The following is a 56,140-nucleotide window of genomic DNA, read 5'->3' as shown; positions in this document are numbered from 1 at the left end:
GCGCGCTCCGCCGCCTCGAGCAGCTCATCCAGGAAGCTGTCGTCACCGTTCCGCGCGCTCTGATCGCCGAGACGATCGATCTGGTTGCCGTGCTCTCCGGCCGCGGCGCCTCGCGCCGGCTCGCCGAACTCGCTCGCGTCGAAGGGCTCGGCCCCGACGGCGATTACCGCGTCACACCCGCTTGTCCGCACCCCACAGGAGATCCGTCATGATCCAGCATGCCATGCGTGTCCGCCGTCATATCGCAACGGCGGCCTCCGTCACCTTCCTCACCTTGGCGCTCGCGCCCGCCGCCCACGCGTCCGGTTCGTCGATGCCGTGGGAGGCGCCGCTGCAGTCCATCCTCGAATCCATCGAGGGGCCTGTCGCCAAGATCGTCGCGGTGATCATCATCATCGTGACTGGCCTCACGCTCGCCTTCGGCGACACCTCGGGCGGCTTCCGGCGCCTGATCCAGATCGTCTTCGGCCTGTCGATCGCGTTCGCCGCGTCCAGCTTCTTCCTCTCGTTCTTCTCGTTCGGCGGCGGAGCGCTGGTCTGATGGCGACGTCGGCGGAGACGGCAGGCGAAGTGCCGGGCTTTTCGGTCCCGGTCCATCGCGCGCTGACCGAGCACATTCTGCTCGGCGGCGCGCCGCGCTCGATCGCCATCCTGAACGGGACGCTGGCGGCCGCGCTTGGCCTCGGCCTGCGCCTCTGGCTGGTCGGCCTCGGTCTTTGGGCGATCGGCCACTTCGCCGCCGTCTGGGCCGCCAAGCGCGATCCGCAGTTCGTCGACGTCGTGCGCAGACATCTGCGCATCCCCGGTCATCTGTCGGTTTGAGGGGGCGCGGCCATGATGAACCTTGCCGAATATCGCAACCGCAACACCCGGCTTGCCGACTTCCTCCCCTGGGTCGCGCTGGTCGGCGAAGGCGTCGTGCTCAACAAGGACGGAAGTCTGCAGCGCACCGCGCGGTTTCGTGGCCCCGATCTCGACAGCGCCGTGCCGGCCGAGCTGATCGCGGTCGCCGGACGGCTCAACAACGCCTTCCGGCGCCTCGGCTCCGGCTGGGCGATCTTCGTCGAGGCACAGCGGCACGGCGCCGCTACCTATCCCGCCAGCATGTTCGCCGACAGCGCGTCCGCGCTCGTAGACGCCGAACGCAAAGCGGATTTTGAGGAAGCCGGAGCGCACTTCGAGTCCAGCTACTTCCTAACTTTCCTCTATCTGCCGCCGGCCGAGGATGCCGCACGCGCCGAAACCTGGCTCTACGAAGGGCGCGATCACGCCGGCGTCGATGCCCACGAAGTCTTGCGCGGCTTCACCGATCGCACCGATCGCATCCTACAACTCATCGACGCCTTCATGCCGGAATGCGACTGGCTCGATGACGCCGAGACGTTGACCTTCCTGCACTCGACGGTTTCCACGAAGCGCCACCGCGTCCGTGTGCCCGAGACGCCGATCTATCTCGACGCGCTACTTGCGGATCAGCCGCTCACCGGCGGGCTCGAGCCGCGCCTCGGCGACACGCATCTGCGCATCCTCACCATTGTCGGATTTCCGACCGCGACCACGCCCGGCATTCTCGACGAGCTGAACCGGCTGGCCTTTCCCTACCGTTGGTCGACACGGGCCGTTCTCCTCGACAAGACCGACGCCACCAAGCTCCTCACCAAGATCCGGCGGCAATGGTTCGCAAAGCGCAAGTCGATCGCGGCCATCCTCAAGGAGGTGATGACCAACGAGGCTTCGGCGCTGGTCGATACCGACGCCGCGAATAAGGCGGCCGATGCCGACATGGCGCTGCAGGAGCTCGGCGCGGACTATGCCGGCCAAGCCTATGTGACGGCGACGATCACGGTCTGGGACGACGATCCGCGCATCGCCGCCGAGAAGCTGCGCCTCGTCGAGAAGGTCATCCAGGGGCGCGACTTCACCGCCATGCCCGAGACGATCAACGCGGTGGACGCCTGGCTCGGCAGCCTGCCTGGGCACGCCTACGCCAATGTCCGGCAACCGCCCATCAACACGCTCAATCTCGCCCACATGATCCCGCTGTCAGCGGTATGGGCGGGACCGGAACGGGACGAGCACTTCGCAGCACCCCCACTGCTGTTCGGCAAGACCGAAGGCTCGACCCCGTTCCGGCTTTCCATCCACGTCGGCGACGTCGGTCACACGCTGATCGTCGGACCGACCGGCGCCGGCAAGTCGGTGCTGCTCGCGCTGATGGCGCTTCAGTTTCGCCGTTACGCACGATCTCAGGTGTTCGCCTTCGATTTCGGCGGCTCGATCCGGGCCGCGGCACTCGCCATGCGTGGCGATTGGCACGACCTCGGCGGCCGTCTCACCGAAGGCGCCGAGGACAGCGTGTCGCTCCAGCCGCTTGCCCAGATTGACGATGTCGCGGAACGGGCCTGGGCGGCGGACTGGCTCACTGCCATTCTGGGACGCGAGAGCGTTTCGATCACGCCCGAGGTCAAGGAGCATCTCTGGTCGGCGCTCTCGTCGCTCGCCTCCGCGCCGATCGGCGAGCGCACGCTGACGGGCCTCTCGGTCCTGCTCCAGTCAAACGACCTCAAGCAGGCGCTGCGGCCGTTCTGCGTCGGAGGCCCCTATGGACGCTTGCTCGATGCCGAAGCCGAACATCTTGGACAGGCCTCGGTCCAGGCGTTCGAGACTGAAGGACTAATCGGCACGGGCGCCGCCGCCGCCGTGCTCGCCTATCTCTTCCATCGCATCGAGGATCGTCTCGACGGCCGGCCGACGCTGCTGATCGTTGACGAAGGCTGGCTCGCCCTCGATGACGAGGGCTTCGCGGGTCAGCTTCGCGAATGGCTAAAGACGCTGCGCAAGAAGAACGCCAGCGTCATCTTCGCCACCCAGTCGCTCTCAGACATCGACGGCTCGGCGATCGCACCGGCCATCATCGAGAGCTGCCAGACCCGTATCCTGCTCCCGAACGAACGGGCCATCGAACCGCAAATCACCGCGATCTATCGCCGCTTTGGGTTGAACGATCGCCAAATCGAGATCCTCGCCCGGGCCATGCCCAAGCGCGACTACTACTGCCAGTCACGGCGCGGCAATCGCCTGTTCGAGCTCGGCCTGTCGGATGTGGCGCTGGCCCTCTGTGCAACATCCTCAAAGACCGATCAGGCCGCCATCGCGCAGACTATCGCAGCTCACGGCCGGGAGGATTTCCTAGCGGCCTGGTTGCGCCAGCGCGGCCTCGACTGGGCCGCCGATCTCATCCCCAACCTCAACAACATGGAGACGTCCTCATGAACCCGCGCCGTTCGCGCGGCGTGCGCCTTGCCGCAGCGCTGCTCACCGCTTCCACCGCGTTGTCACCGATCTTCTGGGCGCCGCCAGCGGCGGCACAGTTGATCGTGAAGGATCCCACGAACTACGTGCAGAACGTGCTTCAGGCGGCCAGGTCGCTGGAGCAGATCAACAACCAGATCAGCTCCCTTCAGAACGAGGCGACGATGCTGATCAATCAGGCCCGCAATCTTGCGAGCTTGCCGTACTCATCTATCCAACAACTCCAGCAGTCAGTCCAACGCACCCAGCAGCTGCTGCAACAGGCGCAGCGGATTGCCTATGATGTCCAAAACATCGATCAGGCATTCCAGACCACCTATGGCAACGCCTCGATGTCGGCTTCCGATCAGGCGCTCGTCGCGGGTGCCCGCGAGCGCTGGCAGAACACCGTCGGCGGACTGCAAGACGCCATGCGCGTGCAGGCCGGTGTCGTCGGCAACATCGACACCAACCGGTCCGAGATGTCGTCTCTGATCGGCCGCAGCCAAGGGGCGACCGGCGCGCTGCAGGCGACGCAAGCCGGTAATCAGCTCCTCGCGCTTCAGGCGCAGCAGCTCGCGGATCTCACGGCCGTCGTCGCTGCCAACGGTCGCGCACAGGCGCTCTCAGAGGCAGAGCGCGCAGCGGCCGTCGAGCAGGGCCGTGAGCAGCGCCGCCGCTTCCTCACGCCGGGTTCCGGCTACCAGGCGGGAAACGCCCGCATGTTCCCCAACAGCGGCAACTGAGGGCGCGGCCATGGACGGCAAGATGCTCGCCCGACTTGGCGCGGTGGTATTCGTCGCGGTGGCCGTCACCGCGACGGCGATCGAGTTAAGCCGGGATGAGGAGCCGGCGGAGAGCTGGGCTTCGTCGCGACCGAGCACGGCCCCGTCCGACCCACTGCGCGAGGAGCTGTTCCGGTGCCAGGCGCTCGGCGAAGCCGGGCCGCGTGATCCTGCCTGCCTGCGGGCCTGGGCGGAGAACCGCAACCGCTTCCTCGCGCCGGGTGCTCGACCGGCCGAGCGGCTGCCGGAAGCCGCGCCAGCTCCACACCCGCCAGCGGACGCGGATGTCTCGGCCCAGCCGGTGCCGGTGTCGCCACCGACCGAGACGCGGTAGCGTCATGGGCAACACCGGCGTCATAGACCACTTCCTCGAAGTCTTCACCCGCTACATCGATTCAGGCTTCGGCTTGTTAAGCGGTGAAGTGGCGTTCATCGCCACGACCCTGATCGTGATCGACGTGACGCTGGCAGCGTTGTTCTGGTCATGGGGCGGCGACGACGACATCTTCGCCCGGCTCGTGAAGAAGACGCTGTTCGTCGGCGTGTTCGCCTACATCATCGGCAACTGGAACAACCTCGCGCGCATCGTCTTCGAGAGCTTCGCGGGCTTGGGCCTGAAGGCCAGCGGCACAGGCTTCACGACCGCCGATCTGCTGCGGCCCGGCAAGGTGGCCCAGACTGGCCTCGATGCCGGGCGGCCGCTTCTGGAATCCATCTCCGGCCTGATGGGCTATTGGTCGTTCTTCGAGAACTTCATCCAGATCGCCTGCATGTTCCTTGCCTGGGCGCTGGTGTTGCTCGCCTTCTTCATCCTAGCCATCCAGCTTTTCGTCACGCTGATCGAATTCAAGCTGACGACGCTCGCCGGCTTCGTCCTCATTCCATTCGGCCTGTTCGGCAAGTCCGCCTTCATGGCCGAACGGGTGCTCGGGAATGTCATCTCCTCCGGCATCAAGGTGCTGGTGCTAGCCGTCATCATCGGCATCGGCTCGACGCTGTTCTCCGAGTTCACCGCAGGCTTTGGCGGCGCCACGCCCTCGATCGACGAGGCCATGGCCATCGTCTTGGCCGCGCTGTCGCTCCTCGGCCTCGGCATCTTCGGCCCCGGCATCGCCAGCGGCATCGTCTCTGGCGGCCCGCAGCTCAGCGCCGGCGCAGCGGTGGGTACGGGCCTCGCGGCCGGCGGCATGATCGCCGCCGGCGCCGGCGCGGTCGGTGCCGTCGCATCCGGCGGCGCGGCCCTTGCCGGAGGCGCAGCCGCCGCGGCACGGGGCGGCGCCGCGATCGCTGGCGGAGCATCCACGGCCTACAGTCTCGGCGCAGCCGGCCAGTCCGGTGTCAGCGGCGTCGCGTCGGGCCTTGGCGGTGTCGCCCGCGCTGGCGGCAGCGCGGCCGTCTCGCCGCTGCGCCGTGCCGCCTCACGCGCCGCCGAGAGCATGCGCTCCAGCTTCAATGCCGGCGGTAAAGCCGCGTTCGAAGCGACTGGCGGCTCCTCAACGATGGGATCGGTCGGCGGCGATGCAGCCGGCGACGGCGGCGGCTCGGCTGCTCCGGCAACCGCCGGCGGACCGCCCGCATGGGCACAGCGCATGCGACGATCGCAACGCATGACCCACGCCGTCCAGGCGACCGCCCATGCCGTGCGCTCGGGCGACGCCCATGGCGGCGGCTCTTCCGTCAATCTTTCCGAAGGCGACCGCTGATGTTCAAACGACCCTCTACCCACTACGGCAAAGCCCCCGAACCCGAGACACCCTACCAGCGCGCCGCACAGGTATGGGACGAGCGGATCGGCTCCTCGCGCGTCCAGGCGAGGAACTGGCGGCTGATGGCCTTCGGCTCGCTGATCCTCTCCGCCGGCCTCGCAACTGCGCTGGTCTGGCAATCGGCGCGCGGCACGATCGTCCCCTGGGTGGTGCAGGTCGACCGGCTCGGCCAGGCCCAGGCCGTAGCCCCCGCCGTAGCCGACTATCGTCCGACCGACCCCCAGATCGCCTTCCACCTGGCGCGATTCATCGAGCAGGTCCGCTCGATCCCGGCCGACGCCATCATCGTGCGGCAGAACTGGCTGCGCGCCTACGACTTCACGACCGACCGCGGGGCAGCGGCGCTCAACGACTACGCGCGGGCCAACGACCCGTTCACCAAGGTCGGCCGACAGCAAATCGCCGTCGAAGTCTCGAGCGTCATCCGCGCGTCTCCGGACAGCTTCCGTGTCGCGTGGGTCGAGCGCCGTTACGAGAACGGCCAGCTCGCCACGACCGAGCGCTGGACCGCCATCCTGACGATCGTCGTGCAGGTCCCTCGAAACGCCGATCGGCTCAGGGCGAACCCGCTCGGCATCCATGTCAACGCCATCAACTGGTCACGGGAGCTTGGGCAATGAAACCGTATTTCCGTAAAGCCGGAAACCCGGCTTCACACATTTCCGCAGTCCCGGCTTTGCGCCGAGGCGCATTGCCGATCCTGATGCTGGCGACGTCCGCGCTTGCCGGCTGCGCCACCAGCACTCCGCCGCCCGAAATCTCCTACGACGCTGCTGCGCCAGCGGTGCAAACCGTCGATCCGCCCGCGCCGGTCACCGTCGTCGAGATCCCACGGCCGCTTCCGCTGCCGGGGCAGATGCAGCGCGTCGAGCCGTCCCGATCGACGCCGGAGCCGACCGACCCCACGGCGCGCGTGAACCAGGCCAACGCCGCGGCGCGCATCCAGCCGGTGCGTAACGGCTTCATCAACTCGATGCAGGTCTACCCATTCACCCAAGGCGCGCTCTATCAGGTCTACACCGCCGTCGGGCAGATCACCGACATTGCGTTGCAGCCGGGTGAGCAGTTGGTCGGATCGGGCCCGGTCGCCGCCGGCGACACAGTCCGCTGGATCATCGGCGACACGCAGAGTGGCGCCGGAGCGACGCTGCAGGTCCATATCCTGGTGAAGCCGACCCGGCCGGACCTGATGACCAATCTCGTCATCAACACCAACCTGCGCACCTATCACATGGAGCTGCGCTCGACCGAGCGGACCTATATGGCCTCGGTCTCCTGGCAGTATCCGCAAGACCAACTCATCGCGCTGCGCCGCCAGAACCAACAGGCTGAGGCCGCGCAGCCGGTCGCATCCGGCGTCGACCTCGCCAACGTCAACTTCCGCTACGCGGTCGATGGCGACCGCGCGCCATGGCGGCCGCTACGCGCCTTCGACGACGGCCGCCAGGTCTTCATCGAATTCCCACGCGGCATTGGCCAGGGCGAGATGCCGCCGCTGTTCGTTGTCGGCCCGGAGGGCAACACCTCGGAACTGGTGAACTACCGGGTTCGCGGTCATCACATGATCGTCGATCGGCTCTTCGCCGCCGCCGAGTTGCGATACGGCTCCGGCGATCGCCAGAAGCGCGTTCGCATCGTGCGTACCGATGGGAGGCCGGCGTCATGAGCGAGGCCAATCCCCGGAAAGAGGAAGGGCCGGACGAGGAGGCTCGGTCGTTGACCGGCGAGCCCGTGGGTCTCGCGCAGATGCGGCTGCGCGCCGAACCGCCGCGCGTCACTCGACTGTCGCGAAAAGTGCTGGCCGGTCTCGGCCTGGTCGCGAGCGTTGGGATCGGCGGTGCGCTCATCTATGCGCTTCAAACCCGCGATGGCGGTCGGCCGAACGAGGAACTTTACTCGACCGAGAACCGCCCGGCCGCCGACGGCATCGGCGGCCTACCGCGCGATTATAGCGGTGTGCCTCAGCTTGGCCCGCCGCTTCCGGGCGACCTCGGCCGCCCCATCCTTGGCGCACAGAATCGCGGCCAAATCGTACCGACGCCCGGCGTCGCCCCGCCCAACCCTGGTCTCAGTCCGGAAGAGCAGCGCCGCATTCAGGAGCTTGAATCGGCACGCACGGCGCGCTTGTTCGCCTCCACCGACACCCGGACGGCGGCAGCAACCCCATCCCATACAACGCCCGGCGCACAACCGACGCCCGATCTCACCAATCTCGGGCTGGCCCCGCCGCCGGCGACGCCAACGGCGCAGGATCGGCAGAATGCCTTCTTGAATGCAGCCGCAGATCGACGAACGGTCGCGGCTGATCGCGTCGCCGCGCCAGCCTCACCAAACGTGCTGCAGGCGGGCGCCGTGATCTCTGCCGCACTGATCACCGGGATTCGATCGGATCTCCCGGGACAGATCACGGCTCAGGTGACCGAAAATATCTATGACAGCCCGACCGGCCGCATCCTGCTTGTGCCCCAGGGGACGCGCGTCATTGGCCAATACGACAACAACGTCCAGTTCGGACAAAGCCGCGTGCTGTTGGTATGGAACAGGCTGATCTTCCCGAACGGACGGTCGATCGTTCTCGAGCGCCAGCCGGGCGCAGACGCCGAGGGCTACGCCGGCCTACAGGATGGCGTCGACTACCACTGGTGGGACCTCGCCAAAGCCGCGGGCCTCTCAACCCTGCTCAGCGTCGGCGCCGAACTCGCCGTGGACAATGACGATCGACTAATCCAGGCGATCCGCAACGGCGGTCAGGACACGATTAATGATGCGGGCCAACAGATCGTCCGGCGCCAGCTCAATATCGCTCCGACGCTCACGATTCGGCCCGGCTTCCCGGTGCGCGTCATCGTCACGCGAGACCTGGTTCTAGAACCTTATGGAGGCTCGTGATGCCCAAGCTCAAACTCGGCCCTTTGATTGACGAAAAGCCAGTCAAGATCACGGTGGAACTACCCGCTTCGTTGCATCGAGATCTGGTTGCATACGGAGATGCCATGGGCCGCGAGCACGGACAAGGGGCGATCGAGCCTTACAAGCTCGTTGTTCCGATGTTGGAGCGCTTCATCGCGACGGATCGCGGCTTCACAAAGCTCCGCCGGGCTCAAACCGCCGGTTAATGCTCACCGCGAAGTCTTAGGCGCTCCGTCAAATGTCTCAGCGCCGGGTTCGCGCATTGAGCGGGCCAAACCGCGGTCCATTGCAGGTGATCTGCGGACTGAACAGGCAAGATGCGCAAGTCGGGGGCGTTCGGGCCGATCATGGACTTCACTGCGAGCGTCAGTCCGAACCCCTCTCGCACCAGGTATATGAGATTGTCTCTACCGACTTGCTGCAAAGATAGTTGCGGTCTGCTGCCGAGGCGTCGCAGATGCCGCCCCAGAATCTCCGTGACCTTGAGCCCAAAGGCGTCCGAACTGACAAGGATTGTCTCTTCGGTGAGGTCGCTCCATCCGACAGTCGCTAGCCGCGCAAGAGGATGTTCGGCCGACGTAACGACGACGAGCGGCTCTTTCCAAACAGGCAACGCGTCACACCCCTCGATCTGCGGCTCTCCGATGACAAAGGCGACATCGAGCCGCCCTCGCGATACGCCCGCGAGGGTGTCATCGAACGAAGCTTCCTCCACTCGGATCTTCACCTTCGGATATTTTCGTCGATAGGTTCTCAGGAGTTCCGGCAAGGGGCCTTGAGTAAGCGTTCCCATCAGGCCGATCCGCAAGTGCCCGTGTTGCCCGGTGTGGGACGACGCCAATTCCTTGACCGCCCTGTGGAGATGCTCCGCTCCAACACGCGCTTCCTGAAGGAAATGGCTACCAATGGGAGTCAGGACGACCCCAGTACGGCGGCGCTCGAACAGAGCGACGCCGAGCCGCCGCTCGAGAAGCTGTACTCGGCGTGTGAGCGTAGACTGGTTGACCCCGATGGATAGTGCCGCGCGACGGAACGATCCGTACTCCGCGGCAAGATGGGCATAACGAAGGTATCGCAGGTCAAGCGAGAGATCGGGCACTCTCGGCCCTCCGCTCCGACCTCCGCATGGACGGCGTGAGCTTGTAGTTCATCCGACGCGATCGCCAGCCTGGGCCGCAGGTAGCCATCCAAAACCAACCTGCCGACGAGATCCATCTATCCCCGAACCTCCTTCGGAAGCTCTCTTCCATTCCTCTAAACTCCGCATTATAACCCTTAAAAACCACTATATGCGATTGGTTCTCCTATACAGGGAATTTAGAGGAACTTAAAGCCTGCCAGGGGTAACAAAATGTCGGAAGAGTTCTATACGGTCGAGTTCGCCGCGGAGCAGTTGAAGCTGCATCCAAAGACCGTCCTCAAGTTCATTCGTCAGGGTCAATTGCGCGCCACCAAGGTTGGCCGCCAGTATCGCATCTTGCGCTCAGACCTTGCCGCCTTGGTTGGTGATCATCGTTCGGCTCGGGGCACGTCGCGCGAGGTTAGGTCGACCACGATCGTCGATATCTCCAACGCGGATGCCGAGTTCGCACGGAGGATGGCGGCACTTCTGACCGGCGCCCGCAAGGCAAACGGCCGGTCTGCCGAGCCCATGAGCGTGGACGTCACACACGATCCGGCGAACAAGCAGGTCAAGATCATCATCGTCGCCCGGCCATCGGATGCTGCCGAGCTCCTGCAACTCTCCGAAGTCCTGCTGGAGGGGCGTACATGAGTTCCGCCTTCCGAACGCCAGAAGGCGCGAAGGCGGTCCGCGAGAGCTATGAGCACCTTCTGGAGCATTGGCCCTCGCCAAGCCGTCGCCATCTTGTGCCGACCTCAGCGGGCGAAACGTTTGTGATTGAAAGCGGCCCGCTCGATGCATCGGCCGTCGTCCTGTTGCATGGCACTGCCGCGAATTCCGCTATGTGGCTGAGCGACGTCGTCGCGTGGACCCAGCGATTCCGCGTGTTTGCTGTCGACATCATCGGCGATGCTGGTCTCAGCGCCTTCAACCGCCCCGCGCTCGATACCGACGCGCATGCGCGATGGCTAGACGAGGTCCTCGCCGCTCTTTCGATCCAACCCGCGTCGCTGGTCGGCATCTCCATGGGCGGCTGGCTCTCGCTCGACTACGCGACGCGCCGTCCTGAGCGCGTGCAGAAACTCGTCGTCATCAACCCTGCCGGTGTCGGGCAGCCTCGGAACGTCCTCATCTGGGCGCTGCCGCTCTTGATGCTTGGCCGGTGGGGCCGCCGCAAGATGATTGAGCGGATCGCCGGAGGTCCGAGCGGTGCGCCGTCCCCGGATCAAGCGGCAGTGGCAACCTTCCTAGAACTGATCTTCAGTCACTTCCGGCCGCGCACAGCGGCGCTCCCCCGGTTCGAGGATGCTGCGTTAGATCGGCTATCGATGCCTGTCCTGGCGATCATCGGTGGTAAGGACGTCTTTATCGACGCGCCCGGCACCCGCGCGCGTCTCGAGGCGCACGTTCATGACCTGACGATGTCGTTCCTTCCAGACGCCCATCACTTCGTACCCGGTCAGACTTCGAAGATCGAAGCATTCCTGGCGGCCAAACCGACAGCGTCAGCATAGGAGCGTCGCTTTGAAGGAGAAGATCGATATCAACCTCGTCAAAGCCCTTCGGAAGCGCACCGCGGCCGGAGTGATGAGTTGCAGAGACGCACTGATCGACACAGGTGGCGACCTCGATTCGGCAGTGAAACTCCTGCATGAACGGCATCTATTACCCGCCGCGACCGAGCGACGACCTACTGCCGAGGGGCTGCTTGCTTTCCTCGTTGATGGTCGTTGCGGCGTCATCGTTGAGCTCGCTGCAGAGACAGACTTCACTGCCCGCAATCCGCTGTTTCAACAAGCAGCGCAAGCTATCGCGCGTGCCACGTTCACGGTTGGAGGCGAATTAGCCGATACGCTCGCAGCGCCGTCGCCCGATGGTCAGGGAGACATCGCAGGCTATGTGCGACGACTGGCTGCAACGTTCGGCGAGAACATTCATGTCCGGAGGGCAAGCATCCTCAGGACCGAGAATGGGTTGATCGGCGCATACGCGCACAATCCGCCGGTGCCGGGCCTTGCGAGAATGGTGGCGCTGGTGGCAATCAGCGGACATGCCCCCGGTTCGTCTCGCAATTTAGTTGCCAAGAAGCTGGCCATGCACGTCGTCGGCGCCGCGCCGCTGTGGTCGAGCGTCGATCATGTTCCGCCGTCGATTCGCGATCAGAAGCGGTTGAGAATCGACGACGACCGTGAGCATAGCCCAGACGAACGCGACGTCAGTTCCGCCATCGAAGCACGGCTGGAGCGGTTCTACGATCAGACCGTCCTTCCTCGACAACGCTACCTGCTCGACCCCTCGATGACCGTCGCCGAGTTTCTGGCTGCCGAGGCCGGGTCCGATGCTCACATCGAGGGTTTCGTCTGTTTCCGCATTGGAGAGGACGCCGCGCACGACGCGCGTGTTGCCGAAGCTGCGGAGTTCGAATGGACCTTCGGCAACGATTGGTCTGACGAGCGCCCTTCGAAACTGACCGCCATCGGCAATGAGCGGGTCTTTGAGATCTCGCCTCGTGGACCGAAGCTGCGGGACGATCGTGACGCCGTCGATCTTATCAATGCGGCATGGTCGGGCGGAGCGACCATCATCGCCCTGCCTGTGGAGCGTCTGTCGACGGACTTCTTCCCCCTCAGCACAAGGAAGGCCGGGACGATTCTGCAGAAGTTCTCGAACTTCGGCACACGCGTCGCCATTGTCGGCGACATTTCCTCCGAACTCAGCGCGAGTTCGGCGCTGCGCGACTTCGTCTACGAATCCAACCACCGCGGTCAGGTCGTGTTCGTTCCCGACCTGAAAGCACTGACACAAGGATTGCGGAGATCACAGCACGACAACGGGGATACCGCACGAAAAGTCTAAGCGTCGCGATCGTCTACCATAGTGGGTACGGTCACACCGAACGCCTTGCGAAGGCCGTCGCCACTGACGCTGCCTCGATCGACGGCGTCGAGGTGGTAAGCCTCGACGTCGAGGCGGCAGCCAAGGCATGGGATACGCTGGAGCAAGCCGACGCGATGATTTTCGGAGCTCCGACCTACGTTGCAGGCGCCTCGGCTGCCCTTAAGGCGTTCCAAGAAGCGAGTTCGACGGCGTTGGCCACTTCGTCGCGTGCAACGCGTCGAAGCGGTTCAACCCGGCTGTGATCGACTTTATCAACGACCAGGAACGGCTCCGAGCCGTCGCGTGATGAGGGAGCTTTGACTCCGGCGAACGCATCCGCACTACGAAAAAGGCCATGCGAACCGCCGCAAAGACGCTTCTGACTCTGTCCCGAGGAGGAGAAAACCCCGCCGATGTGCACGCTATTGCCCGATATCACCGCACACGTTCACGCGGGGGCTTCAATGCGGAACATCTATCGCCTTCTATCTCCACAAGAGCAAAGAAGTGGAGATACGGTATGAGCGCCGCGCAGCATGTCGCCCGCAGGACAATTCGCCGGCAGCAGCTACGAGAGATCGTGCCGCTTGCCGACAGCACGATCTACGACATGGAGCAGCGAGGAGAATTCCCGCAGCGCTTCTATCTCACCGCGCGCTGCGTCGTCTGGGACTTGGCGGAGGTCGAAGCCTGGCTCGAGGCTCGGCGTCACGCCTCTCGGGCTAATGCTGTTAAGCGCGCTCCAAGCCCCGACGTGAGATTGCGCCGTTCGCGGCCCGTCAAACACTAGGCTCCAGCTCAAGCAGTTCCATCGTGGCCGGCAGAAGCGTCGGAACATACTTTCGCCCCACGACCCACGCGTCCACCAGATTGGACCACTCTTGCATCATATGCCGGCGTTGATGCTCGTACTCCGCCTTGTTGTAGACACCACGCGAGGATCGGCCGTCCTCGTGCGCGAGGCACTTCTCGATCCAGTCACTGTTGAAGCCGAGCTCATTCAACAGGGTCGAGCCTGTGCGTCGAAGATCGTGAACAGTGAAGGGTTCGAGCGGAAGCCCCTCCTTTTTCGCCCTGACAACGACCGCGGTCGTGATTCGGTTGAACGTCGCCCGCGACATCGGCGCGTCAGCGTCATATCGCGACGGAAGGACATAGCGCGAATTGCCTGCGCAGGTTCTTAGCGCGATGAAAATGTCGACAGCCTGCTGTGACAGATAGACGTTGTGTGCCTTCGACCGCTTCATTCGCTCCTTGGGTATCGACCAGACGGCATTCTCGAAATCGACTTCATCCCACGTCGCGTCTTGCAGCTCGCTTTTCCTGACCATCGTTAGGAGGAAGAGCTTCATTCCCAGCCGTATAGTCGGCAACGTCGGCACATGCTCGAGCTGACCGAGCATGACGCGGATCTCCGCAGGAGACAGCGAACGGTCTTTAGGAACGAACGTCGCAATAGATGCGGGCCCAACTTCGTCCGCCGGATTCGCGACCTTCTCGCCATGCAAGATTCCGAACGCGAAGATCAGCTTCACGATATCCCGCACATGGACGGCCGTGGCTGGAGCCCCGCGCTCTTTCACTTTCCCGCACATCATGCGGAGATCGTCAGGCGTGATCTCTGTCAGAAGCCTGTTTCGGAACGTTGGCAAGATGTCGCGCTCGTAGATCGAGCGCCGCATGGCGCGCGTGCTGTCCGCCATACGCGACTCCTGGAACCACTTCTCGCCAAACTCGCCGAACCGCTTCGCCTCCTTCAGTCGCCGCTTGTCGTGCTGCTTCTCTTGAGCAGGCGACCGGCCCTCAGAAATGGCCCGCTTCGCATCGATCAGCTTCTCGCGAGCCCTGGCAAGTGAAAGGCCATCTGGGCCGTATCGGCCGAGCGTCAGCGTCTCGCGACGCCCGTTGAGGCGGTAGTCGTACCGGAACACGATGGCCCCCGACGGCTGCACCACGACGTACATACCGTCACGATCGCTAACCTTGTACAGTTTCTTCTGTGATCTCAGCGCCTTAATCGCAGTATCAGTAAGCATGGGAGCCTCCAAAACCGTCCTAAAAACAGCAGAGAGGCACCCATTATACCGTCAGGCCAAAACAGGGGGCGCTGGAAGCGGAATTCCCTTTTCTATTCAGCCTGTTATTTCCAAAAACGATACCGTCAGCAGCTCTCTTAGCCTTGACGGTATAGCGAAATCCTCGATTGAACAAGTTCCCCCATACCGTCTTCCATACCGTCAAATCGGAGCGCTGCCCCTCGATAGACGACGATAGATTCTGCGATAGTTATCTTTATATTTCAATCGGTTACGTCGTACTGGGGCGTACAAATGGATACTGCGGGAGGGGCCTAAATCATTCCCACTCGATCGTACCAGGCGGCTTCGAGGTGACGTCGTAGACCACCCGGTTGATGCCGCGCACTTCGTTGATGATGCGGGTCGCGGCGCGGCCGAGGAATTCCATGTCGTAGTGGTAGAAGTCCGCCGTCATGCCGTCGACCGAGGTGACGGCGCGCAGCGCGCAGACGAATTCGTAGGTGCGGCCATCACCCATGACGCCGACGGTCTGAACGGGCAGCAGCACGGCGAAGGCCTGCCAGATGGCGTCGTAAAGGCCGGCCTTGCGGATTTCGTCGAGATAGATCGCATCGGCCTCGCGCAGGATCTCCAGCTTTTCGCGGGTGATACCGCCGGGGCAGCGGATCGCCAGGCCGGGGCCTGGGAAGGGGTGGCGGCCGATAAAACTGTCGGGCAGGCCGAGTTCGCGGCCGAGCGCGCGCACCTCGTCCTTGAAGAGCTCGCGCAGCGGCTCGACGAGCTGCATCTTCATGCGCTCCGGCAGGCCGCCGACATTGTGATGCGATTTGATCGTCACCGACGGGCCGCCGGTGAAGGAAACGCTCTCGATCACGTCGGGATAGAGTGTGCCCTGGCCGAGGAAATCGGCACCGCCAAGCTTCTTTGCCTCTTCCTCGAAGGTCTCGATGAACAGCCGGCCGATGATCTTGCGCTTGGTTTCCGGGTCGCTGACGCCTTCGAGTTCGCCGATGAAGCGATCGGCGGCATCGACGTGCAGCAGATGCAAATTGTAGTGCTCGCGGAACATGGCGACGACGCCGGCCGCCTCGTCCTTACGCATCAGCCCGTGGTCGACGAGGATGCAGGTCAGCTGGTCGCCGACGGCCTCGTGGATCAGGAGGGCCGCGACGGAACTGTCGACGCCGCCCGAAAGCGCGCAGATGACGCGCTTGTCGCCCACCTGCGCGCGGATCTGCTCGACCGCCTTCTGGCGATAGGCCGACATCGACCAGTCGCCCTTGATGCCGGCAACGTTATGAATGAAATTGCCGATCAGCTTGGCGCCGTCAGGCGTATGCACGACTTCCGGGTGGAACTGCACGCCGTAATATTTACGCTTCTCGTCGGCGATGAAGGCGTAGGGCGCGTTGGAGGAGGTGGCGACCACTTCGAAACCATCCGGCAGCGCGGTGACGCGGTCGCCATGGCTCATCCAGACCTGGTGGCGCGAGCCGGAGGACCAGAGGCCCTCGAACAGCTGGCAGTCCCTGTCGACCTCGAGGAAGGCACGGCCGAATTCGCGGTGGTGGCCGCTCTCTACCTTGCCGCCGAGCTGCATGCACATCGTCTGCTGGCCATAGCAGATGCCGAAGACCGGCAGACCGCTGTCGAAGATCATCTGGGGCGCTCGCGGCGATCCCTCGTCCACCGTGGAAGCCGGGCTGCCGGACAGGATCACGGCCTTCGGCTGCAGGCGGTTGAAGCCTTCTTCGGCCGATTGGAAGGGAACGATCTCGCAATAGACGCCGGCCTCGCGCACGCGCCGTGCAATGAGCTGGGTCACCTGGCTGCCGAAATCGACGATGAGAACGGAGTCGGGATGTGCTGTCTGGGTCATGGCGAGGCTTTAATGAAAAGCGCTTCGCCTGGCAATCCGGGAAATCGGCGGGATCAGGTTTTTATTGTTCCGATTGTCCCCCGCGCGTCTGACAAGGCGCGCGGCGCTTCAAGGGCTCAGAACCAGAAAACCCCGTCCTCCAGCGCCGTGAACAGGCTGTCGACGCCATAGGAGAGCTTGCGGTCGACGATGTGCAGATATTCGGTCCAGCCGGAGATATGCTGTAGCTCGACGGCGCCGTCGGAAATGCCGCGAAGGCCGATCAGCGGCAGCTTGTAGCCCTGGCAGGCCCGCAGCACCGCATAGGTCTCCATGTCGACCATGTCGGCGTCGATGCCTGTATAGGCGGCGCCCGAGATGATGTTGCCGCCGGTGGAAAGGCTTGCTTCGGCAATGCCGGGAATGCGCAGCGGCAGCTCAAGCGTTGCGGGCAAGTCGAGAAAGGGTGTCTTGCCCTTTTCGAAGCCGAGCGGCGAGGCGTCCATGTCGCGGTAGGAAACCGAGGTCACCTGATAGATTTCGGTCTGCTCCAGTTTCGCGGAGCCGGCCGAGCCGAGGGAGACGACGAGATCGGGCAGGTCGTCGACGGCATCCAGCCGCGCCAATGTCTTGCTCAGCGCGATGGCTGCCTCGACCGGACCGACGCCGGTCATCAAAGGTTCGATGCGCGAACGCAGGAAGGGACCGTATTCGGCCTCCGCCGCCATGACGAAAAGGATGGATTTCCCGGCGACCGATTTCAGTTCAAACTTCATCCCGTAATGCCCTCTCTACCGCGGATCACCATCATCGTTCCGGTCATGGAGGCGATGAGTTTCGCCGGCCCGTCGCTGATCGCGTAGCCTCGTCCGTCGGCAACGATGATGGTGGAGCCGGGTTTGGTGATTTCCCCGCGAAACAGGAAACGATCGCCACGCCCCGGCGACATGAGATTGACCTTGAACTCGATCGTCAGGATCGAGGCTTCCGGGTCGATGACGCTGTAGGCCGCAAAGCCGCAAGCCGAATCGAGCGCCGCGGAAATGATGCCCGCATGCAGGATGCCGTGCTGCTGTGTCAGTTTGACGTCGAAAGGAAGCTCGATCTCGACGACGCCGTGCTCGACGCGCGTCAGCTCTGCGCCGATCGTTTCCATCGCCGCCTGACGCGCAAAATTGCGGCGGATTCGCGCGCGGAAATCGCCCCTGTCAGTCTCGCTCATGTCTGCCCCTCTTGCAGCCGCGAAAGTGGCATGGCGCGCCGCATTCGACAAGCTGGACATTGCTGAATTCGGTCCGGGCGGCGATGGAAACCCGGGACCGTGTCGCCGGGGCAACCCTTCACCTTTCCGCCGCCGTGCAAGCCGGTACAGCTGGCCGGTACCGCTGGCCAATACCGCTGGATCTTGGCGATCCGATGCGAAGACGATTGCAGCTTCGCGCGGTGCGCGTATTCTCCGCATCGGGTCGCGAAATGATGGAGCGCCAGCATGACGACGATATCGCAATCGGTGCGGAATTTCGAGACCTGGCTGGCCGGCGAACTCGGTGACGATCTCGTCAAGGACGATCTGCGGGAGAAGCACGAGAAGATGCGAGGCGACGATTTCGTCTTCCTGCGCGCCACCTATTGGCGCTGGTGCGAGATCGTCCTCGATATCTGCCCGGAACTCGGCCGCGCTCCCGAGGTATTGGCAATCGGCGATACGCATCTGGAGAATTTCGGCACCTGGCGCGATGTCGAGGGCCGGCTCGTCTGGGGCGTCAATGATTTCGACGACGCGGCGGTGATGCCCTATGCGCTGGATCTCGTTCGCCTTGCTGCAAGCGCCGTCCTGGCCCGCGGCGGCGACGGTCCCTCGGTTCGCATGATCGGCCAATTGATCTTGAGCGGCTATCGCCGCGGCCTCGAAAATCCGCTGCCCGTCATCCTCGAGCGCGACCACAAATGGCTGCGCAAGGCGCTGCTGCTGCCGAATTCCGAACGCCGGGAATTCTGGGAGAAATATGAAATGTTGCAGCCCGGCAAGAAGCCGGCACCATCAGCCTATGTCAAGGCGCTTGCAGACGCGCTGCCGTTGGGATCAGGACCTTTCGTGGCGAAGCCGCGCAGCGGCGGCACCGGCAGCCTCGGCCGGCCGCGTTTCGTCGCCTATGCCGAATGGCAAGGTGGACCGGTGCTGCGCGAGGCAAAGGCGCTGGTGCCGTCCGCCTGGTCGCTTCGCCACAGGCCGCAGGATGTGGCGATCCATGCAAGCGAGATCGCCAATGGGCGGGCGCGCTCAGCCGATCCTCACTACCGGGTCTCCGGCCGCATCCTCGTGCGCCGGCTCTCGCCGAACAGCTGCAAGATCGAAATCGACCGGCATCCGGAGATCCTGCTTTCGCCGACGATGCTCGAACTGATGGGCTTCGAGATCGCCAATTGCCATTCCGACGATGCGGCGGCGATTGCGTCGATCTCGAAGGATTTGGCAGCGCGGGGAAACGACTGGCTGCATGAGGCGGCAAGGGCCGCGGCATCGAGCGTCAGCGCCGAGCAGAAAGCCTATTCGCGTAGCGGCTAAAACTCTGCTTCCGTGATTAGATCCGCACGATGTGCTGATCCCAGGCGACGTCGCTACGGGTCGACAGGAAATCGCCGTCATAGGAAGAAACGGCAAAGCCGCTTCTTGCCGGCGCGATGCCCGCTGCATCCCGAACGGAAGTCTCGGCCAGCATCCTGCCCGTCCTAGCGTCGATGGTCACCGAGGCGCCGCCCTTCGGCGAGGTGATGCCGACGAGACCTTCGCTGCGATTGACGGCGATCGCCCCGACGTAATTGGCAAGCCTGCGCGTCGTCTCCTCCGGCAGGTCGATGAAGGTAAGATTCTCGCCCTTGGCGAAATGGCCGACAAGCGGCGGCAAATCCTTGCGGTGGCCTTCATACTGGCAGGCGAACCAGATGCGACCCTCGCCGTCGAGATCGACATGGCGGGTGGAGAGTTCTGCCCATTCTGCCGGCAGCACATGTTTTTCGACCAGCGCCCCGGTTGCCGCATCGATCAGCGCCAGCGACGGCTGCATCTCTCCGAGATTGAGCTTGGTGCGGCCGAAATCCGGATGCGTCTCGATGCCGCCATTGGCGACGATGAGCAGGCGTCCGTCGTCGGACACCGTCATGTCGTGCGGACCGATGCCGTAGGTCTCGAATTCGCCGATGCGGGCGAAGCGGTTGGTGGCGTCGTAGAGGCCGATCATGCCCCGATTGCCGTCGAAGTCGTTCTCGCTGGCGTAGAGCAAGCGGCCGTCAGGAGAGAAGGCGCCGTGGCCGTAGAAATGCCGGTCCTCCCTGGAGCTGATGACGATCGGCTCGCTTTTGTTCCAGGGATCGAAGATCATCGCATAGGTGCCGGGCCGGCGCGCGAAGGCGACCGTCTTGCCGGTACTGGCGCTGAAGGCCATGCCGTGGGCGCGGGCGGGAAGCGCCACCTGATCGACGATCTCGCCGCGCTCGGTCACGGTCGCAATGGCAAAGGAGCCGTCGGCTGCCCGAATGCCCGAGGCATAGACCGCATCGGTCCGCTCGAGTGCCATCAGCGACCTCGGCGCCAAAGAAGCAAGGAAGCCAAGGCCGGCCGCCTTGACGAAGTTGCGTCGGTCGATTGCGGCACTTTGCATCATCGTCTCAGTCTCCGTCCGAAAAGGAAAAGCCGGCCGAAAGGCCGATGGCTGCGCCATATTCGTCGCTGATCCGGGTGATCAGGTCGCGGCTTTCGGCAAGCAGCGTATCGAGCTTGGCCTTCTCCGCATCGCTTGTGGCGACGTCGATGTCGGGATTGAGCTTCGGTACGCTGTCGAGCAGCGATTTGAAGTCCTCGTCGATCGCGGCGGCAATCGGCTGCTTGTCCGGCGGCAGAAGTTCGGCCATGCCGGCCTTCTGCCAGAGCGTGCGCAGGCCCTCCAGATTGGCGGCCATCGATTTCCAGGTATTCTTGGAGCGCCAGTAGATCGCCATGCGCGGCCGTGGCGTGGTGTCCTTGCCCTTGTAGAACTGCTCCAGCCGCTGGTCGCGGACCTTCTCCGCGCCATGGACGAGAATGCCGAGCAACGCCGTCACCGCTTCCTTGTTGTCCATGAAATCATTGCTCTGCGGTCCTGGATGTTTCCAGCTCGCCTGCACGCCGTCGGGCTTTTCCCAGGCGGCGACGACTTCGCCGGCCTCACGCTGGATATTGCCGGCGACCGCCTGGCCGTAAAGGCAGCGGAAACTGCCCTTCTGCCCGACGAGATCGTCGGAGCCATTGCCGTAAAGCACGTATTCCAGCGCCGTCAGCCCTTGCAACGCAACACTCTTGCCGGCGATCGCATCAACGGTCGCATCGTTCGGATCGGCCTTGGCGATCAGCGCCTGCACCTGCTTGAGGCCGACGCCCTTGCGGTCGGGATAAAACAGGATGTGCTCGAAGAGATTGTCCTGGATAACAGGCCCGGTCTGGACGATCTCGATGATCGACCAATAGCGGATCGTGTCGTCGAAGGTGGACTTCGCTTTGTCGAGCGTCTGCTGCGTGCCGTCGGCGCAAAGATCCTTCATCGCCGTCGTCAGCCGGGCGGCCGATTGCTGCATGTTGCGATAGCCGGGACGGATCACCTCGTCGACGGCGCGCTGCATGACGGCGGGAACGGCATCCTCGTTCAGCCCTGCCGGGGGAGTGGCCGTCTGGGCGGCCGCGGATGTCGCGAGACCGATCACAGGAAGGCAGAGCAGGGGGTGCCAAAGGCGCATCAAAGTGACTCCAGGAATGTAATCAGGGCCGCCCTGTCGTCTTTCGGCAGGGCGGAGAAAGCGTTGCGGGCCTTTTCAGCTTCGCCGCCATGCCAGAGGATCGCTTCGGTGAGGCTCCGCGCACGGCCGTCATGCAGGAAAAAGCTGTGTCCGCTGACAGTCCGGGTCAGTCCTATACCCCATAGCGGCGGCGTGCGCCATTCACGTCCGCTTGCAAGGCCGACCTGCTGCCCGTCGGCAAGCCCGTCGCCCATGTCGTGCAGAAGAAAGTCGGAATAGGGCCAGATCAGCTGGAAGGACTGCGCTTTGTCGGGCGCATCCCGCCGGGTGACGAATTTCGGCACATGGCAGGAAATGCAGCCGCTTTCGTAGAAGATCCGCTTGCCCTGCAGCGTCTCGGCGAAACTCGCCTTGCGGCGCGCCGGAACGGCAAGATTTCCGGAATAGAAGGTGACGAGGTCGAGAATGGGAGCTGGCGCTTCTTCTGCGCCCAGCCTTTTCTGCACGCCGGTCGGCATATCAAGGCATTTCTCTTCCGCCTTGGTGCAATCGCCCTGCGCATCCGGGTGATCGGGCGTCGAGATGCCGATATCATTGGCAAAGGCATCGGCACTCTGGTCGCGCACCGTGGCGTTCTGCGCCTTCCAGCCGAAGCGGCCGAGCGCGATCTTGCCGCTGCGATGGTCGCGCACGATCGCCGCCTTCCCCGAAATGCCGTCGCCGTCGGCATCGTCCGGATCGGCATGGGCAAGGATATCGGCTTCGGGAATGGCCTCGATCAGTCCGAGGCCGATCATCGCCGAGGCGACACGCGGCGAAATCGTCGTCGCGGGGTCGAGCGGCCCATAGCCAAGGTTCGTCACCGCATAACTCGGCCGGCGCAGCGACACGGTCTCGCCGTCGCCGAGCGTCACCCTCTCTTCGCGGTAGCTGATCGCCATCTTCCCTTCGGCGGCAAGGCCGGGAACGGCGAGATCCTGCAGCTGGTGGCCGTAGACCGGATCGGGAAAATTGACGACATCAGCCTGCGCGATGGCCTTTTCGTCCTCCGGCGTCGTGGCGGCGCGGGAAAGCCGCAGGAACATCGAGGTGGCGCTCGGACCTCCCTCCGGCGGTTTGCCGCGGCCGTCATTGACATGGCAGCTCATGCAGGAGCGGGCGTTGAACAGCGGCCCGAGACCATCGGAAGCCTGCGTCGAGGAGGGAGCGGACACCCAGAGCTTGCGGAAGAGCGCATTGCCGAGTTTGAAATTCTGCTCTTCCTCGAAGGGGATGTTGGCCGAAATATGCGAGAAGCTGTCCTCGGTGACAGGGTCGATCGAGGTCGTCGCCCCTGCCTGCATCGCTTCGTATTGTTCGGCTTTGGAAAAATCCGCTGTCGGCCGGGTGACGTCGGCGACGCGTTGCAGATCGGATTCGGAAAGGTCGGTGCGTTTCGTCGGCAGGTCGAAACCGGCGGCTATGCTGACGGGCGCGGCTGCAAGAGCCGCGAAGGCGGCGATGCGAATGGATAGGCGACGTTTTGATAAGAGGCGATGATCCCGAGCGGCAAACTCAACGGTGCCCGCGCGCGCTTCCCCCTCTGCTCCCTCATTCCTGTGCTCGTCACAGGAATCCAGTGCGCCCAAGTCTTTGGGCGCGGAAGACTCCCCTTTGACCGAGTCATTCACGGCGCCGACGCGCCGTGGCTGGATTCCTGTGACGAGCACAGGAATGAGGGAGGCAATAGATGGCATTTCAGGGTCCGGGCCGCTCCGGCTGTCGAAGCGGCCCGCCTTTTTGCTTATTTGAAGACGGCGTTAGGATTATCCAAGCTGTCGGAACCTTCAAGCTGAACCGTGCCGAGATCGAGTGCGGCAATAACGCGCTGCACCGATTTCGTCTGGTCGATCAGCCCGTCGATGGCGGCCTGGACGACGGCGTTGCCTTCCTTGTTGCCTTCGCCGATCATCTGGTCGTACTTCTCGACGGTCTCGCCGCGCTTTGCCATGGCATTCATCGCATCGAGTGTCTTGTTGAGCTTGCCTTCCACTTCGGCATCGAGCGCCTTGTCCTTGGCGGCTACCAGATCGTGCAGCGATGGGCCGCTGAGCTTGCTGCCGTCGACGCGGGTATAGTTGCCGGTATAGGCGGCAGCGATGCCGATCGCGTCGTTGAGATGCGAGTTGTAGGTATTGTCCGAGAAGCAATCATGCTCTTCTTCCGGATCGTGCAGCAGCAGGCCGAGCTTCATGCGCTCGCCGGCAAGCTCGCCGTAGGAAAGCGAACCCATGCCGGTCAGGATCGCCACGAGGCCGGCCTTCGGATCGGTTTCGACGTTCTTCGTCGCTGCACCATCCGGCTTCCAGTTGTCGGTCATTTCCTGCAGATCGGAAACGAGCAGGGTGGAGGCGGACTTCAGATATTCGGCGCGGCGGTCGCAATTGCCGTGCGTGCAGTTCTTGAGGTCGTAATCGGTTGCCGGGCGGTCGCCGGCGCCGGGACCCGTGCCGTTCAGATCCTGACCCCAAAGCAGGAATTCGATGGCGTGATAGCCGGTCGCGACATTGGCTTCGATGCCGCCGGCCTCGGCGAGCGTGCCGGAGAGGAATTCCGGTGTCAGCTTGGAGGCGTCGACATCCTTGCCGTCGATCTTGATCGTCTTGTTGGCGATGACATTGGCCACATAGAGAGAATTCTCGTCGCTCTCGGTGCCGTAGGAAGCATCGACATAGTCGATCAGGCCTTCATCGAGCGGCCACGCATTGACCTTGCCTTCCCAGTCGTCGACGATCGGATTGCCGAAGCGATAGACTTCCGTCTGCTGGTAGGGGACACGCGCCTTGATCCAGGCCTCCCTGGCGGCCTTGAGCGTCGCATCGGTCGGCGCCTTCAGGAAGGCGTCGATCGCGGCGTCGAGCGCCTTGGCCGTCGTCAGCGAGTCCTCGTATTTCGCATGCGCCACGTCGGCATAGTGTTTCACCACGGCGGCAGCATTGGTCTCGGCATGCGCGGGAAGGGCGAGCAGGGCTGCGGGGGCGATCGCCAGCACGGCTGCGCGGAATTTGCGGTTGAGCTTCATGATCCTCTCCTGTGACGGGATTTTCCGTCTAATCGGGCTCCGTCTCTTCGCGCAAAAGCAAACTGGTGTCAAACACTCTAGTTTGGAATGATTTTAAGAATGGACAGGCGCGGCTAACCGGTCATTTTTGAACGGTATCTGCTTGAAAAATTCGCAGCAACCGCGCCATTTCGCTGCGGCATCGCTATCCGTCACAGGCCTCCGCGGAAACCGCCTCAGCCCTTCCGCTGCATACGGCAGAAGAAGAAGCCGTCCGTGTCGGTGGAGGCGGGCGTCAGCGTCACCGTCAGTCCGTCGGAAGAATGCGGACGCGGGGCGTCCTTTCCGAAGAGCTGATCCCAAGCAGGCAGGGCGCTGACGATCTGAAAATCAGGATTGGCGGCCGTGAAGCGGCGCGCCTGTTCCTCGTTCTCCTGGGGCAGCACCGAGCAGGTCACGTAGATCAGTTCGCCGCTAGGCTTGACGAAGTCGCTCGCCTGCGCCAGCGCTTCCTGCTGCTGGGCGGTGCGTTCGTCGAGGTTCTTCGCCGTCAGCCGCCACTTCGTATCGGGGCGGCGGCGCCACGTGCCGGTGCCGGTGCAGGGCGCGTCGACCAGCACCTTGTCGCAGCGTCCGGCAAGGGCGGAGAGCGCCCTGGCGTCGTCATGCACCTGGACATTGCGTGTGCCTGCCCGCTTCAGCCGCTCGATGATCGGCGCCAGCCGTTTGCGGTCGGCGTCATAGGCGTGAACCTGTCCCTTGTTCTGCATGGCCGCCGCCATGGCGAGCGTCTTGCCGCCACCGCCGGCGCAATAGTCGAGAACCTGTTCGCCATCATGGGCGAGGACCAGGTCGGCGACGATCTGCGATCCCTCGTCCTGAACTTCGAACCAGCCTTTCTGGAACGAAAGCTCGGCTGTCACGTTGGGAAGACGCGAGGCGCCTTCGCCGGCGGCAATCCGGATGCCGTGGCGGGCGATCTTCGCGGCATGCGCGCCAGCTCTTTCGAGCGCCTTGACGACCTTGTCGCGGGAGGCTTTGAGCAGGTTGGCGCGCAGATCGAGCGTCGGGCGGGCGGCGAGCGCCTGTGCCTCGGCGAGCCAGCCGGCGCCAAAGGCCTGTTCGAAGGAGGATTGGACCCATTCGGGAATATCGCCGCGGATATGCGGCGGCGCATCGTCGAGCGAGCGGCTTTGAAAGGCCGCAACAGCGTCGGCCGAAAGCGGCGCCGGCGCAAACTTGTCATCCGCCAGCTCACTGGCAAGGCTATCCGGGGTGAAACCCCATTGGCGGAACATGACGGCATGGGCAATGGCCGCGGCACTGTCGTCATCCATCAGCCAGGCATGGGAAAGCCGCATGCGCAGTGCGTCATAGACGATGTTGCCGATCGCAGCACGATCGCCGGAGCCGGCGAAGCGGTGCGCGAGGCCCCAGTCCTTCAGCGCGTCGGCGACGGGCCGCGTGCGGGCATCGATGTCCGCGAGCACAGAAATCGCCCCTTCGAGGCGGCCGCCCAGACGCATTCACATGTCTCCTGTTGCCATGGCATGTGAACGATCAGCGCAAACGCGATGGTCACGCAGTGGATTGTTCACAAGTCTCAACCGGGTGGTAACCGCGATTGACGGCAAGAGCAAGCGCCGCTTCCGGCGCAGTCAGTGGTGGCCTCAGCTGATGACCTGGTAGCAGACCTTCGCAGTGCCGGAGCTCACCATGCCGATATTCTGGGCGGCGGCGCGCGACAAGTCGATCACACGACCTCGGATGAACGGACCACGATCGTTGATGCGAACGACGACGGTGCGGCCATTGTTGCGGTTGGTGACCTTCACCTTGGTGCCGAAAGCAAGCGAACGATGTGCGGCAGTCAAGATGGCAGGGTTCATACGTTCCCCGGAAGCAGTTTTGGAGCGAAGTGCGTACCATGAAGCACCGCCACAGCCATTTGCAGCAAAACCTTCCGCCGGAAGCATGGAAGAACAGGCGGCAATAGTTGCGGCAACGATAATAGAACGACGTATTTTCTTCAAAACAGAGTATCCCTCAACTATTGAACTCACGCCCTTGCAGGCGGCGGGGCTTAAATCTGTGAAAAAGTGGCGAAAAAGTGCCGGGCAAGTTCACGGAATATTACAAACTGTAACATTCGTGAGGGCGGTGATGGAATCTCAGGAATCCATGCCACCGCCAAATGTGGAAAAAACCTAATAAAATCAGCTAAAATCCGAACGAATTTTCCGAAGGGATAGTTAACGCCTTAGCGTTCACGAAAATCGCGAAAATATTTTTCCGATTTCGCCATATTTGCTGCCACATTTGGGCAAATTTAAAGGCCGTTAACCATAAGATGCGGCGAAAATTGTCCGACCAAAGCGGGAAAGTTGGAATTTCCTACTCATTTTGGGTGAGCGCATTGCGTCGCAAACAGGACTGCGTTCTAACCACGCCAGCGCCCGTCCTGCCACAATTGCGCAAGCGACATCGGATAGTTCGGGAAGGAGAATTCGAAGCCGGTGGCCTTGAGTTTCGCATTCGAGATGCGTTTGTTCTCGCCATAGAAGGAGCGTGCCATCGGCGTCAGTTCGGCGGTCTCGAACGCCTGCTCGGGTGGCGGTTCGACGCCCATCAGGCGGGCTGCCTCGACGATCACATCCTGCGGCGGGCCGGGCCGGTCGTCGGTGACATTATAGATGCCGCCGAGACCGCGCTCCGACAGGAAGCGTGTCGCCGTACCGATATCCTCGACGCGGATGCGGTTGAACACCTGGTCCTTCTTGATCAGCCGTCGCGCCGTGCCCTTGTCCAGATTGCAGAAGGCGTTGCGGCCCGGCCCATAGATGCCGGAAAGGCGCAGCACCGCCGCCGGCACGCCGCGTTCCCGGCCCATTGCCAGCCAGCCGTCTTCCGCCTCGAGCCGCTCCTTCGATCGCCCGGAAACGGGCACGCACGGCGTTTCCTCACTCACCCAGGCGCCCTTGTGATCGCCATAGACGCCGACGGTGGAGAGATAACCGATCCATTCGAGCTTTGGCAGCAGGCGTGCGCTGTCTTTATCAAGCAGCCGCAGCAGCGGGTCGGCCTTTCCAGGGGCGATCGACTGCACCAGATGAGTAACGCCGTCCAAAGCCTGGCGCAGCCCGTCTTCCATGCTCTCGCCGTCGAAAAGGAATGCCTCTATGCCGTTCCGGCTAAGCGCTTCCATCTTGTCTGGCGAGCGCGTCGTGCCGGAAACGCACACGCCGTCGCCGGCAAAGGCCTTGGCGATTGCCGTGCCGGAATAACCGCAGCCAAAGATCATCACATGCATCAGCCCACTCCCGCCAATCGCCATTCGTTCAGGACGTCGTCATCTCTCTCATCCGCCCTTTGTGCGGCAAAGACTGAGAATTCGCCAGCCTCCATCAGCCGCGAAAGCGCCCAGACCGCCATGCCGCGTACCACGGGTGAGGGATCGCCCGAAAGCATTCGACATTGCCCGATGAGCCCTTTCTCGCCGGAATTGCCGGCGGCGATCAGCACGTTGCGGACGAAGCGGTCGCGGCCGATCCGCTTCACCGGCGAGCCGCTGAAAAAGGCACGGAAGGCGGCATCGTCGAGTGTCAGCAGAAAGGCGATCGACGGCTCCTTCAGATCTTCCCGCGCCTTGAGCTTCATCTCGGAGGCGGAACTTGCGAACTTGTTCCAGGGACAGGCGGCAAGACAGTCGTCGCAGCCATAGACGCGGTTGCCGATCAGCGCGCGCAAATCGGCATCGATCGGTCCCTTGTGCTCGATGGTGAGATAGGAGATGCAGCGCCGCGCGTCGATCTGATAAGGCGCCGGGAAGGCCGCCGTCGGACAGATGTCGAGGCAGGCGCGGCAGGAGCCGCAATGATCGCTCTCCGGCGCATCGATGGCAAGATCGGCGGTGGTGAACATCGTGCCGAGAAACAGCCAGGAACCGTGCGTGCGGCTGACGAGATTGGTGTGTTTGCCCTGCCAGCCGAGTCCGGCTGCCGCCGCCAGCGGTTTCTCCATGACCGGCGCCGTATCGACGAAGACCTTCACATCGGCGCCCGCTCGCGCCGCAAAGCGCGTGGCGATCTCCTTCAGCCGGCCCTTGATGACGTCGTGATAATCGCGGTTGCGGGCATAGACCGAAATCGCTGCCTTGTCCGGCTTGTCGAGAATGCCGCGGGGATCTTCTTCCGGGGCGTAATTCAGGCCGAAGACGACGACGGAGCGCACCTCGCTCCAGAGTGTCAGCGGATCGCCGCGCCGGTCGCTCGTCTCCGCCATCCAGTCCATGGTCCCGTGGCGCCCGGCATCGATGAACTGGCCGAGGCGCTCCTTGGCTTCGGGGATCGCGTCCGGGCGCGTGATGCGGCAGAGATCGAAGCCCTTGGCGGCAGATTCCGACCGGACGAACTCGGTCAAATTGTCGCGGCGGCGGCGCTCTTTGTCGTCATTGTCAGGTTCGGGCATGAAGAGCCCTCGTCAGAAATCCAGATCGGCATAGTGTGAAACCGGTGTCAGGCCGCGCACGCGCTCGGTCAGCATCGGCCGGAAGGATGGACGCGACTTCAGCCGCTGGTACCAGTCCTTGACGACGGGCGAATCCGCCCACTCGATCTCGCCGAGATAATCGAGGATCGAGATCGAGGCCGCGGCGGCAAGGTCGGCATAGCTCATCCGCTCGCCCGCCAGCCACTGGCGCGAGCCGGCAAGCCAGGTGAGATAGCGCATATGCTGGCGGATATTCGCGCGGGCCGTGCGCAGAACCTTCGAATCCGGCGCTCCGCCGCCCTGATCGGCGGTCATTTGCAACTTATAGACACGCTCGCGGGCGAGCGGCTTGGTCACGTCATTTTCCATCTTCTGCATGAACCATTCGGTCAGCCGGCGGATTTCCGCCCGCTGGAAAGGGTCTTCGGCGAGCAGCCGCCGGTCGCGCTTCAAGACGCCGTGCGTCTCGTCCAGATATTCGGAAATAACGCTCGCGCCGCAAAGCGCGCGCATGCTGTCGTCAACATAGACAGGCAGCGTGCCGGCCGGATTGAGCGCCAGGAAATCCCGGCGCTTCTCCCATGTCTGCTCCTCGATCAGATCCGCCTGATAGCCGTATTCCGCCAGGATCAGCCGGACGAAGCGAGATGCGGATGACATGGGATGATGATAAAGCGTGGGCATCGATACTCGAGCTTTGTGATTGCTGTTACAGGACTGTGTGGCAGCTCAATTATAGCGCCCTAGTCATGACTCATTGGTTGAAGCTATAGGAGCTTGGCCCCGCCAATACAAGCGAATCGGATTTTACCCCATCTGACGATGGCGAAACACGGTCTAATGAACGAATGGAAGCGGCGACCTGATCGACCCAAGCGCTCAGGCCCGGCCGAACTTTAAACCGGAGACAATGTATGGATTATATCAGTGCTATCATTCTCGGTATCATAGAGGGGATCACCGAGTTTCTGCCGATCTCGAGCACCGGCCACCTGATCATTGCGGAACAATGGCTCGGCCACCGGTCGGACATGTTCAATATCGTCATTCAGGCGGGCGCCATCCTCGCCGTCACCATCATTTACTGGCGTCGTCTGGTGGATCTGGTGCTTGGCTGGCGCGACCCTGCCAACCGCGATTATGCGGCCAAGCTGATCGTCGCCTTTCTCATCACCGCCATTCTCGGACTGGTCGTCAAGAAGCTCGGCTTTGAACTGCCGGAGACCGCGACACCGATCGCCTGGGCGCTCATCATCGGCGGTATCTGGATGATCTTTGCCGAGTGGGCCGCTGCGCGCAGGCCGCCCCATAAAGAGATCACCTGGCTTGTCGCCATCCTAGTCGGCATCGCCCAGATCGTTGCCGGCGTCTTCCCGGGAACGTCGCGCTCTGGCGCCACGATCTTCGTCGCCATGCTGGCAGGCACGGGCAACCGCGCCGCGGCGACCGAATTCGCCTTTCTCGTCGGCATACCCACAATGTACGCCGCAAGCGGCTATGAATTGCTGAAGACGTTCAGGGATGGCGGAGCGGCGGGCGAAGACTGGACGGCGCTCGGCATCGCCTTCGTCGTGTCCACGATCGTCGCTTTCATCGCCGTCAAATGGCTGCTGGCCTATATCAGAAGCAACCGGTTTACGCTGTTTGCCATCTACCGCATCATTCTCGGTGTTTTGCTGCTCGGCATGGCCGCGACCGGCTTCATTGCCTGAGACATCCGTCCCGCATTGCATTCGCGCAACTCCTGGCGCGAATGCAAATGCCCCGTCGGACTCCGCGAACAGACACTCTGTTGCCGGCAGAAGCCGCCAATCTTTCAGATAGGCGATATTGAGAGGATAAGCGTCCGCCGCCGCTTGAAGCAGGCGTGGCTGACGTTCATTGTGGAGCGCGCTGTTTAAGGCGTTCCGATCGACTGCTTGCTTGGAGCAGGATGCCGGCGCAGGGCCGGCCTTTTCGTCAATGGATGATCGAAGCCGTAGAGCAAGGATCGACGCCGTAGGCCGGCGAGCAATCGCCCTTTACCGCCGCGACCGAACCGGGCGCAACGAAAGAGCCTGCAAGGATAACCAGCGCCGCACACGCAAACAGGAGCGCGATTGACTTGCCCATCGAGAAATGCCTTTCACAGTGATTGCCGCACGCTTTTCGCAGGCGTTGAGTCCGTTGGAAGACGCGCGGGTTTGGTAGTCAGTGGAATGACAAATAGCAATAAACGTTCCTGCTAAATTTGGCGTTAATTCCACAAAAATTCCGATGCGTCTTTTATGCAACGCTACTGAATATGCCGAGCACCAGAACACTTCAAACTTGCGCCGGGCTTTGCGGGACACGGCAACGTCAAAAGGCCGCCCGCGACATCCGCAGACGGCCAAGTTTCATCATGTGGAAAAGATGGTCAGGCGGCCTTGCCGGTGCCGGTGTATTGGCCGTGCGGACGATAGTGCACGAGATAGGAGCCGAGCACCGATGCCACCATGGTGGGCGCGATGCCGAGGCCCTTCAGCGTGCGGCCTTCCGCCTCAGCTTCCCGGGAGACGATGTTGTCGCGCTTCAGCAGGCGCACCTGATCCGGCGTGATCGGCGGCGTTATGAAGGGGACCAGCGAGGCGATGCTGCCGATCATCGAAGCGATGCTGAAGGGCAGGGATACCAGCGGGTTCTTGCGGCACGTCACCTTCAGCATCGTTTCGAGACATTCGCGGAAGCTCAGCACCTCAGGCCCGCCAAGCTCATAGACCTTGCCGCCGGCAACCTTGCCGTCGACGGCGCGGGCGACGGCCTCGGCGACATCCTCGACATAGACAGGCTGGAATTTCGTCTTGCCACCGCCGACGAGCGGCAGGATCGGCGATATGCGCGCCATCTCGGCAAACTTGTTGAAGAAGCTGTCTTCCGGTCCGAAGACGATCGACGGACGGAAGATCACCGCATCGGGCTTGATTGAGAGGATGGCCGTTTCGGCGCGACCCTTGGTGCGGCCATAGTCGGAATCGGATTTCGCGTCGGCGCCGATCGCCGAAATATGCGTCAGCGTCGCACCTGCGCCGCGCGTCGCTTCGGCAATCGCACGAGCGCCGAATTCCTGCACGGCGTCGAAAGTGTTGCGGCCGGTCTCATGCAGAATGCCGACGCAGTTGACGACGTGGCTCGCACCGTCGACGGCGCGGTCGATCGAGCTGCGGTAGCGCAGGTTCGCCTGCACGAAGGAGATCTGGCCGACATTGCCGAGCGGCTGCAGGAAGCCGGCGAGATCGGGACGGCGCACTGCGACGCGGATGTTATAGCCGCGCTTGGCCAGCGCCCGAACCACGTGCCTGCCCACGAAGCCGGACCCTCCGAACACGGTGACGAGCGGCGGCAGGTTGGCAAGGGTCATGGCAGGCTCCTCGAAAGGCTTTGCGGGATGCTGAATTGGCTCTCGTCTTAGCCGAATCCCGACGCGACGGGAAGGCCCATCACGCCGTCAGTTTTTTAAGATGTGACGTCGATCAGACGCCCTCGACGACGACCATTTCCGCATCCGCGACTTCCTGGCGGATTTTCGCGGCGACCTGGTATTCCGGCGAATTATAGCAGTCGACGGCATGCTGCATCGAGGGGAATTCGATCACCACGTTGCGGACGCGCGCCTTGCCCTCGAGTTCGGTAAAGGCGCCACCGCGCGCCAGGAAATTGGCGCCATATTTTTCGAAGGCCGGCTTGGCCGCCGCCACGTAATCCTTGTAGCGCTCGGCATCGCGAACGTCGACGCGGGCGATCCAGTATCCTTTGGCCATGGTCTTCTCCCTTTAATTTAGCGGTTTGCCGGCCAGAGCGCGCTCACCATTTCGCTGAGGATCGCGCGGGCGGCATCGCGGGGATCCGGCGCCTTGACGACAGGCCGGCCGACGACAAGATGCGTCGCTCCTGCCTTCAGCGCGTCGAAAGGCGTCATCACCCGCTTCTGGTCGCCTTTGTCGCTACCATCAGGGCGAATGCCGGGGGTGACGATTGCCATGTCGGGTCCGACGATCTCGCGCACCGCAGCCGCTTCCTCCGCCGAGCAGACGATACCGCCCATGCCGGCGGCGCGCGCCTGTTCGGCGCGGCGCAGCACCAGGCTGTGCGGATCCTGGCTGTAGCCGGCATCGGCAAGGTCATCGGCATCCATCGAGGTCAGCACGGTCACGCCGAGCAGGCAGAGGCCGGAGCCGGACGCGGCCTCGACCGCCGCCTTCATCGCTTTCGGATAGGCGTGCAGCGTCAGCATCGACATGCCCATCTTGACGATGTTCTCGACGCCGGAGGCAACGGTGTTGTCGATGTCGAGCAGCTTCATGTCGAGAAAGATCTTCTTGCCGCTTGCGGCAAGATCGCGGGCGAATTCCAGGCCGCCGGCAAAGACCAGCTGATAGCCGATCTTATAGAAGAGAATGTCGTCGCCGAGCGTGGAAACCAGTCTTTCCGCCTCGCCGATCGTTGGAACATCCAGGCCGACGATCAACCGCTCGCGTGCGTCCATCTGAAGTCACCCCTGCCAGTCTTCGATGGGTGTCCAGTCGCATGATAAGCGCCGATCCGCAAGACCGAAAGCATAGAGATTGCCGCCGCCGCCAGGCTGGTCGCGGTCGCGGCCAATCGGCCTGCCCGCCAGATGGCATTTGAGCAGCGTGCCGACGCCGCCATGGCCGACGAAGGCGATCGGTGCTGCCGCATCATGCGTGGCCAGAACGGTGTTGACGGCCGCGACGATGCGGGCCTGCGCATCGGCGGCCCGCTCCCAGCCCCTGAAGCTCTCCTGCGGGTGAGCGAAGAACCAGTTGGCTGCCTCTTCGAACTTGTCCGGCGGCAGAAAGCCCGTGGCAGAGCGATCGTTCTCATGCGTGCCATGCACGATCTCGATTGTCACGCCCGCGGCTTCGGCCAGGATTTCCGCGGTTTCGATCGCTTTCGTCTCGTCGCTGGAGATGATGCGGGTCAGCCGTTTCGCCCAATTGCTCGACGCAGCCTTACGGGCACGCTCAGCGCCGATGTCGGAGAGACCCCACTTGGGAACGGGAACCTGTGGGTCGATTTTGACCTGGGGGTGGGTGATATAGAGTCCGAACACTTATCCTCGCCGATAGATCCAGAGTTGAGCTGGAGGAATATTGCGCACGACGAAATCAAAATGATGAATGCTGTAACGATCGGCGTTGGCAGCGATCGGCGAGATCGCGCCGTAGGAAATCTGCACCACCGGCCGCCCGGCAGGCAGGCGATCGAGCAGGTTTTCGAGCAGCGAGACCCGCATTGCCATCGGGAAGTTCAGCAGCGGAATGCACGAGATGACGCAATCGAATGTCCGGTCGCCGTAATCGCCGAGCGTGGTCTTGAGATCGAAAGCGTCGCCGTTGATGAAGTGCACGCCGGGATAGGTCCGCAGCAGATGTTGGTGGAAATCCGTCGAATATTCGATCGCGACCAGATTTTCCGGCCTCACGCCGCGGCCGAGAATGGCCTTGGTGATGGCGCCGGTGCCCGGTCCGAGTTCGAGCACCGGCAGGCCGGAATTGGTGTCGATGACGCTTGCCATGCGCTTCGCCGTGATCGAGGAGGTCGGTACGATCGAGCCCACCGTCTTCGGCCCCTGCATCATGCCTCGGAAGAAGCGGATCTCGTCGTCGAACTTCTTGCCCAGCCGTTCCTTCACCTTGACCCGTAAGCGCATTCTCCACCCATCTGCATGTTGATCGAATGCCTTAATATGCCGCTTGTCGCTTAAGGGACAAGGATTTTCGCAACAAGAACATCGGCGTCAACAGTTCATGCAGCTTTCGGCGCTGAACCCGGCATGAGATCGGCGAGCTTTTCGCTCAAGTGATCGGCGTCGACTGGAGCACGCAGCTTCACGTCGGTATTGTCGAAATAGAGATAGACGTCGCGGCCCTTGTTGCACGCCGGTAGAGGCGCCAGCACCCGCGTCGCATTCTCGGGTTCTCCGCCCGTGGCCCAGGCGCGGATGCGTTGCGCCCAGATGTCGAGTGCTTCGTCCTCATAGCCGCTGACATAGAGCTTTTCGGAGCCATGCAGGCGGCAATAGACGAAATCGGCGGTGATATCCATCAGCAGCGGCCATTTCACCGTATCGGCACAGACAAGCGCGACCTTGTGACGCCTGAGCATCTCGATGAAAGCCGGCGAGCGGAAACTCTCGTGGCGGATTTCGAGCGCGTGGCGGATCGGCTGGTGCCCGTCGCTTTCAAGCCAGGCTCGCCCCTTGACGTGTCCGTCGTGCCGCCGGGCCAGGTCTGCCGCCGTTTCCCCATTATGCGGCAACAACGCCAGGAAATTCTCGAAAAGATCAGGATCGAAGGCCATGTTCGGCGGGAATTGCCAGAGGATCGGCCCGAGCTTGGGGCCAAGCCGCAGCAGGCCGGAGGCGAGGAAATTGGCGAGCGCCGTCTCGATATCGCGCAGCCGCAGCATATGGGTGATGAAGCGCGGTCCCTTGACCGCGAAGACGAAATCATCCGGCGTTTCATCCCGCCAGCGGCCGAAGCTTTCGGGCCGCTGCAAGCTGTAGAATGTGCCGTTGATTTCGATCGACCGGAAGTGCTGGGCGGCGTAGGAAAGCTCCTGCTTCTGCGGCAAGTCCTCCGGGTAGAATTGGCCGCGCCAGGGCGCATAGGTCCAGCCGGATATGCCGATACGCACCGCTCCCGTCTTTTTGGCCATGAGATCCTCCGTTTTGACAGGAGGAAAAACGGCAGCGGGCGGCCTTCGTTCCGGTCAGACGCGCATCGGCATCAGCACGTAGAGCGCATCGTCGCCAGCCGTGTCGCGGATCAGTGTCGGCGAGCCGGCATCGGCAAGCAGGAAGATCGCTTCCTCGCCGGAAAGCTGGGCGGTGATGTCGAGCAAATATTTGGCGTTGAAGCCGATTTCCATCGCATCCGTGTCGTAGCCGACGGCGACTTCCTCAGTCGCGCTGCCGGAGTCTGGATTGTTGACGGTCAGCATCAACTGCCCCTCGGAAAGCGCCAGCTTGACGGCGCGTCCACGCTCGGAGGAGATTGTCGAGACACGGTCGACGGCCTGTGCGAAGCTCGTGCAGTCGACGCGCATTTCCTTGTCGTTGCCGGTCGGGATGACGCGCTGATAATCCGGGAAGGTGCCGTCGATCAGTTTCGAGGTCATGACGATCGAGCCGATCGTCAGCCGGATCTTGGCGTCGGAAACCTCGACGGTCACCGTCGTTTCGGGATTGTCGACCAGCTTCTGCAACTCGCCGACCGTCTTGCGCGGAATGATGATGCCGGGCATGCCCTCGGAGCCGGAGGGCGCATCGACATCGGCGCGCGCCAGCCGGTGGCCGTCGGTCGCAACCGCCCTGAGTTTCAGCTGGCCATTGCTCTCGATCGTGTGGAAGAAGATGCCGTTGAGATAATAACGCGTCTCTTCCGTCGAAATCGCGAACTGCGTGCGGTCGATCAGCATCTTCAGATCGGTCGCCTTCAGCTTGAAGGAATGCGTGAAGGTGCCGGCTGTGAGATCAGGGAAGTCCGATTCCGGCAGGCACTGCAGCGAGAATTTCGAGCGGCCGGACTGCACGGTCATCGCGCCGCCATCGGGGCTGGTGGCAAGCAGCACTTCCGAGCCGTCGGAAAGCTTGCGCACGATGTCGTAGAGAAGATGGGCCGGAACGGTGGTTGCGCCGGGCTGCTCGACGCTTGCTGGTGTCGCCTCGGTGATTTCGAGGTCGAGGTCGGTCGCCTTCATGTCGAGCTTCTGGCCGTCGGCCTTGAGCAATACGTTGGACAGGATCGGGATCGTGTTGCGACGTTCGACCACGCGGTGGACGTGGTTCAGCGATTTCAACAGGTTTGACCGCTCAATAGTAATACGCATGGGATGCTACCGCTTTCGACCGTGACTGTCCGGGCGCGTCGAGCACCCGAAGAATGCTGTCCCGGCTTGCGGCCGGGGGAGTGGACGGGCAAAATGGCAGACTTCAGCATTGCTTTGCAAGAGGCATGGACGCCGGCACCCCTGCATTTGCGGTTTTCCAGAGCAATGCTCACAGAAATCCAAACCCTTGCCGAAGCGGTGCGGCTCGCCCATAAGGGTTCGATGCCGGCGACGAGCCGGCGGGACGAAAGCAAATGGCATGAATGAGGAAACGACAGCGGACGCCGCCAGCTGGCGAAGCTTCCGCCTGCACAATGCAACGGTGCCGGCACGGCCGCTGGAGTCGGCGCTCTATCTCGTCGCCACCCCCATCGGCAATCTCGGCGACATCACCCTGCGGGCGCTCGAAACGCTGGCCGGCGCCGACGTGCTTGCCTGCGAAGATACGCGCGTCACCCGCGTGCTGCTTGACCGCTACGGCATCCAGAACCGCCCCTTCGCCTATCACGAGCACAATGCCGACGAGGCCGGTCCCAGGCTGCTGCAGGCGCTCGAAGCCGGGCGTTCGGTGGCGCTGGTTTCCGATGCCGGCACGCCGCTGGTCTCCGATCCTGGCTATCGGCTGGCGCAGCAGGCGATAGTGGCAGGTTACCGCGTCATTCCCATTCCCGGCGCCTCCGCCCCGCTCGCAGCGCTTGTCGGCTCCGGCCTGCCGAACGATGCTTTCTTTTTCGCCGGTTTCCTGCCGGCCAAGGACAAGGCCCGCCGCGACCGTCTCGGTGAACTTGCCGCAGTACCCGCGACGCTGATCTTCTTTGAATCGCCGCATCGCATCGGCGCAACGCTTCTGGCTGCCGCCGATGTGCTCGGGCCCACGCGGCCCGCCTCCGTCTGCCGCGAGCTGACCAAGACATTTGAGGAGTTCCGCCGCGGCACGCTTGCGGAGCTTGCGGCGCATTATCAGCAGGTGGAAAACGTCAAGGGCGAGATCGTCCTCGTGATCGGTCCGCCGGAGCCGGTCGAGACGGATGAGGCCGATGTCGACGCCATGCTGGCCGACCTGTCGAAGACCATGCCGACGGCAGGCGCCGCGACCGAGGCGGCCCGCCTCACCGGCCTGCCGCGCAAGGTCCTCTATCAGCGCCTGCTGGAGATCAAGAACGCCGATGGGCGATAGTGATCTCACCGCGATCAGAAGGAAGGCGCTGCGCCGGGGCCGCATGTCGGAATATGTCGCGGCCGCCTTCCTGATGCTGAAGGGTTACCGCATCCTGGCGCTGCGCCACCGCACCAGGCTCGGCGAGATCGACATCATCGCCCGCAAGGGCGATCTCGCCGTCTTCGTCGAGGTCAAGGCCCGCCATGGCGAGGCCGCGGCGGTCGATGCCGTCTCTGTCGCCTCGCAGAAGCGGATACGGGCGGCAAGCGATCTCTGGCTCGCCCGCCAGGCGGATCAGGCCCGCCTTTCCCAGCGCTATGATATCGTCGCGATCATGCCCGGCCGGCTGCCGCGGCACTTTCCGGATGCCTTCTGACCTCTTTCGACCCATCGGATTTCCGGATCGTTAAAATTTTAGCTCCCGCTTGAACCAGGTCCTTACGACTCTCTGCTATCGCGGTCTTGGTAGGGATAACAATTGGGGGTTGTTTCATGGCCTGGAAGCTGATGCTTGCAAGTGCGGTCGCCATGGCCGCGCGCTCGGTGCCGTATGCGGTGGCGAAGCCGGCCGGAAAATCCTTCGTGGCGCATGCGAGCGATCTGCTGCCGCTTAAATCCACGCCCATCAATCCGGACTGGATCGTCAGCGGCAATCCGCAGGCCCGCACCGCCGAACATTCGCGCGGCCATGACGAGGCCTCGCTGACGGCGATCTGGGATTGCACGGCGGGCGAATTCCGCTGGTATTTCGGCTGGGACGAGACGGTGATGATCCTCGAAGGCGAGGTCCATATCACTGCCGAGGACGGCACCGAACGAACGCTCTGCGCCGGCGACGTCGCCTTTTTCGCCGGTGGAACCTGGGCGAGCTGGCGGGTCGACAATTACGTCCGCAAGGTCGCCTTCCTGCGCAAGCCCTTCCCGAAGCCCTTGGCGATCGCCTACCGCCTCCGCAACATGCTGCGCAACAACGGCAACCAGGGCATCGCTGCCTGAAAACTGCGACCGGAAGCCCTTGATTGCCCGTTGCGTTTGATATCTGGCCGACCTACATCTGTCCGGCATTCAGCGAGGGATGGAAATGGCCAAGATCACCAATGTAGCGGTCCAGATGGACCATGTCGCCGGCATCAATATCGCAGGCGATTCCACCTTCGCCATGAGCCTGGAAGCCCAAGTGCGCGGCTACAAGCTCTTCCACTATACCCCCGAGCGCCTGAGCTTTCGCGACGGCAAGCTCTATGCCAGCGTCGAGCCGATGCTGCTGCGCGACGTCAAGGGCGATCACTTTGAGCTTGGCACGCCCGAGCGCGTCGATCTCTCGACCATGGACGTCGTGCTGCTGCGCCAGGACCCGCCCTTCGACATGGCCTATATAACCTCGACGCATCTGCTCGAGCGCATCCATCCGAAGACGCTCGTCGTCAACGATCCGGCCTGGGTGCGCAATTCGCCGGAAAAAATCTTCGTCACCGAATTCTCCGACCTGATGCCGAAGACTTTGATCACCAAGGATGCCGCCGAGATCCGCCGCTTCCGCGACGAGATGGGCGACATCATCCTGAAACCGCTCTACGGCAATGGCGGCGCCGGCGTCTTCCATTCGACCCGCGACGACCGCAACCTCTCTTCGTTGCTGGAAATGTTCGGCCAGCTTTTCCGCGAGCCCTTCATCGCCCAGCAATATCTGCCCGACGTGCGCAAGGGCGACAAACGCATCATCCTGGTCGACGGCGAATTCGCGGGCGCCATCAACCGCGTGCCGGCCGAACACGACAGCCGCTCCAACATGCATGTCGGCGGCCGCGCCGAGGCGACCGAACTGACGCCGCGCGAACAGGAAATCTGCACCCGCATCGGCCCGGCGCTGAGGGAGCGCGGCTTCCTGCTCGTCGGCATCGATGTGATCGGCGATTACATGACCGAGATCAACGTCACCTCGCCCACAGGCATCCGCGAGGTCAAGAAGTTCGGCGGCGCCGATATAGCAGCGCTGCTTTGGGATGCGATCGAGCGCAAGCGCGGCTGAGCGAGCCGCCCATGACCGTTGTGGTCCCGCGACCGAGCACAACCAAGGTCACAGCGGATGCCTGACTATGTTCTTTGATTGTTCTTGTTTTATTCCAGCTTCCATGCCAGATTGCAACCGCTGGCCCTGAACGGCCGGGGGCGGTATAAGAGTTTGCGGGACAAGGGATGGGCATATGGTCGCGCGTGTCAGTACGGTGGCATTTCAGGGCATCGAAGGTGTGCCGGTCGAGGTCCAGGTCATGGTCGCTCCCGGCAAGGTCGGCATGCAGATCGTCGGTCTGCCCGACAAGGCGGTTGCCGAAAGCCGCGAGCGCGTGCAGGCGGCCCTCCACGCCTCCGGCCTGGCGCTGCCGGCCAAGCGCGTGACGGTCAATCTGGCGCCTGCCGACCTGCCGAAGGAAGGGGTGCCAAAGCCACATTAGTTTTTTTGTATGGAGGCGAACCGCCTGCGGCGTAGGGCTATTCACCGATATTCGTCTCCATACAAAATAATGAGACATACGGAGCAACTGCCGAAAGACTCCTGTGAAAGCTGGTGCTCTTTCCAGAAACTTGGCAGGCATTTCGGGCATCTGAGGCAACAACCTCGGGGGCGGCCTTCGGCTGCCTAACGTAAAGTTGCCTCTGCTGTCGACCCAGCGAACGTAAGTGGGTCCTCAAGACGGGTTTCACGAATGTGCGCAATCTCCCCGCCCCACCCGACACCCGACCAACGCGGAAGATCCTTCTGTGGCATCCGCAAAGACGGCACTGGGGTCACCTCTACCTCCAGAGAGATAGCGCGTGGCAACCTATAGAAAAATCATTGTCTTTTCGCGTATATCTGTATTTATGTGATCGTCGCGGGGCGATTCGGAGGTATTGATAAGGAGCTGACCGCGTGATTTGTCGTAGTGATGATGAACGTATTGAATGCGAGATTATCGTTGTGTGATTTAATACGTGAAAGGATTCGTTTCTATACATTCAAGGATTCGATCTCTTCTAAGATTGATTCAGGATGGTGGATTTCAAGGACTGGATCCTTGATTAGACATTGTTTGGAGGAGCTCATGGATTCGCCTCCGTGCGGTCGGTGATGGATTTGCCTCCCTGTGAAAGGATTCAGAGATCAACGTGAACGAGACGTTCGTCTTTCAGATTCAAGGTCACCCGACTCGGTACCACCTCACGCCCCTTCTTCTGCTCTACGGATCGGATTTTTGTACGAGTTTCGCGAGGGTGTGGCGCACTATCTATGGGTCCTCGGAATATTCCCCTGCAACGAGTTACGCTTACTTCAAGCGAATGGTGAGATTTTTTCTCGTTATAGGAGAAAAAGGAATAGTAAATCCACAAAGTGCTGAAGGCAGGATACATCGTTGCTACAGTTTATTCCGAGGGAAAATTCCAGAGACGGAAGACTTAGAGCAGTGTTTGTCAAATACCTTTGACGCGTTGTGCGACGGAAATGACACTTCGTTTGGTGCAATAAGCAGTCCAAGTTCGATAAATTCAGAAATAGATACTATAAAATCTGTCCTGGGTGCCTTTTCCAGGGTTGGCTTCGCTCCAAAGTTTACATTCAGTGCTGGACTTCCCGAAGACAAGGAGGCGCGGACGCCGACTCTGGCAACTCTCGCTAGAGAAGCAGGGAGGTTCTCCACGACCCATCTCGGGCGCCTTCAAGCAGCGGAAGCGTTCGTCAAGCATAATGCCGATATGTTGATGGAGCTCCGGCGATGCCTCTGCGAGGAGTTTAGCATTGAGTACGACCGCTTCCTTCGGGGCAAAAGACTTCAGGAAGATCCCCGGCTTCCGGATGAAGCAGCGATCATCTCCCTATTAGGCGAGTGCAACCAGGCCAAAGGGGACGTCAGAGAGTGGTTCCGGAGTAGGCTCGGCATTGACGATGATCTATACGAAGGCCTCGTGTTTAAGCTGGTTTCGGCTACCCTTCACCGGGGGCTGGTGGTGAAGAGTCGGAAGTTGGCGACGCTGATGAAGAGCGTCGGGGATCCATTATGGATCCAAGGCCATATCCAGGCGACTGCCGTGGCATTGAATGCAGCGTTCCATATTGTGATCATCGATTCGGCGTTCAACAGTCAGCCATGCAAAGACCTGAAGATCAACGCTATCTCGGGAAGGGAGAGGCGCGGCCGATTTGAGCTCGTCACAGCGACGAGCACCAAAAACCGCAAAAATGGTGCCCGGAACAGTAAACAGAATGAGGTCGACGCTCCTCTCGTGGATGAAGGAGGTTGGCTGCCAAAAAAAGTTGGCGAGCAAATCTCCGCAAAGCGAGTTATCGAGCAGTGGCTGGAGATGACGAGCATGCTGCGTTCCAGCCCACAGATCAGAAAGACTGATCGCGATAGGCTATGGATCTTTCAGCGCCCCTTGGAGCCCACGATAAGATCACGCCTCCAATCGATTGACTCTGAATGGTGGCCGGCCTTCCTACAGCGTCAGGCGAAGAACGCCCTGATTGGAGGATTGCGTATAACCAGGATGGTTATTCGGCGGACCGCACTAAACCGAAGTGCTGAAATGGACGATTTCGGGCTGGCGATGAACCAGGAGCTAGGGAACCACTCCGACGGGTTCATGCCGTTCTTCTATCTCGACAAGAACGGAGCCAAGGCGGTCCTAGAGGAAATGATCAGGAAATTTGCGGATAAATGGGAAGCGATTGCACTTTACGGAATCCCTCATGCCGCGAAAGTCCTGGGGATCAACGAGCAGGAGCTGCATCGGCGAAAGCTACTCGGATTGGAGTCTGGTCTGCAGTTTGCGCAGGTCGACCGCAAGTCGCCGCGGACGTCTCCGTCCGAAGAGAAGGACACTGAGGAACTGCCTCTCATCGACAAGAACGCGAGGGTGCTGCGTATCTCCGATAAATCCATGGCTGAGCTCTATTTGGCGAAGCTGGGACTGGAACGGCGTGCAGAGCGCATGCTGTCAACAAACCCCTCCCGCTTCTTACGGGTGTGGCTTCCCTGGACAGCTATTGTCGACAGTTACATCCTCAAGATTCAGGAGAGCAGGTTCTGGAGCGCTTTTGAGCGAATATGCAGTGATATCGATGCGAAACTCTCAGAAGGCAAGGCGACGGTACCATGTCTTTGGTGATTTGATGTCCAGGCTAGCCACCCCTCGTCACAACGGCCTTCATGCTGGTCAACGGCATTATGAGGCGATCTCAGTTCTTCCACACCGGCGCTGGCTCAAGAGCGGCTCGTTCCTGGAGAACAAATGGATTATCGAAACCGAAGATCCCGAGACGAAGCGCTTTACAGAAGAAGAGATCGATTTCGATGTTCCCCTAACGGGCTGGCCTGACCAGTTGCTCCTCACGGACCCGGTGCTGGAGCACGATCTGATCACAGCCAAAAGATTTGTGTTCTTTGTGCAAGAGCCGAAGCCACTGGGCTGGGCCCGAGTGGCTGCCTCCGCTGAACGCGAATACCAACACTTGGTGCAGTTCACCCGCTGGCGGCTGGCCCGCGGTATAATGTTCAATGCCGATCTGACAAAGGAATGGCATGCAGAGTACGTGGACTCGTTGAAGGAAGGGGGCAGTGAAGGTCTTTTACAGATGGAGCCTCAGGCCAGCCGACTGGTTCAGGCTTTCCGGCAGAATGCACTTCAGGTCCCACTCAACGAAAATGGCCGTGTTGATGGCCTCCGTCTCGCTCGCTTGATGGGAGTTTCACACGGCAACTCGATAACCCCCGAGGCCCGCAGCGTTCTGGACGCCTACTTCAACGACGTGGGATTGTTGCGTACAAGGCACGGGCGCCGCGGTCTACAAATGCCGCGGGCTGAGGGAAACGAGGATCCTAACGAGAACACCGTTTACAAGAAGGTAGCTGTTTGGCATCACCTTTGGTATTTCAGGGAAAAGCTGAATCACGATCCCATAGGCTGCAAAATCTATCATAATAAAAAGGAGGTTGCTGCAGCGATAAAGGGATGGACAAGGCGAAGCGAAGTCACCGATGATCCTCCCGCATATCAAACTAGCTGGCTCATCAATGCCGCGCTCACTCTAGTCTTAGATGAGTGCGCTTCAGACATCATCGAAATTGCCAACGCCGGATTGTCTGAGCGTGGAGTTCCGCATGCTCTTATCGCAGCGAATAGCGTAGCCGGTAAGCTTCAGGCTCTTGGTTTTCCGGACCTGAAGCTAGCGTTTAGGGAGCCGCGACGCAGCCCGGAAGATGAAGGCATCGATCTCAGAACGCTGACATACGAGATCCTTCCCGCCGCATGTGCGATCATCATAACCGCCTTTTCCGCGCGACGAGCAGAAGAAGCAATGTCTTTGAAGCCCGACTGTATCGAGGCTGATGAAAACGGAAATCTATGGCTTAAGACCCTTATCGAAAAGGGGCGGGGTCAGGTGGACCGGGTTCCCGTTCCACGCTCTGTCAAAGCTGCTGTCGACGTCCTAAGGAAACTGAGAGCGATTCGTCCTTCGCCACCAGGAGATTTTCTATTCGATTTCCAATGTGGTTTTTCTGGTCGCAGTTACAGCTTTGATCTCGCTACTGGACTAAAGAAATTCAGCGCCTGGGCTCGCGTCCCAGAGGTAAAGGGCGAGGGCTTCTGGGCGTTCGCCCCACACCAACTTCGCAAATTTTTCGGCGTCACATATTTCTGGAGATATTCGTTCCCGTCTCTCATCGCCTTGAGTCTCCAGTACCGTCACTTCAATCCTGAGACGACAATGGGCTACATCACGACCAAGGCCAAGGACATGCTGCGGATCTGGGATGAGAGCAATGCCGAAAATTCACGGAAGAGCCCAGCGGCGAAAGCGGCGATCGATCGCCTGGCTACCATTGAAAGCGGTCGCCTGGCATTCGTGAGAGATGTTTTGCGTAGGGTGGCATCTGGAGAGACGATGGCTGGCCCCATGGGAAAGCTGATCACTGCGCAGGTCAAGGAGATACAGAACCGGTTCAACTCCTCGCTACAGCTTTCCCAGGCAGAGAGGGGGGCGGAGGGTTTTGAAGTAGCTCTCAATGCCCTCGCGGCCTCAGTCCGGCTGAAGGCTCACCCAGAGGGTCACGGTCTATGCGGTTTGGAGGGGAACTTGCAGGACGTCCGCAATGCGAATTGCCTTCTGCTGAAGCAGCGCCTCACAGGAGCTGCACCCCAGGCGGCGACCGGACCGGCATTCGATTTTGCGGATGATATTGGCTGCTTGCAGTGTCCGCACCAAGCTCGACTCCCGGAGTTCCAGAACTATTGGGACGATGCTCTAGGTGAGGTGGACGCGGCGATGGAGTTTGCCAGCGCTGGCCAGCAGGAACTATTGCGGGAACGGCAGCGGCTTATAGTCATTCACACAGGAAAATATGATGCCTGAAGATCCGCCATCAGCTCGAGCGAAACGTCTGCCGCGTGAGGAGAAGCGGCCTTTCATTGAAAAGACCTTGGCAGCCAAGATTGCTCGCATGGAAGAGATTCTTGCGACCTGGAAGCGCCTCCGACGGAAGACAGATGATTTCTGGCCTAAGACAAGGAAAGAACTCCGCAATTGGGATGATCCCGCCCGGAGCATCTTCAAGTTTTCGGACCCTGGGATAACGTCCCCCAAAAAAAACGACCCTCTACAAAAGCCGCTAGTAGATTTGATGATACAGTTCGAATCTGTGAGGGACAGACTAAAGAATTTCAAAGAGGCCGGAGATCCAGAAATTATCAAAAAGGCGAACAAGGATTTGAAGCATTTGAATTTTGAGTTAATGTCTCAAATATCGAGATTACAACTTATTGCAACTGAATTCAGAAAAGAGATAAAGAGAAAAATACCTGATAGCAAGTATCTCCGTCGAGAGTGGGATATCTTATAGTAATGAATAATTTTGTTGAAACTAAAGTTGGATTTATCGAATCAATATCCAAAGGTAATTCTACTGTTAGGAAGCAAGCTGTCTGCTATAATCCCCGCGAAGGCTTGATACTTCCTGTAAATGCCTTTCTACTCGATAGGCGTTTCAACCGAGGTAAATCCTGGCGCACGGTCGAAGCAGACGGGCGGTCGCTGTGTCAGTGGTGGGACTTTCTCTATCTGAAACGCGTGGATTATCGCGGGGCCGATGTCGACGACCTGAGAGATTTCATCATCTCTGGAGGAACACGATACGGCAATGTGGTTCGATTTCCTGGCACCGACCCACAAACAAATTTCGATGAAACGACCGCAGCCAAGGCGGACACTATTCTATCGTTCTATAAGTTCCTAAAGGACGAATATGATGTGTGCTTGGAGGGCGGGCCGGGAGAAACACTCGGCGACGTCCGCAGGAGGGCGCTGGGCAGAGTTCGCTATCGTGAGCAGGAAGGGCAAGACGAAAAGCAGCCGGCCTTCGCCTATCCACGTTCGGAGAATCCTAGGCTTCGCCATCTCAGGCCGACGCCCACACCGGAAGAGGCGACGGAAATAATCAAAGCCACCGCCAAGGCCCATCGCTCCTTTCATGTTCACTCGTATTACTTAATAGCTTCGCTGTTCAGGTTCGGTGGATTGCGGGCTGGAGGATGTGAGTCGCTCACCCTGAGTGGCTTTTTCGGCGCCATGGCTGTGGAAACGGCTTTCATGAAAGCCGGTCTGGCCTCGGCCCTTAGAAAGGGGCACCGTCTAAATGATTCTCAATTCGAAATTGTCGAATGCTTGAACAAGATGCTGCAACTGGGACGAACATACCTGTTCGTGCCGGTCATTGAGAAAGGCTCGATACAGCGCCTTGCGCCCATCCCCATTAAAATCGCGATCGAATTAGTGGATTACATCCTCAACGAACGCAGGCGCTTCATCGAGCAAAAAAGGCAGAAATATTCCTACGACCCTCCAGACAACGTGTTCCTGTCAAACAAAATAACTGGCTCCAAATTCCTTACCGCCGATGCGATCAGCAACAAGATCGCGCTGATATTCCGGGATTGCAAAATCGCAGGAAGCGGACACCGTCTTCGAGCAACGTTTTGCGAAAGCGTCGTGCGAGATTTGTATCTCAGAGACAGGGGCGCCAACGGTAGAGCTTGGCAGCCTAATGTTATCATTGCCATTGCTCGCAAGTACCTTGGTCATATGAGTGACGAGGCGATCAATAGCTACCTCAACAACATCGCGTCCAATGAGTATGCCTGGGCGGGGGAGCCCGTCTTGGTTCGTGATTCAGACGATGCGGCCGTCATGAGAGGCCTTTCAGATGCTCTGGAAGGCACCAACGGGAGGGACGTCGCAAGGGAGCTCCGTCAGTGGGCGGATCGAATGTCGATCCCATCCCGAGCGGAACCGAATCTTTTCAACGCCGTCAAAACTTTGGAGAACGGCTAGCGAGGAAGAGCCCGGATGTCGTGCGCTTGGTAATCGCTGTCTAGCCTCCGTTGCCCTGCCAATGCACCGTCATCGCGTACCGGAAGGATCTAACAACCGAGATCGAAAAGACCTAGCGGTGGCAGGCGACCAGCGCTGGCGGAAACGCAGTCGGTTAGAGGCGAGGAAGGGCCATCGTCAGCTTTGCCTGCCCATTCGACCTGGTCGCGACACCACCACGGCGGCCTCGACTCCCTTTATTCTCGCGAGGCCGGACTGCAGTTCGTGGTGCTGTTCTGAATGAGCCGAGTCGTCCCACACGAACGCAACGATCTTGTCGAATGCCTTCGTGGTGCTGAGATAGAGAGAGGCGTCGGCGGCGACTTCATCGATGACTTTCGCAAAATCGGACTGCGCGCCTCCGCGCATGTACTTCACTTCGATCAGAGTCCTGATCGAGGGAACCGCTAGATCTACCCTGGGCCGCTTATGCCCGACCGAAGGGAGGTTCTCCTCGTCTTCGAGGTCCGGAAAGATCGGTGCGAGGATCGTCCAAAGAAGCGCCTGTACATGGTACTCGTTCTCGACGTGCCAGACGGCGATCTCTGATCGCGGAGTCCGCGGCTTCGTTTCGAATGCCCAGTGTTTCATTGCCCGAGGAACACCCCGAAGAGCCAGCAGCAGATCATCGAACCCGGGGCCGACAATCCGTACATGAGAGCTTCTTGCGACGACGCCGTCAAACGCTGAGAGACGAACCGAGAGCATGTCGAGGCCGAGGTTGGGACTTGACGGAAGCTGTGAAGCAATCTGCCAGGCGCTTGTCGCCAAACCATCGTTTGCGCTTCCGATTCCACGGAGCGCCAGTGCGAATGCAAGATCGGCCGGATCCTGCGGCGCCGGTCCGGTTCCAATGAGATATCTTGCCGCCGAGACGAGTCCCAGCGCCCAGGCGTTGTCGCCAACCTCCTTGGCCGAGCGGGACAGCAGGTCGCTCAACCAGGTCCGGTCGAGGAACTCCCTGACCACGAGCGCCATACCGAGCAGCGCAATCCCATCGATTTCGACACGCAGTGGCCTGCCTGTGCTGAAGAACTTCCGCCCGGAGAACTGCTGGATCTCGTTCAAAAGAAGGTTGTTCTGGGCATCGGACAGGAGACCGCACGTCTTGCCGTAGCCAAAAGCAGCGACTTGCTCGGGGAGCATATTGTTTTCCGAGGCAGCTAACGCGCGCGAAACCTCCTGTGACAGCCGGTCAACGTCACCGTGAATCCAAGCACTGAATGCCCGCACATGTATCGCCGCGTCGGTGGCGGCGACGGCGCGTACAAGTTCCTGACGTATCGTGCTGAGATCGATCATTGTTAGAGGAACCACGGCTTATGACCAATGGCTCCGAAGGTCACGGCATCCGGATCCCAGCCTTTCACCGAAGCCAGACCTGCAAGCCGCTCGGCAATGAGATCGGAGTAGCGAATTGTTATGGGGAATGGCTCTGGTGAGAGCATTCGCCAGGAGTGGGCGGAGAATGCAAATGCCTGGCGGGAGAGATAGGTCATGTCCTTGAACGTCGACCTTGGATGGAGCTTAACGAGGGCAGGCCGCGGCATCCCGTCAGTCACCTGCTTCAGTTCGGATGCTCCCGCGAACACAACCAGGGACTCATAGTCGCTGAGACGGATATGAAGCTGTCGCGCGGGGCCGAGGACACCCTTCTTCCCGCCTCTCGCCGCGATGCCCTTCTGAGCGTGATCGAACACCAGAAATGGGTGGTCCGGGGCAATATGCAGGTATGCCGCCTTGACATCGCCCAGCCCCAGTTCGCCCGTCAGAGCCTCGATCGCCTCCACCTCCGAATCCTTGAAGGGTTTGAACGAGTGAAAAACGAGCCTGACCTTGTCAGTGCTCCGCCAGTTGTCTTCGATCCGGACGGCTTCGATCGTCCGCTTCAAGGTCTTGCGCAGTTCCCCGGGATAGCGGTCATAAGGGACCGCGGAGGTCCGGTCGCTGAGCAGATAGCTGCCATCGCTGGAAAACACGGTAGTGATGCCGACATGCCTCATATGGGGGCCAAGCCTGCTTTCAGAACTGGCGCTCGACCCCAAGCCGATGACAAGCTCGTGGGCGACCGTCTGACTGGAAGCAAGCAGCCATGGCGTGCCCCCGAGCTTTGCATACGTCGCCAGGCTCAGATGGTTCATCGGAAACACGAGATCATTATCCGGGAACGACATCGTCTCAAGACGAACGCTTTGAACGGGCACGTCACGCCTGAGGAAGATGGATTTGGTGGTGTAGTAGGGGTTCGAACCATCGGCGAGCGACTTGAATTCCTCTTCGATCTGGACAATCGCAAGATCCCACTCGAAGCCGCCGTCGCGAGCCTTGTCCAGCGCCTCGCGACTGGCGACCGCATAGGCTTCGTCCGACGTGCCATCGGCGAGGAAATAGTGCACGGTAGGCTTGTTCAGGCGGAAACGCTTGATGAAGCCGTCTCCGTAGCGCGCGAAGCTCCTCCCCTGCTGAAGAACCTTCGGCATTCCATGCAGGAATTTCGCCACGAACTCGTCAACGCGCCCTTCGAGGCGCGCCTGACAGACGACCGCGATATTCAGACCCTTCGGACTGAAGACCTGCTCATCGTACGGGCCATGATCCTTCAACCCCCGTTCCGCCCAGTCGTCCTTCCGGCTGCCGCTCGGATCGAACAGCAGGAAAGGCTTCTCGATGATTTCCCGTGGTGGGAACAGACGTCCCTTGGTAATCAGTGGGGCATCGATGGCAAAATTGGCCCCAGGAACTGCGGCGGGCTTCTTATCCCTCAGGTACTTTACGATGCTGTCGATGTGCTCCAGCTTGCCCGGGCCGGACGCGAGGTGCTGCGAGGCCCGCTGGGACTGCTCAAGCACGCGCTCGGCATCGCGCCCGAGAACCTTGCGCACACATTCCTCGAAGTTTTCCTTACGCGGTTCCAGGAAGGCCAGTTTCGCTGCGACTTTGTCGTAACCCGGCTCGCAATCCTCCAGAAGGAGCTCCTCGCCGTTGATGCTGCGGACCCGGCCGACAAGCTTCCGCTTGGGCATGATCCGGTCATCGACCGGAGGCAGCTCGACCTGGATGTATCGGCCGACGATGTGCACCCCGGCATGGATGAGCACGTCGCAAGTCGCGGAAATGAAGGACTTTGCTCGGACATCGCATACGACGCTATGGATCCTCCTGCGGCCGACGGTGATATGTCGGGTATGGATCTCGGTGACCGACAGCCGCTGGAGCCAGTCCGGCAGATTGGCATGTTCGATCAGCGGAACGCGCGCACCGAGGAACTTCAAGGGATTGTTCGACAGGATAGGCCGCTTGCCCAGAAGCTGGATAAGCGATTCCTGCAACAGCATCGGCCAGAAGATCTGGTGCTGTCTCAGATCAATCGTTTCTTGGACATGTCCAAGCGGGACTGCGCCCGGCGCGATCGGAATGTCGATGATGCTTTCAGCTCCGTCGCGCCGGAAGACATGAGTATCCCTGAAGTCGGCGCGCAGCTCAGCAAGGCGTTCCTTGTCGTAGTTCTGACGTCCGACAAGAACGCTACAATTACCTTCCAAGGAGATCGGCGCGAAATTAATCGTCAAATCCATTGAAGTCGCCAACAGAATCAGGTTCGTGTGATTTGAGTCTATAGTGGCGGTAAGTCTCCGCAACCAGAAGTGTTGGATTTTTAAAGTAAATCGGCGAGTGAAATGCCTCTATGCACAGCTATTCGGCTGCAGTCGAGGACATCGTCACGATCCAGACGGGTCTCGGAAAAATCTAGGAAGAACGCGCACGGCTGGGCTCCCGATGGAGCCGCAGCAATGTTGTAGAGCGCGGACGCAGATCGAGCATTTTCACGCTCGATGCTCCCGGTCGCCATTGCAGACTGGGACGTGGGCTTGGCCGACAGGCGAACGATGTGGGGCCAGAAGAGCTGGTCTGCGGAATAAGGCGGCGAAATGGACGTGTCCCTCGACAACTACGGTCGCGACGACTTGAAATGATCGAACGTCGTCTCGAACTTGCCGATGAGCCGTGCCTCGATCCTTGCATTCAGGGGAGTGAGACCCAGCTCGTGGTTCTTCCGATGGGCGGCGAACAAGGTTTTTACGCTCGGGGATTCCGCAGTTCCGACGAAGTAGCGGTCTCCTTTGTAGACGTCGTTCAGCAGCCCAAGGAACGAGCGTCCCAAGCCGATCCCGATCCCGGAGTTCAAGTAATACTTGCACTCAGCGGCGAGCACGAGCTTGCTGCTCCGAGGTTCGACGTTCGACGCGCGGCAAATGTCGGCCTCGCTCTTGTAGAGCACGGCGACATCGCACTCGTGTGCGATCTGGGAGCGACCTGCGACATAGATGCCAACGTGAGCTTCCAATGTGGGCCGCCCGGGAAAGTCGATCTCGGCGTGGCAGTAGTCGTGAGCTGGCGAGAAGATGTTGGAGGGAGACGTTCTGAACCAGAAGCTTGCCGGACGATTACCGTGCCTGTTTCGGAACCTTATCGTTGCGCCCTCATTGCGTGCGGCTTTCAAGACGAGGGCCCAGATGTAGGCCTCATAGAGGTCGTACCCGGCTGACGCGCTATTCAGATTGGCTTTAGGAAGACCCGCAAGCGCGGCGTCGATCTCGGTCAATAGGTTGGGACGGAGTGGCATTAAATTGTGGCCTCGCGTGGTTTGGCCAGGCCCGTTCGGATCTCGTTGATGAGCGACTCCAACGTCGATGCTTCGATCAAGGTCGTGACCAGCTCTGCAGGGGTTACCGTTCGTGTCGGAGTGCTTACAACATCATTTCCGAACCGCAGAACGCCATCGAACTCGTTGACGTCCAGCCCCTCCAGGGACTTGTTGATCTCGGCCGCCATCCGGGCAGGGGCGACGACGGACATCTCGACGCCGCGAAGCAAAATCTCAATCTTCTCTCGGCCGGAGAAATCCTGCCTTTGAATGAATTCCGCACTCGATGAGCTTCCTATTCGACGGCCAGCAACAGGATCGACGATTTCCCGCTCGCCAGGCACCTTGAGCTTGATTGGAACAGCCTTTCCAGCTTCAATTTCAGCCAATATCGGTGTCAAATAGTCGTCGCGACCCTGAAGCTCATCTACATCTCTTCGCGATGTCAGGATCGTAACCAAATGAGTGTATAGGGCTTCCACTTCGTCTTCGTCCATTGTCACACCGTCCGCCCGTGGCGAGTTGCATTACCGGTAGCATTTCTATCTCGACGCGCGAAAACCTCAAGCGGCTTCGACGATCGTTTCCACAGGAGTTGGCGCTTCAAGATTGTCGTTTACCCGGCATGGATCAGTAGGTCGCCGGTGGATCGCGTGGGTTTTAGAGCAAAGGGCGGGATAGGTTATGCCGACTGGGCTCGACATCGAGGAATGCCTTGATCATTGGGAGACCCAGATGACATGGGTGTTGCTCCCTGCACAGCAATCGCCACCAAAGACGCCGCCGCAGTCTATTGAACATTCCTGACCACATTCTTGAAGATTTGCGATCATGAATGCCTTCAGGCACTACCGAGGCTCAAAGACGCGCGCTTCCGGAGTTCGTCCGGAAACCTGATCGGTGTTGGCATTGCGACGCCAGAACTGGAACAAGTCCATGCCCTCGCCGAGCATTTCGGTGTGCAACAACTGATCAGTCGTCTCCTCGTCGTACGGCGCCGCCAATCCGGAGAGCTCGCTCGTGTCGCCTAGCGCGACATGATCGATGAGCTTCAATGCGCCTCTGTCGCATCCGACCGCATCCTTGCCGAGCACGAGCCTGGCCCCGGGCGTGACCCCGACGCGGTAAATTTCCGGGCTGACGATCTCGTACCAGGCAGGCTCCAGCATAATCGAATGATGGAAATAGAGGTGAGGGGCGGCCAGGATGTCGACCGGGACGTATCGGGCCACCGCGCTCGTGCGGCCTTTCGTGCTTCCTCTGTAAACATCAAGCGTGAGCTTTGCCTCTGTCTCCCGGAAGGATGTGGTCTGAAAGCTGATCTGTCCATTTGAGGCCATTGCTATCCTGTGGAGATCGTCCTCGCCGCCGATTTTGTCGAGACTGGTGAAGTCTGCGGCACCGGGGTTCGATACCTGATGCAGCCGCCATCATCGATGCGGCGAGCGTCAGAGTCGGCTCACCGGTCGACATCGTCGCCGTCGATACCAAGATGACGGCTACCTCAACGTCGCCAGCGATACTGGGGACAAGGCCGTGTAATGCACGCCGAGGAGTTCAAGGCCGAGGTCAGCGACATCATGAGACAGACTTGGGATGCCGCCCGCTTCTGGGTTGTCCACGAGCGCCGTGAAGACCGAAGAGATCCTGAAGCGAGCGATTTCCGAAACGCAGCCTCTCGCCTGACGCGAGGGTACAGCGGAGTGGTCGTCGTCAACGCTCAGCCTCCTCGGGAGACGCGACAGCGCCAATGACTTGGAACTCGTCTTCGTTTGCTTCGAGCAGGACTTCCACAGGCGGAATTTTCGTGCGCTACGCAGGAGAAGGCTATCTCCCCAAGACGACTGACGTCGTTCGGCGGCGTGTTGAACATGCGTTCAGCCTGCCTTACGTTCGGCTTGATGGTGAGAGCAGGGGTTTTTCTTGAAAGGCATTTTCGATACCAAGCGGGACTCCGGTTACAATGACGAAATCGCGTTCCGGTACCATTTCCCGAAACAATACCGCGGCATCGCCGAGACATTGGTAGGCGATCGTATCGTCTATCGAGAGCCGCAGAGGAATGGCGGTCGCAGGGCATATGTGGCGACGGCGAAGGTCATCGCCATCGAGGACGATCCCATCAAGCCCGGCCACGCCTACGCCGTCATGGCGGAATATCAGGAGTTCGATGAACCCGTGCCCTTCGTCCGCGATGGCCGCTACTGGGAGACGTCGCTGCTGTCAGTAGCAGACCCCACGCGCGTTGGAGCATTCATCCAAGGGAAATCCATTCGCGTCATTCCCGAGACCGATTTCGCGGCCATAGTCCGAGCGGGGCTTTCCGAGACACTCGCGGCCGACAACGCCATCCGGTTGGAACTGGATCCGAAGCACGTCGATAGCCCCACACAGGAGCTTCTCGATCTCCCGCTCATTGAGCAGGAGCGCCGTATCGAGCAGATCCTGATGAACCGAAAGATCCGGGGAGCCAGCTTCCGGCGCAAGGTCTGCGACGCCTACGACAGCCGTTGCGCGATCACCGGGCTGCGGATCGTCAACGGCGGCGGCAAATCCGAGGCTCAGGCGGCCCATATATGGTCGGTCGCCGAGGGCGGACCGGATGTCGTTCAGAACGGCATCGCGCTGTCGGCAACCGTGCACTGGCTCTTTGACAGGCATCTGATCTCGTTGACCCACGATTACCGGATCCTTGTTTCACACAACAAGGTGCCATCGGAGTTGCGGACGCTGTTTGCGAAGCAGATGGATCGGATACATTTGCCTGCAGATGAGCGGCTGTGGCCGCACCCGGCGTACGTAGCGAAGCATAGAGAGAAATTCAGCGGGATTGTGTAGGGCGCGATTGGACACCCCACGAGAAGTGGAAGCAAGAATCCGCTGCATTCATTTCCGCCCAACCCAATTGAATTGCTCGCCTGTTGTGCTTCGCGACGCCGAGGCGAGGATCTCGAGCTGCAAGCCGCTGTCGCCGTTAGGAGCCCTGAACCAAGACTTCGCCAATTTGCGAATGACTGGATTTGATCAGGTCTTCTACCTTCAGCGGTATTGCGGTCTATCGTGGGTATATGTCGGATCCAGACCGCGGCCGGTGGCAAATCGCTCTCGCGAGAAAGTCGCCAATTCTTTACTCGGGTCTATGCACGCGCTCGGCAATCTCCTACCAGAGAGGGCGGCGCCGACACCCATCGTGGGCACGATGACTACGACAAGAGTTCGCTACGTCAGTTTGCAGCGCCGTTAAGCATCTTTGATCGAGGATCTTTGCGATGCTGCAAATCTGTGTCGGGACAGTACTCCCGGCGCGATTCGTTAGTCTAGTGCGCAAACACGTATAAATTTAATCCGGTAACTTAAATTGCTATCGCAGAATGCAGTTGGTCTTGATAGTGTACCGCGAGAATTCTGGGGGAATCATGCAGACTGCTATCGATCTCTATTCCGGCTGCGGCGGCATGTCGGTTGGTGCGGCCATTGCAATCCCCGGTCTGGAAGTGAAATGGGCGCTCGACATTGACAAGAACGCGACCGCGACCTTCAAGAAGGCTCATCCGAAAGCGCTAGTCGATTGCTGCGATGTCTCGCTGGTATCCGCGACCGACGTGATAGAGCGCGCGGGAATTGAGAACATCGACTGGTTTTTCGCGGGTCCGACATGCCAGGCCGTAAGCACGATGGGCGTCTTCCATCTCGATGATCCCCGCAACGCGCTCTTCGTACATTTCATCCGCTTGCTGGACGGTTTTACAGCGGCTGGACGGCGTCCGCGGCGCGTCATCATGGAAAACGTTCCGGGCGTCGTTTACGGCAAGAACCTCGTCATAGTGAAGGAGCTATTCACCCTTTTCGAGGATCGCGGTTACCATGTTTTCGCCGACGTCGTGAATATGGCCGATTACGGCCTTCCGCAGCTCCGCAATAGGTTCATCCTTGTTGCATCGGTGGATCCGATTCCATCCACCTTTCCGAAGCCGACGCATTCTGTCGATGGCAGCCATGGTCTATCCTCTTACGTTACGGTTTCGGAAGCTATCGGTGACCTGGTAGCCCCGACCAGCAGAGACGGGAAAGCTTCAACCAAGTTACCGTCTGCGCCAACTGCGTTTCAACGTTTCGT

56 protein-coding genes and 2 pseudogenes (2 of these 58 running past the window's edge) are annotated in these 56,140 nt (G+C 61.0%); 32 read left to right on the top strand and 26 right to left on the bottom strand.

Annotated features, from left to right (window positions below):
• The 11 genes in view from trbB to OIU37_RS17920 are tightly spaced (at most 12 nt apart) and all read left to right on the top strand, a layout consistent with a single transcriptional unit that may run on beyond the window.
• A protein-coding gene (gene trbB, locus OIU37_RS17970) for a P-type conjugative transfer ATPase TrbB (RefSeq protein WP_264258214.1) crosses the window boundary here: on the top strand, positions 1-212 show its 3' portion. Its footprint begins 772 nt before the window's first position; only the last 212 of its 984 coding nucleotides appear in the window; its start codon lies beyond the left edge, outside the window; the stop codon is at positions 210-212.
• A complete protein-coding gene (locus OIU37_RS17965; protein ID WP_264258213.1) occupies positions 209-541 on the top strand; it encodes a TrbC/VirB2 family protein in 333 nt (110 codons plus the stop codon). Before trbB ends, OIU37_RS17965 begins: the two co-directional genes overlap by 4 nt.
• Positions 541-822 carry a VirB3 family type IV secretion system protein gene (locus OIU37_RS17960; RefSeq protein WP_064248251.1) on the top strand — a complete coding sequence of 94 codons (282 nt, stop codon included), beginning with the start codon at positions 541-543 and terminating at the stop codon, positions 820-822. Before OIU37_RS17965 ends, OIU37_RS17960 begins: the two co-directional genes overlap by 1 nt.
• A 12-nt stretch (positions 823-834) precedes the next feature.
• Positions 835-3,273: a conjugal transfer protein TrbE gene (trbE, locus tag OIU37_RS17955; RefSeq protein WP_264258212.1), complete on the top strand. Its 2,439-nt coding sequence runs from the start codon at positions 835-837 to the stop codon at positions 3,271-3,273.
• Entirely contained in the window at positions 3,270-4,037 is a 768-nt protein-coding gene (trbJ, locus tag OIU37_RS17950; protein WP_264258211.1) for a P-type conjugative transfer protein TrbJ, read from the top strand. Before trbE ends, trbJ begins: the two co-directional genes overlap by 4 nt.
• 10 nt (positions 4,038-4,047) lie before the next feature.
• Complete coding sequence (trbK-alt, locus tag OIU37_RS17945; protein WP_264258210.1) at positions 4,048-4,410, top strand: putative entry exclusion protein TrbK-alt; 363 nt, start codon at positions 4,048-4,050, stop codon at positions 4,408-4,410.
• Positions 4,411-4,414: 4 nt separating this feature from the next.
• Positions 4,415-5,779 carry a P-type conjugative transfer protein TrbL gene (trbL, locus tag OIU37_RS17940; protein WP_264258209.1) on the top strand — a complete coding sequence of 455 codons (1,365 nt, stop codon included), beginning with the start codon at positions 4,415-4,417 and terminating at the stop codon, positions 5,777-5,779.
• Positions 5,779-6,462, top strand: a complete 684-nt coding sequence (gene trbF, locus OIU37_RS17935; protein WP_264258208.1) for a conjugal transfer protein TrbF — start codon at positions 5,779-5,781, stop codon at positions 6,460-6,462. The genes trbL and trbF overlap by 1 nt, the downstream gene beginning before the upstream one ends.
• Entirely contained in the window at positions 6,459-7,508 is a 1,050-nt protein-coding gene (trbG, locus tag OIU37_RS17930) for a P-type conjugative transfer protein TrbG (RefSeq protein WP_264258207.1), read from the top strand. The genes trbF and trbG overlap by 4 nt, the downstream gene beginning before the upstream one ends.
• Positions 7,505-8,731: a TrbI/VirB10 family protein gene (locus tag OIU37_RS17925; RefSeq protein WP_264258206.1), complete on the top strand. Its 1,227-nt coding sequence runs from the start codon at positions 7,505-7,507 to the stop codon at positions 8,729-8,731. The genes trbG and OIU37_RS17925 overlap by 4 nt, the downstream gene beginning before the upstream one ends.
• On the top strand, positions 8,731-8,958 hold the full coding sequence (locus OIU37_RS17920) for a DUF2274 domain-containing protein (protein WP_264258205.1): 228 nt from the start codon (positions 8,731-8,733) through the stop codon (positions 8,956-8,958). The genes OIU37_RS17925 and OIU37_RS17920 overlap by 1 nt, the downstream gene beginning before the upstream one ends.
• Here the strand turns inward: OIU37_RS17920 and OIU37_RS17915 are convergent.
• Positions 8,955-9,851 carry a LysR family transcriptional regulator gene (locus tag OIU37_RS17915; protein WP_264258204.1) on the bottom strand — a complete coding sequence of 299 codons (897 nt, stop codon included), beginning with the start codon at positions 9,849-9,851 and terminating at the stop codon, positions 8,955-8,957. The two genes, OIU37_RS17920 and OIU37_RS17915, sit on opposite strands and share 4 nt — an antisense overlap.
• Before the next feature lie 252 nt (positions 9,852-10,103).
• Here OIU37_RS17915 and OIU37_RS17910 point away from each other — a divergent pair, with 252 nt between their 5' ends.
• The 5 genes from OIU37_RS17910 (at position 10,104) to OIU37_RS17890 (ending at position 13,542) form a co-directional block, all read left to right on the top strand.
• On the top strand, positions 10,104-10,526 hold the full coding sequence (locus tag OIU37_RS17910) for a helix-turn-helix domain-containing protein (protein ID WP_264258203.1): 423 nt from the start codon (positions 10,104-10,106) through the stop codon (positions 10,524-10,526).
• Positions 10,523-11,389, top strand: a complete 867-nt coding sequence (locus OIU37_RS17905) for an alpha/beta fold hydrolase (RefSeq protein WP_264258202.1) — start codon at positions 10,523-10,525, stop codon at positions 11,387-11,389. The genes OIU37_RS17910 and OIU37_RS17905 overlap by 4 nt, the downstream gene beginning before the upstream one ends.
• Before the next feature lie 10 nt (positions 11,390-11,399).
• A complete protein-coding gene (tsf, locus tag OIU37_RS17900; protein ID WP_264258201.1) occupies positions 11,400-12,731 on the top strand; it encodes a translation elongation factor Ts in 1,332 nt (443 codons plus the stop codon).
• Entirely contained in the window at positions 12,626-13,015 is a 390-nt protein-coding gene (locus OIU37_RS17895) for a flavodoxin family protein (protein WP_372353419.1), read from the top strand. Before tsf ends, OIU37_RS17895 begins: the two co-directional genes overlap by 106 nt.
• Before the next feature lie 257 nt (positions 13,016-13,272).
• Positions 13,273-13,542, top strand: coding sequence for an AlpA family transcriptional regulator (locus OIU37_RS17890; RefSeq protein WP_264258200.1), 270 nt, complete (start codon positions 13,273-13,275; stop codon positions 13,540-13,542).
• Here the strand turns inward: OIU37_RS17890 and OIU37_RS17885 are convergent.
• The 4 genes from OIU37_RS17885 to OIU37_RS17870 form a co-directional block, all read right to left on the bottom strand.
• Positions 13,532-14,788: a tyrosine-type recombinase/integrase gene (locus OIU37_RS17885; protein ID WP_264258199.1), complete on the bottom strand. Its 1,257-nt coding sequence runs from the start codon at positions 14,786-14,788 to the stop codon at positions 13,532-13,534. The two genes, OIU37_RS17890 and OIU37_RS17885, sit on opposite strands and share 11 nt — an antisense overlap.
• A gap of 319 nt (positions 14,789-15,107) precedes the next feature.
• Positions 15,108-16,670, bottom strand: coding sequence for a glutamine-hydrolyzing GMP synthase (guaA, locus tag OIU37_RS17880; protein ID WP_264258198.1), 1,563 nt, complete (start codon positions 16,668-16,670; stop codon positions 15,108-15,110).
• A gap of 116 nt (positions 16,671-16,786) precedes the next feature.
• Positions 16,787-17,425 carry a 5'-methylthioadenosine/S-adenosylhomocysteine nucleosidase gene (locus OIU37_RS17875; protein ID WP_003544703.1) on the bottom strand — a complete coding sequence of 213 codons (639 nt, stop codon included), beginning with the start codon at positions 17,423-17,425 and terminating at the stop codon, positions 16,787-16,789.
• Entirely contained in the window at positions 17,422-17,871 is a 450-nt protein-coding gene (locus tag OIU37_RS17870) for a PaaI family thioesterase (RefSeq protein WP_003544704.1), read from the bottom strand. The genes OIU37_RS17875 and OIU37_RS17870 overlap by 4 nt, the downstream gene beginning before the upstream one ends.
• A 267-nt stretch (positions 17,872-18,138) precedes the next feature.
• On the opposite strand from OIU37_RS17870, the gene OIU37_RS17865 reads away from it, so the two are divergent.
• Positions 18,139-19,215, top strand: coding sequence for a DUF2252 domain-containing protein (locus OIU37_RS17865; RefSeq protein WP_264258197.1), 1,077 nt, complete (start codon positions 18,139-18,141; stop codon positions 19,213-19,215).
• 16 nt (positions 19,216-19,231) lie between these two features.
• Here the strand turns inward: OIU37_RS17865 and OIU37_RS17860 are convergent, their stop codons facing one another.
• The 6 genes from OIU37_RS17860 to OIU37_RS17835 form a co-directional block, all read right to left on the bottom strand.
• Positions 19,232-20,311, bottom strand: coding sequence for a DUF1513 domain-containing protein (locus OIU37_RS17860; RefSeq protein WP_171601892.1), 1,080 nt, complete (start codon positions 20,309-20,311; stop codon positions 19,232-19,234).
• Positions 20,312-20,315: 4 nt separating this feature from the next.
• Positions 20,316-21,416 carry an imelysin family protein gene (locus tag OIU37_RS17855; protein ID WP_264258196.1) on the bottom strand — a complete coding sequence of 367 codons (1,101 nt, stop codon included), beginning with the start codon at positions 21,414-21,416 and terminating at the stop codon, positions 20,316-20,318.
• Positions 21,416-23,152 (bottom strand): di-heme oxidoredictase family protein, encoded by a 1,737-nt coding sequence (locus OIU37_RS17850; RefSeq protein WP_264258195.1) that lies wholly within the window; start codon positions 23,150-23,152, stop codon positions 21,416-21,418. Before OIU37_RS17850 ends, OIU37_RS17855 begins: the two co-directional genes overlap by 1 nt.
• Before the next feature lie 47 nt (positions 23,153-23,199).
• A complete protein-coding gene (locus tag OIU37_RS17845; RefSeq protein ID WP_171601889.1) occupies positions 23,200-24,477 on the bottom strand; it encodes an imelysin family protein in 1,278 nt (425 codons plus the stop codon).
• 215 nt (positions 24,478-24,692) lie between these two features.
• Complete coding sequence (locus OIU37_RS17840) at positions 24,693-25,982, bottom strand: RsmB/NOP family class I SAM-dependent RNA methyltransferase (RefSeq protein WP_264258194.1); 1,290 nt, start codon at positions 25,980-25,982, stop codon at positions 24,693-24,695.
• 144 nt (positions 25,983-26,126) lie between these two features.
• A complete protein-coding gene (locus tag OIU37_RS17835) occupies positions 26,127-26,489 on the bottom strand; it encodes a septal ring lytic transglycosylase RlpA family protein (RefSeq protein ID WP_018244428.1) in 363 nt (120 codons plus the stop codon).
• Here OIU37_RS17835 and OIU37_RS17830 point away from each other — a divergent pair.
• Positions 26,431-26,667: a hypothetical protein gene (locus OIU37_RS17830; protein WP_264258505.1), complete on the top strand. Its 237-nt coding sequence runs from the start codon at positions 26,431-26,433 to the stop codon at positions 26,665-26,667. The genes OIU37_RS17835 and OIU37_RS17830 overlap by 59 nt on opposite strands.
• Positions 26,668-26,896: 229 nt before the next feature.
• Here OIU37_RS17830 and OIU37_RS17825 read toward each other — a convergent pair whose 3' ends face one another.
• From OIU37_RS17825 to OIU37_RS17815, 3 genes are read right to left on the bottom strand one after another with little or no spacing between them, the layout of a single operon-like run.
• Positions 26,897-27,766 carry an SDR family oxidoreductase gene (locus tag OIU37_RS17825; RefSeq protein WP_171601887.1) on the bottom strand — a complete coding sequence of 290 codons (870 nt, stop codon included), beginning with the start codon at positions 27,764-27,766 and terminating at the stop codon, positions 26,897-26,899.
• Complete coding sequence (gene queG / locus OIU37_RS17820; protein ID WP_264258193.1) at positions 27,766-28,923, bottom strand: tRNA epoxyqueuosine(34) reductase QueG; 1,158 nt, start codon at positions 28,921-28,923, stop codon at positions 27,766-27,768. Before queG ends, OIU37_RS17825 begins: the two co-directional genes overlap by 1 nt.
• Before the next feature lie 12 nt (positions 28,924-28,935).
• Positions 28,936-29,628 (bottom strand): glutathione S-transferase family protein, encoded by a 693-nt coding sequence (locus tag OIU37_RS17815; protein ID WP_003544722.1) that lies wholly within the window; start codon positions 29,626-29,628, stop codon positions 28,936-28,938.
• 230 nt (positions 29,629-29,858) lie between these two features.
• Here OIU37_RS17815 and OIU37_RS17810 point away from each other — a divergent pair, with 230 nt between their 5' ends.
• The gene (locus OIU37_RS17810; RefSeq protein WP_168308008.1) at positions 29,859-30,656 is read left to right on the top strand and encodes an undecaprenyl-diphosphate phosphatase; all 798 of its coding nucleotides are present in this window, start codon (positions 29,859-29,861) and stop codon (positions 30,654-30,656) included.
• 686 nt (positions 30,657-31,342) lie between these two features.
• Here the strand turns inward: OIU37_RS17810 and OIU37_RS17805 are convergent.
• The 7 genes from OIU37_RS17805 to dnaN form a co-directional block, all read right to left on the bottom strand.
• The gene (locus OIU37_RS17805; protein ID WP_171601882.1) at positions 31,343-32,323 is read right to left on the bottom strand and encodes a complex I NDUFA9 subunit family protein; all 981 of its coding nucleotides are present in this window, start codon (positions 32,321-32,323) and stop codon (positions 31,343-31,345) included.
• Between the two features lie 112 nt (positions 32,324-32,435).
• Complete coding sequence (locus OIU37_RS17800) at positions 32,436-32,723, bottom strand: DUF1330 domain-containing protein (RefSeq protein ID WP_171601881.1); 288 nt, start codon at positions 32,721-32,723, stop codon at positions 32,436-32,438.
• Between the two features lie 17 nt (positions 32,724-32,740).
• The gene (gene pyrF, locus OIU37_RS17795) at positions 32,741-33,448 is read right to left on the bottom strand and encodes an orotidine-5'-phosphate decarboxylase (protein WP_171601880.1); all 708 of its coding nucleotides are present in this window, start codon (positions 33,446-33,448) and stop codon (positions 32,741-32,743) included.
• A gap of 6 nt (positions 33,449-33,454) precedes the next feature.
• The gene (locus tag OIU37_RS17790) at positions 33,455-34,036 is read right to left on the bottom strand and encodes a histidine phosphatase family protein (RefSeq protein WP_171601879.1); all 582 of its coding nucleotides are present in this window, start codon (positions 34,034-34,036) and stop codon (positions 33,455-33,457) included.
• Positions 34,037-34,636: a phospholipid N-methyltransferase PmtA gene (gene pmtA / locus OIU37_RS17785; protein WP_171601878.1), complete on the bottom strand. Its 600-nt coding sequence runs from the start codon at positions 34,634-34,636 to the stop codon at positions 34,037-34,039. It lies immediately after the preceding gene.
• A gap of 95 nt (positions 34,637-34,731) precedes the next feature.
• Entirely contained in the window at positions 34,732-35,643 is a 912-nt protein-coding gene (locus OIU37_RS17780; RefSeq protein ID WP_264258192.1) for a DUF72 domain-containing protein, read from the bottom strand.
• Positions 35,644-35,697: 54 nt separating this feature from the next.
• Positions 35,698-36,816, bottom strand: coding sequence for a DNA polymerase III subunit beta (gene dnaN, locus OIU37_RS17775; RefSeq protein WP_003555981.1), 1,119 nt, complete (start codon positions 36,814-36,816; stop codon positions 35,698-35,700).
• A 93-nt stretch (positions 36,817-36,909) separates the two neighbouring features.
• Here dnaN and OIU37_RS17770 point away from each other — a divergent pair, with 93 nt between their 5' ends.
• From OIU37_RS17770 to OIU37_RS17725, 10 genes and pseudogenes are all read left to right on the top strand, one after another.
• Positions 36,910-37,083 (top strand): methyltransferase, encoded by a 174-nt coding sequence (locus OIU37_RS17770; protein ID WP_168314398.1) that lies wholly within the window; start codon positions 36,910-36,912, stop codon positions 37,081-37,083.
• Entirely contained in the window at positions 37,076-37,993 is a 918-nt protein-coding gene (gene rsmI / locus OIU37_RS17765) for a 16S rRNA (cytidine(1402)-2'-O)-methyltransferase (RefSeq protein WP_240604242.1), read from the top strand. The genes OIU37_RS17770 and rsmI overlap by 8 nt, the downstream gene beginning before the upstream one ends.
• Positions 37,983-38,351, top strand: a complete 369-nt coding sequence (locus OIU37_RS17760) for a YraN family protein (RefSeq protein ID WP_240604241.1) — start codon at positions 37,983-37,985, stop codon at positions 38,349-38,351. Before rsmI ends, OIU37_RS17760 begins: the two co-directional genes overlap by 11 nt.
• Before the next feature lie 116 nt (positions 38,352-38,467).
• A complete protein-coding gene (locus OIU37_RS17755) occupies positions 38,468-38,971 on the top strand; it encodes a cupin domain-containing protein (protein ID WP_151519483.1) in 504 nt (167 codons plus the stop codon).
• A gap of 85 nt (positions 38,972-39,056) precedes the next feature.
• The gene (gene gshB, locus OIU37_RS17750) at positions 39,057-40,004 is read left to right on the top strand and encodes a glutathione synthase (protein WP_264258191.1); all 948 of its coding nucleotides are present in this window, start codon (positions 39,057-39,059) and stop codon (positions 40,002-40,004) included.
• Positions 40,005-40,179: 175 nt separating this feature from the next.
• Positions 40,180-40,410 (top strand): annotated as a pseudogene (locus tag OIU37_RS17745) (magnesium chelatase domain-containing protein); the annotation flags it as partial.
• 712 nt (positions 40,411-41,122) lie between these two features.
• On the top strand, positions 41,123-43,120 hold the full coding sequence (locus OIU37_RS17740) for a hypothetical protein (protein WP_264258190.1): 1,998 nt from the start codon (positions 41,123-41,125) through the stop codon (positions 43,118-43,120).
• Between the two features lie 4 nt (positions 43,121-43,124).
• Positions 43,125-45,365, top strand: coding sequence for a hypothetical protein (locus OIU37_RS17735; protein ID WP_264258189.1), 2,241 nt, complete (start codon positions 43,125-43,127; stop codon positions 45,363-45,365).
• The gene (locus tag OIU37_RS17730) at positions 45,358-45,852 is read left to right on the top strand and encodes a hypothetical protein (RefSeq protein WP_264258188.1); all 495 of its coding nucleotides are present in this window, start codon (positions 45,358-45,360) and stop codon (positions 45,850-45,852) included. The genes OIU37_RS17735 and OIU37_RS17730 overlap by 8 nt, the downstream gene beginning before the upstream one ends.
• Before the next feature lie 2 nt (positions 45,853-45,854).
• Positions 45,855-47,339, top strand: coding sequence for a hypothetical protein (locus OIU37_RS17725; protein ID WP_264258187.1), 1,485 nt, complete (start codon positions 45,855-45,857; stop codon positions 47,337-47,339).
• 177 nt (positions 47,340-47,516) lie between these two features.
• Here OIU37_RS17725 and OIU37_RS17720 read toward each other — a convergent pair whose 3' ends face one another.
• The 5 genes from OIU37_RS17720 to OIU37_RS17700 form a co-directional block, all read right to left on the bottom strand.
• A complete protein-coding gene (locus tag OIU37_RS17720) occupies positions 47,517-48,680 on the bottom strand; it encodes a hypothetical protein (RefSeq protein WP_264258186.1) in 1,164 nt (387 codons plus the stop codon).
• Between the two features lie 2 nt (positions 48,681-48,682).
• Complete coding sequence (locus OIU37_RS17715) at positions 48,683-50,953, bottom strand: hypothetical protein (protein WP_264258185.1); 2,271 nt, start codon at positions 50,951-50,953, stop codon at positions 48,683-48,685.
• Positions 50,954-51,327: 374 nt separating this feature from the next.
• Positions 51,328-51,981: a hypothetical protein gene (locus OIU37_RS17710; RefSeq protein ID WP_264258184.1), complete on the bottom strand. Its 654-nt coding sequence runs from the start codon at positions 51,979-51,981 to the stop codon at positions 51,328-51,330.
• Positions 51,982-52,001: 20 nt separating this feature from the next.
• Positions 52,002-52,520, bottom strand: a complete 519-nt coding sequence (locus OIU37_RS17705; RefSeq protein WP_264258183.1) for a hypothetical protein — start codon at positions 52,518-52,520, stop codon at positions 52,002-52,004.
• Between the two features lie 351 nt (positions 52,521-52,871).
• Entirely contained in the window at positions 52,872-53,363 is a 492-nt protein-coding gene (locus OIU37_RS17700) for a hypothetical protein (RefSeq protein ID WP_264258182.1), read from the bottom strand.
• Between the two features lie 145 nt (positions 53,364-53,508).
• On the opposite strand from OIU37_RS17700, the pseudogene OIU37_RS17695 reads away from it, so the two are divergent.
• The 3 genes and pseudogenes from OIU37_RS17695 to OIU37_RS17685 form a co-directional block, all read left to right on the top strand.
• A pseudogene (locus OIU37_RS17695) lies at positions 53,509-53,871 on the top strand (hypothetical protein); the annotation flags it as partial.
• A gap of 75 nt (positions 53,872-53,946) precedes the next feature.
• On the top strand, positions 53,947-54,861 hold the full coding sequence (locus tag OIU37_RS17690; RefSeq protein WP_264258181.1) for an HNH endonuclease: 915 nt from the start codon (positions 53,947-53,949) through the stop codon (positions 54,859-54,861).
• Between the two features lie 533 nt (positions 54,862-55,394).
• Positions 55,395-56,140, top strand: the start of a protein-coding gene (locus OIU37_RS17685; RefSeq protein WP_264258180.1) for a DNA cytosine methyltransferase. The gene runs 1,111 nt beyond the window's last position; only the first 746 of its 1,857 coding nucleotides appear in the window; the start codon lies at positions 55,395-55,397; its stop codon lies off the right edge, out of view.

It is taken from the genome of Rhizobium sp. BT-226, from assembly GCF_025847085.2.
Taxonomy (GTDB): domain Bacteria; phylum Pseudomonadota; class Alphaproteobacteria; order Rhizobiales; family Rhizobiaceae; genus Rhizobium; species Rhizobium sophorae.
This window is presented reverse-complemented; position numbering and strand designations above follow the sequence as displayed.

Bases quoted from the DNA above. Each gene is read 5' to 3' on its own strand.
- OIU37_RS17965 (WP_264258213.1), top strand. From the start codon at position 209: ATGATCCAGCATGCCATGCGTGTCCGCCGTCATATCGCAACGGCGGCC.
- OIU37_RS17960 (WP_064248251.1), top strand. From the start codon at position 541: ATGGCGACGTCGGCGGAGACGGCAGGCGAAGTGCCGGGCTTTTCGGTC.
- trbE (WP_264258212.1), top strand. From the start codon at position 835: ATGATGAACCTTGCCGAATATCGCAACCGCAACACCCGGCTTGCCGAC.
- trbJ (WP_264258211.1), top strand. From the start codon at position 3,270: ATGAACCCGCGCCGTTCGCGCGGCGTGCGCCTTGCCGCAGCGCTGCTC.
- trbK-alt (WP_264258210.1), top strand. From the start codon at position 4,048: ATGGACGGCAAGATGCTCGCCCGACTTGGCGCGGTGGTATTCGTCGCG.
- trbL (WP_264258209.1), top strand. From the start codon at position 4,415: ATGGGCAACACCGGCGTCATAGACCACTTCCTCGAAGTCTTCACCCGC.
- trbF (WP_264258208.1), top strand. From the start codon at position 5,779: ATGTTCAAACGACCCTCTACCCACTACGGCAAAGCCCCCGAACCCGAG.
- trbG (WP_264258207.1), top strand. From the start codon at position 6,459: ATGAAACCGTATTTCCGTAAAGCCGGAAACCCGGCTTCACACATTTCC.
- OIU37_RS17925 (WP_264258206.1), top strand. From the start codon at position 7,505: ATGAGCGAGGCCAATCCCCGGAAAGAGGAAGGGCCGGACGAGGAGGCT.
- OIU37_RS17920 (WP_264258205.1), top strand. From the start codon at position 8,731: ATGCCCAAGCTCAAACTCGGCCCTTTGATTGACGAAAAGCCAGTCAAG.
- OIU37_RS17910 (WP_264258203.1), top strand. From the start codon at position 10,104: ATGTCGGAAGAGTTCTATACGGTCGAGTTCGCCGCGGAGCAGTTGAAG.
- OIU37_RS17905 (WP_264258202.1), top strand. From the start codon at position 10,523: ATGAGTTCCGCCTTCCGAACGCCAGAAGGCGCGAAGGCGGTCCGCGAG.
- OIU37_RS17890 (WP_264258200.1), top strand. From the start codon at position 13,273: ATGAGCGCCGCGCAGCATGTCGCCCGCAGGACAATTCGCCGGCAGCAG.
- OIU37_RS17885 (WP_264258199.1), bottom strand. From the start codon at position 14,788: ATGCTTACTGATACTGCGATTAAGGCGCTGAGATCACAGAAGAAACTG.
- guaA (WP_264258198.1), bottom strand. From the start codon at position 16,670: ATGACCCAGACAGCACATCCCGACTCCGTTCTCATCGTCGATTTCGGC.
- OIU37_RS17875 (WP_003544703.1), bottom strand. From the start codon at position 17,425: ATGAAGTTTGAACTGAAATCGGTCGCCGGGAAATCCATCCTTTTCGTC.
- OIU37_RS17870 (WP_003544704.1), bottom strand. From the start codon at position 17,871: ATGAGCGAGACTGACAGGGGCGATTTCCGCGCGCGAATCCGCCGCAAT.
- OIU37_RS17865 (WP_264258197.1), top strand. From the start codon at position 18,139: ATGACGACGATATCGCAATCGGTGCGGAATTTCGAGACCTGGCTGGCC.
- OIU37_RS17860 (WP_171601892.1), bottom strand. From the start codon at position 20,311: ATGATGCAAAGTGCCGCAATCGACCGACGCAACTTCGTCAAGGCGGCC.
- OIU37_RS17855 (WP_264258196.1), bottom strand. From the start codon at position 21,416: ATGCGCCTTTGGCACCCCCTGCTCTGCCTTCCTGTGATCGGTCTCGCG.
- OIU37_RS17850 (WP_264258195.1), bottom strand. From the start codon at position 23,152: ATGCCATCTATTGCCTCCCTCATTCCTGTGCTCGTCACAGGAATCCAG.
- OIU37_RS17845 (WP_171601889.1), bottom strand. From the start codon at position 24,477: ATGAAGCTCAACCGCAAATTCCGCGCAGCCGTGCTGGCGATCGCCCCC.
- OIU37_RS17840 (WP_264258194.1), bottom strand. From the start codon at position 25,982: ATGCGTCTGGGCGGCCGCCTCGAAGGGGCGATTTCTGTGCTCGCGGAC.
- OIU37_RS17830 (WP_264258505.1), top strand. From the start codon at position 26,431: ATGGAAGAACAGGCGGCAATAGTTGCGGCAACGATAATAGAACGACGT.
- OIU37_RS17825 (WP_171601887.1), bottom strand. From the start codon at position 27,766: ATGCATGTGATGATCTTTGGCTGCGGTTATTCCGGCACGGCAATCGCC.
- queG (WP_264258193.1), bottom strand. From the start codon at position 28,923: ATGCCCGAACCTGACAATGACGACAAAGAGCGCCGCCGCCGCGACAAT.
- OIU37_RS17815 (WP_003544722.1), bottom strand. From the start codon at position 29,628: ATGCCCACGCTTTATCATCATCCCATGTCATCCGCATCTCGCTTCGTC.
- OIU37_RS17810 (WP_168308008.1), top strand. From the start codon at position 29,859: ATGGATTATATCAGTGCTATCATTCTCGGTATCATAGAGGGGATCACC.
- OIU37_RS17805 (WP_171601882.1), bottom strand. From the start codon at position 32,323: ATGACCCTTGCCAACCTGCCGCCGCTCGTCACCGTGTTCGGAGGGTCC.
- OIU37_RS17800 (WP_171601881.1), bottom strand. From the start codon at position 32,723: ATGGCCAAAGGATACTGGATCGCCCGCGTCGACGTTCGCGATGCCGAG.
- pyrF (WP_171601880.1), bottom strand. From the start codon at position 33,448: ATGGACGCACGCGAGCGGTTGATCGTCGGCCTGGATGTTCCAACGATC.
- pmtA (WP_171601878.1), bottom strand. From the start codon at position 34,636: ATGCGCTTACGGGTCAAGGTGAAGGAACGGCTGGGCAAGAAGTTCGAC.
- OIU37_RS17780 (WP_264258192.1), bottom strand. From the start codon at position 35,643: ATGGCCAAAAAGACGGGAGCGGTGCGTATCGGCATATCCGGCTGGACC.
- dnaN (WP_003555981.1), bottom strand. From the start codon at position 36,816: ATGCGTATTACTATTGAGCGGTCAAACCTGTTGAAATCGCTGAACCAC.
- OIU37_RS17770 (WP_168314398.1), top strand. From the start codon at position 36,910: ATGGCAGACTTCAGCATTGCTTTGCAAGAGGCATGGACGCCGGCACCC.
- rsmI (WP_240604242.1), top strand. From the start codon at position 37,076: ATGAATGAGGAAACGACAGCGGACGCCGCCAGCTGGCGAAGCTTCCGC.
- OIU37_RS17760 (WP_240604241.1), top strand. From the start codon at position 37,983: ATGGGCGATAGTGATCTCACCGCGATCAGAAGGAAGGCGCTGCGCCGG.
- OIU37_RS17755 (WP_151519483.1), top strand. From the start codon at position 38,468: ATGGCCTGGAAGCTGATGCTTGCAAGTGCGGTCGCCATGGCCGCGCGC.
- gshB (WP_264258191.1), top strand. From the start codon at position 39,057: ATGGCCAAGATCACCAATGTAGCGGTCCAGATGGACCATGTCGCCGGC.
- OIU37_RS17735 (WP_264258189.1), top strand. From the start codon at position 43,125: ATGTCCAGGCTAGCCACCCCTCGTCACAACGGCCTTCATGCTGGTCAA.
- OIU37_RS17730 (WP_264258188.1), top strand. From the start codon at position 45,358: ATGCCTGAAGATCCGCCATCAGCTCGAGCGAAACGTCTGCCGCGTGAG.
- OIU37_RS17725 (WP_264258187.1), top strand. From the start codon at position 45,855: ATGAATAATTTTGTTGAAACTAAAGTTGGATTTATCGAATCAATATCC.
- OIU37_RS17720 (WP_264258186.1), bottom strand. From the start codon at position 48,680: ATGATCGATCTCAGCACGATACGTCAGGAACTTGTACGCGCCGTCGCC.
- OIU37_RS17715 (WP_264258185.1), bottom strand. From the start codon at position 50,953: ATGGATTTGACGATTAATTTCGCGCCGATCTCCTTGGAAGGTAATTGT.
- OIU37_RS17705 (WP_264258183.1), bottom strand. From the start codon at position 52,520: ATGGACGAAGACGAAGTGGAAGCCCTATACACTCATTTGGTTACGATC.
- OIU37_RS17700 (WP_264258182.1), bottom strand. From the start codon at position 53,363: ATGGCCTCAAATGGACAGATCAGCTTTCAGACCACATCCTTCCGGGAG.